Source organism: Gilliamella sp. B3127 (assembly GCF_026536935.1).
In the GTDB taxonomy this organism is placed as follows: Bacteria; Pseudomonadota; Gammaproteobacteria; order Enterobacterales; family Orbaceae; genus Gilliamella; species Gilliamella apicola_E.
The window spans coordinates 1-57,671 of sequence record NZ_JAFNNI010000001.1; the positions used below are offsets into that span (position 1 = coordinate 1).

At 34.2% G+C, this 57,671-nt stretch carries 56 protein-coding genes and 1 tRNA gene (1 of these 57 running past the window's edge); 46 read left to right on the forward strand and 11 right to left on the reverse strand.

Annotated features, from left to right (window positions below; genetic code table 11):
- From J3U00_RS00005 to secG, 5 genes are all read right to left on the reverse strand, one after another.
- On the reverse strand, positions 1-85 hold an 85-nt coding region (locus J3U00_RS00005; RefSeq protein ID WP_072075904.1), incomplete at its 3' end, for a transposase.
- A gap of 103 nt (positions 86-188) precedes the next feature.
- A complete protein-coding gene (locus tag J3U00_RS00010; RefSeq protein WP_267331145.1) occupies positions 189-413 on the reverse strand; it encodes a hypothetical protein in 225 nt (74 codons plus the stop codon).
- 709 nt (positions 414-1,122) lie between these two features.
- Entirely contained in the window at positions 1,123-2,373 is a 1,251-nt protein-coding gene (locus J3U00_RS00015; protein WP_267331146.1) for an integrase domain-containing protein, read from the reverse strand.
- A 187-nt stretch (positions 2,374-2,560) separates the two neighbouring features.
- Positions 2,561-2,646, reverse strand: a tRNA-Leu gene (locus tag J3U00_RS00020).
- A gap of 7 nt (positions 2,647-2,653) precedes the next feature.
- Positions 2,654-3,040: a preprotein translocase subunit SecG gene (gene secG, locus J3U00_RS11595; RefSeq protein WP_324169883.1), complete on the reverse strand. Its 387-nt coding sequence runs from the start codon at positions 3,038-3,040 to the stop codon at positions 2,654-2,656.
- Positions 3,041-3,215: 175 nt separating this feature from the next.
- Here secG and thiI point away from each other — a divergent pair, with 175 nt between their 5' ends.
- The 4 genes from thiI to trmL all read left to right on the forward strand — a co-directional run bounded on the left by thiI (position 3,216) and on the right by trmL (position 7,418).
- Positions 3,216-4,664, forward strand: coding sequence for a tRNA uracil 4-sulfurtransferase ThiI (gene thiI, locus J3U00_RS00030; protein ID WP_267331147.1), 1,449 nt, complete (start codon positions 3,216-3,218; stop codon positions 4,662-4,664).
- 125 nt (positions 4,665-4,789) lie between these two features.
- Complete coding sequence (locus J3U00_RS00035) at positions 4,790-5,509, forward strand: response regulator (RefSeq protein ID WP_065562357.1); 720 nt, start codon at positions 4,790-4,792, stop codon at positions 5,507-5,509.
- 31 nt (positions 5,510-5,540) lie between these two features.
- Positions 5,541-6,914 carry an envelope stress sensor histidine kinase CpxA gene (gene cpxA, locus J3U00_RS00040; protein WP_267331489.1) on the forward strand — a complete coding sequence of 458 codons (1,374 nt, stop codon included), beginning with the start codon at positions 5,541-5,543 and terminating at the stop codon, positions 6,912-6,914.
- A gap of 18 nt (positions 6,915-6,932) precedes the next feature.
- Entirely contained in the window at positions 6,933-7,418 is a 486-nt protein-coding gene (gene trmL, locus J3U00_RS00045) for a tRNA (uridine(34)/cytosine(34)/5-carboxymethylaminomethyluridine(34)-2'-O)-methyltransferase TrmL (RefSeq protein ID WP_267331148.1), read from the forward strand.
- Between the two features lie 161 nt (positions 7,419-7,579).
- On the opposite strand, the gene efp is transcribed toward trmL, so the two are convergent.
- Entirely contained in the window at positions 7,580-8,146 is a 567-nt protein-coding gene (efp, locus tag J3U00_RS00050) for an elongation factor P (protein WP_034882790.1), read from the reverse strand.
- A gap of 32 nt (positions 8,147-8,178) precedes the next feature.
- Here efp and epmB point away from each other — a divergent pair, with 32 nt between their 5' ends.
- The 6 genes from epmB (at position 8,179) to nudC (ending at position 12,638) form a co-directional block, all read left to right on the forward strand.
- On the forward strand, positions 8,179-9,204 hold the full coding sequence (gene epmB / locus J3U00_RS00055) for an EF-P beta-lysylation protein EpmB (RefSeq protein WP_267331149.1): 1,026 nt from the start codon (positions 8,179-8,181) through the stop codon (positions 9,202-9,204).
- Positions 9,205-9,352: 148 nt separating this feature from the next.
- The gene (rpmH, locus tag J3U00_RS00060; protein WP_025314679.1) at positions 9,353-9,493 is read left to right on the forward strand and encodes a 50S ribosomal protein L34; all 141 of its coding nucleotides are present in this window, start codon (positions 9,353-9,355) and stop codon (positions 9,491-9,493) included.
- An 11-nt stretch (positions 9,494-9,504) separates the two neighbouring features.
- Positions 9,505-9,855 (forward strand): ribonuclease P protein component, encoded by a 351-nt coding sequence (rnpA, locus tag J3U00_RS00065; RefSeq protein WP_267338196.1) that lies wholly within the window; start codon positions 9,505-9,507, stop codon positions 9,853-9,855.
- Positions 9,828-10,148, forward strand: a complete 321-nt coding sequence (gene yidD, locus J3U00_RS00070; protein WP_416379867.1) for a membrane protein insertion efficiency factor YidD — start codon at positions 9,828-9,830, stop codon at positions 10,146-10,148. The genes rnpA and yidD overlap by 28 nt, the downstream gene beginning before the upstream one ends.
- The gene (gene yidC, locus J3U00_RS00075) at positions 10,148-11,776 is read left to right on the forward strand and encodes a membrane protein insertase YidC (RefSeq protein WP_065734798.1); all 1,629 of its coding nucleotides are present in this window, start codon (positions 10,148-10,150) and stop codon (positions 11,774-11,776) included. The genes yidD and yidC overlap by 1 nt, the downstream gene beginning before the upstream one ends.
- Positions 11,777-11,837: 61 nt before the next feature.
- The gene (nudC, locus tag J3U00_RS00080; RefSeq protein ID WP_267331150.1) at positions 11,838-12,638 is read left to right on the forward strand and encodes an NAD(+) diphosphatase; all 801 of its coding nucleotides are present in this window, start codon (positions 11,838-11,840) and stop codon (positions 12,636-12,638) included.
- Positions 12,639-12,666: 28 nt separating this feature from the next.
- On the opposite strand, the gene J3U00_RS00085 is transcribed toward nudC, so the two are convergent.
- Positions 12,667-13,539 (reverse strand): hypothetical protein, encoded by an 873-nt coding sequence (locus tag J3U00_RS00085; RefSeq protein ID WP_267331151.1) that lies wholly within the window; start codon positions 13,537-13,539, stop codon positions 12,667-12,669.
- A 306-nt stretch (positions 13,540-13,845) separates the two neighbouring features.
- Complete coding sequence (gene hemB, locus J3U00_RS00090) at positions 13,846-14,862, reverse strand: porphobilinogen synthase (RefSeq protein ID WP_065734799.1); 1,017 nt, start codon at positions 14,860-14,862, stop codon at positions 13,846-13,848.
- 181 nt (positions 14,863-15,043) lie between these two features.
- On the opposite strand from hemB, the gene rpsU reads away from it, so the two are divergent.
- The 15 genes from rpsU (at position 15,044) to J3U00_RS00165 (ending at position 32,425) form a co-directional block, all read left to right on the forward strand.
- Positions 15,044-15,259 (forward strand): 30S ribosomal protein S21, encoded by a 216-nt coding sequence (gene rpsU, locus J3U00_RS00095; protein ID WP_034882800.1) that lies wholly within the window; start codon positions 15,044-15,046, stop codon positions 15,257-15,259.
- 114 nt (positions 15,260-15,373) lie between these two features.
- Positions 15,374-17,152, forward strand: a complete 1,779-nt coding sequence (dnaG, locus tag J3U00_RS00100; RefSeq protein WP_065734800.1) for a DNA primase — start codon at positions 15,374-15,376, stop codon at positions 17,150-17,152.
- 81 nt (positions 17,153-17,233) lie between these two features.
- The gene (gene rpoD / locus J3U00_RS00105) at positions 17,234-19,072 is read left to right on the forward strand and encodes an RNA polymerase sigma factor RpoD (RefSeq protein WP_065562347.1); all 1,839 of its coding nucleotides are present in this window, start codon (positions 17,234-17,236) and stop codon (positions 19,070-19,072) included.
- Positions 19,073-19,134: 62 nt separating this feature from the next.
- Positions 19,135-20,106, forward strand: a complete 972-nt coding sequence (locus J3U00_RS00110; protein WP_267331152.1) for a bile acid:sodium symporter family protein — start codon at positions 19,135-19,137, stop codon at positions 20,104-20,106.
- Positions 20,107-20,174: 68 nt separating this feature from the next.
- Positions 20,175-21,689 (forward strand): inorganic phosphate transporter PitA, encoded by a 1,515-nt coding sequence (gene pitA / locus J3U00_RS00115; protein WP_065562346.1) that lies wholly within the window; start codon positions 20,175-20,177, stop codon positions 21,687-21,689.
- A 64-nt stretch (positions 21,690-21,753) separates the two neighbouring features.
- Positions 21,754-22,206, forward strand: coding sequence for a universal stress protein UspA (gene uspA, locus J3U00_RS00120; protein WP_065562345.1), 453 nt, complete (start codon positions 21,754-21,756; stop codon positions 22,204-22,206).
- A 160-nt stretch (positions 22,207-22,366) separates the two neighbouring features.
- A complete protein-coding gene (locus J3U00_RS00125) occupies positions 22,367-23,119 on the forward strand; it encodes an SDR family oxidoreductase (protein WP_267331153.1) in 753 nt (250 codons plus the stop codon).
- 139 nt (positions 23,120-23,258) lie between these two features.
- On the forward strand, positions 23,259-23,588 hold the full coding sequence (locus J3U00_RS00130; RefSeq protein ID WP_065562343.1) for a hypothetical protein: 330 nt from the start codon (positions 23,259-23,261) through the stop codon (positions 23,586-23,588).
- A 318-nt stretch (positions 23,589-23,906) separates the two neighbouring features.
- Entirely contained in the window at positions 23,907-26,363 is a 2,457-nt protein-coding gene (gene thrA / locus J3U00_RS00135; RefSeq protein WP_065562342.1) for a bifunctional aspartate kinase/homoserine dehydrogenase I, read from the forward strand.
- Complete coding sequence (gene thrB / locus J3U00_RS00140) at positions 26,364-27,302, forward strand: homoserine kinase (protein WP_220225132.1); 939 nt, start codon at positions 26,364-26,366, stop codon at positions 27,300-27,302.
- Between the two features lie 70 nt (positions 27,303-27,372).
- Positions 27,373-28,662, forward strand: a complete 1,290-nt coding sequence (thrC, locus tag J3U00_RS00145) for a threonine synthase (RefSeq protein WP_267331154.1) — start codon at positions 27,373-27,375, stop codon at positions 28,660-28,662.
- Between the two features lie 154 nt (positions 28,663-28,816).
- Positions 28,817-29,269 (forward strand): transcriptional regulator NrdR, encoded by a 453-nt coding sequence (nrdR, locus tag J3U00_RS00150; protein ID WP_034882816.1) that lies wholly within the window; start codon positions 28,817-28,819, stop codon positions 29,267-29,269.
- A 14-nt stretch (positions 29,270-29,283) separates the two neighbouring features.
- Positions 29,284-30,393, forward strand: a complete 1,110-nt coding sequence (ribD, locus tag J3U00_RS00155; RefSeq protein WP_416379874.1) for a bifunctional diaminohydroxyphosphoribosylaminopyrimidine deaminase/5-amino-6-(5-phosphoribosylamino)uracil reductase RibD — start codon at positions 29,284-29,286, stop codon at positions 30,391-30,393.
- Positions 30,394-30,620: 227 nt separating this feature from the next.
- Positions 30,621-31,454, forward strand: coding sequence for a DeoR/GlpR family DNA-binding transcription regulator (locus J3U00_RS00160; RefSeq protein ID WP_267331156.1), 834 nt, complete (start codon positions 30,621-30,623; stop codon positions 31,452-31,454).
- 5 nt (positions 31,455-31,459) lie between these two features.
- Positions 31,460-32,425, forward strand: a complete 966-nt coding sequence (locus J3U00_RS00165; protein ID WP_065562337.1) for a sugar kinase — start codon at positions 31,460-31,462, stop codon at positions 32,423-32,425.
- A gap of 199 nt (positions 32,426-32,624) precedes the next feature.
- On the opposite strand, the gene hemW is transcribed toward J3U00_RS00165, so the two are convergent.
- On the reverse strand, positions 32,625-33,758 hold the full coding sequence (gene hemW / locus J3U00_RS00170) for a radical SAM family heme chaperone HemW (RefSeq protein ID WP_267331157.1): 1,134 nt from the start codon (positions 33,756-33,758) through the stop codon (positions 32,625-32,627).
- A 175-nt stretch (positions 33,759-33,933) separates the two neighbouring features.
- Between hemW and J3U00_RS00175 the strand changes: the two genes are divergently transcribed.
- The 21 genes from J3U00_RS00175 to yfbR all read left to right on the forward strand — a co-directional run bounded on the left by J3U00_RS00175 (position 33,934) and on the right by yfbR (position 56,592).
- The gene (locus J3U00_RS00175) at positions 33,934-34,818 is read left to right on the forward strand and encodes a D-hexose-6-phosphate mutarotase (RefSeq protein WP_267331158.1); all 885 of its coding nucleotides are present in this window, start codon (positions 33,934-33,936) and stop codon (positions 34,816-34,818) included.
- 186 nt (positions 34,819-35,004) lie between these two features.
- Entirely contained in the window at positions 35,005-35,289 is a 285-nt protein-coding gene (gene rplY / locus J3U00_RS00180) for a 50S ribosomal protein L25 (protein WP_065562334.1), read from the forward strand.
- Positions 35,290-35,480: 191 nt separating this feature from the next.
- Positions 35,481-36,941 carry a glucose-6-phosphate dehydrogenase gene (zwf, locus tag J3U00_RS00185; RefSeq protein WP_065562333.1) on the forward strand — a complete coding sequence of 487 codons (1,461 nt, stop codon included), beginning with the start codon at positions 35,481-35,483 and terminating at the stop codon, positions 36,939-36,941.
- Positions 36,942-36,955: 14 nt separating this feature from the next.
- Positions 36,956-37,654: a 6-phosphogluconolactonase gene (pgl, locus tag J3U00_RS00190; RefSeq protein WP_065734809.1), complete on the forward strand. Its 699-nt coding sequence runs from the start codon at positions 36,956-36,958 to the stop codon at positions 37,652-37,654.
- A gap of 376 nt (positions 37,655-38,030) precedes the next feature.
- Complete coding sequence (gene mraZ, locus J3U00_RS00195) at positions 38,031-38,477, forward strand: division/cell wall cluster transcriptional repressor MraZ (RefSeq protein WP_267331159.1); 447 nt, start codon at positions 38,031-38,033, stop codon at positions 38,475-38,477.
- 9 nt (positions 38,478-38,486) lie between these two features.
- Positions 38,487-39,428 carry a 16S rRNA (cytosine(1402)-N(4))-methyltransferase RsmH gene (gene rsmH, locus J3U00_RS00200; protein WP_416379873.1) on the forward strand — a complete coding sequence of 314 codons (942 nt, stop codon included), beginning with the start codon at positions 38,487-38,489 and terminating at the stop codon, positions 39,426-39,428.
- Complete coding sequence (gene ftsL / locus J3U00_RS00205; RefSeq protein ID WP_065562329.1) at positions 39,421-39,795, forward strand: cell division protein FtsL; 375 nt, start codon at positions 39,421-39,423, stop codon at positions 39,793-39,795. Before rsmH ends, ftsL begins: the two co-directional genes overlap by 8 nt.
- Positions 39,795-41,567, forward strand: coding sequence for a peptidoglycan glycosyltransferase FtsI (gene ftsI, locus J3U00_RS00210; RefSeq protein WP_081299465.1), 1,773 nt, complete (start codon positions 39,795-39,797; stop codon positions 41,565-41,567). Before ftsL ends, ftsI begins: the two co-directional genes overlap by 1 nt.
- Before the next feature lie 13 nt (positions 41,568-41,580).
- The gene (murE, locus tag J3U00_RS00215; RefSeq protein ID WP_267331161.1) at positions 41,581-43,128 is read left to right on the forward strand and encodes a UDP-N-acetylmuramoyl-L-alanyl-D-glutamate--2,6-diaminopimelate ligase; all 1,548 of its coding nucleotides are present in this window, start codon (positions 41,581-41,583) and stop codon (positions 43,126-43,128) included.
- Positions 43,125-44,489, forward strand: coding sequence for a UDP-N-acetylmuramoyl-tripeptide--D-alanyl-D-alanine ligase (gene murF, locus J3U00_RS00220; RefSeq protein WP_267331162.1), 1,365 nt, complete (start codon positions 43,125-43,127; stop codon positions 44,487-44,489). The genes murE and murF overlap by 4 nt, the downstream gene beginning before the upstream one ends.
- A 5-nt stretch (positions 44,490-44,494) precedes the next feature.
- Complete coding sequence (gene mraY, locus J3U00_RS00225; protein ID WP_065734813.1) at positions 44,495-45,577, forward strand: phospho-N-acetylmuramoyl-pentapeptide-transferase; 1,083 nt, start codon at positions 44,495-44,497, stop codon at positions 45,575-45,577.
- 23 nt (positions 45,578-45,600) lie between these two features.
- Positions 45,601-46,935 carry a UDP-N-acetylmuramoyl-L-alanine--D-glutamate ligase gene (gene murD, locus J3U00_RS00230; RefSeq protein WP_267331163.1) on the forward strand — a complete coding sequence of 445 codons (1,335 nt, stop codon included), beginning with the start codon at positions 45,601-45,603 and terminating at the stop codon, positions 46,933-46,935.
- Entirely contained in the window at positions 46,932-48,083 is a 1,152-nt protein-coding gene (ftsW, locus tag J3U00_RS00235) for a cell division protein FtsW (RefSeq protein ID WP_065562324.1), read from the forward strand. The genes murD and ftsW overlap by 4 nt, the downstream gene beginning before the upstream one ends.
- Entirely contained in the window at positions 48,083-49,129 is a 1,047-nt protein-coding gene (gene murG, locus J3U00_RS00240) for an undecaprenyldiphospho-muramoylpentapeptide beta-N-acetylglucosaminyltransferase (protein WP_267331164.1), read from the forward strand. The genes ftsW and murG overlap by 1 nt, the downstream gene beginning before the upstream one ends.
- 97 nt (positions 49,130-49,226) lie before the next feature.
- Positions 49,227-50,675 (forward strand): UDP-N-acetylmuramate--L-alanine ligase, encoded by a 1,449-nt coding sequence (gene murC, locus J3U00_RS00245; protein WP_416379866.1) that lies wholly within the window; start codon positions 49,227-49,229, stop codon positions 50,673-50,675.
- Positions 50,676-50,677: 2 nt separating this feature from the next.
- Positions 50,678-51,586 carry a D-alanine--D-alanine ligase gene (locus J3U00_RS00250; protein WP_065734816.1) on the forward strand — a complete coding sequence of 303 codons (909 nt, stop codon included), beginning with the start codon at positions 50,678-50,680 and terminating at the stop codon, positions 51,584-51,586.
- 14 nt (positions 51,587-51,600) lie between these two features.
- Complete coding sequence (locus J3U00_RS00255) at positions 51,601-52,434, forward strand: FtsQ-type POTRA domain-containing protein (RefSeq protein WP_081299464.1); 834 nt, start codon at positions 51,601-51,603, stop codon at positions 52,432-52,434.
- A gap of 21 nt (positions 52,435-52,455) precedes the next feature.
- Positions 52,456-53,709 carry a cell division protein FtsA gene (gene ftsA / locus J3U00_RS00260; RefSeq protein WP_065562320.1) on the forward strand — a complete coding sequence of 418 codons (1,254 nt, stop codon included), beginning with the start codon at positions 52,456-52,458 and terminating at the stop codon, positions 53,707-53,709.
- Positions 53,710-53,801: 92 nt separating this feature from the next.
- Positions 53,802-54,935 (forward strand): cell division protein FtsZ, encoded by a 1,134-nt coding sequence (ftsZ, locus tag J3U00_RS00265; RefSeq protein WP_370632624.1) that lies wholly within the window; start codon positions 53,802-53,804, stop codon positions 54,933-54,935.
- Between the two features lie 37 nt (positions 54,936-54,972).
- Entirely contained in the window at positions 54,973-55,917 is a 945-nt protein-coding gene (gene lpxC, locus J3U00_RS00270; protein WP_065734818.1) for a UDP-3-O-acyl-N-acetylglucosamine deacetylase, read from the forward strand.
- Between the two features lie 81 nt (positions 55,918-55,998).
- Positions 55,999-56,592, forward strand: coding sequence for a 5'-deoxynucleotidase (gene yfbR / locus J3U00_RS00275; RefSeq protein WP_065562317.1), 594 nt, complete (start codon positions 55,999-56,001; stop codon positions 56,590-56,592).
- Between the two features lie 53 nt (positions 56,593-56,645).
- Here yfbR and J3U00_RS00280 read toward each other — a convergent pair whose 3' ends face one another.
- Both J3U00_RS00280 and dcuS read right to left on the reverse strand, forming a co-directional pair.
- Positions 56,646-57,317: a response regulator gene (locus J3U00_RS00280; protein WP_065562316.1), complete on the reverse strand. Its 672-nt coding sequence runs from the start codon at positions 57,315-57,317 to the stop codon at positions 56,646-56,648.
- A gap of 4 nt (positions 57,318-57,321) precedes the next feature.
- Positions 57,322-57,671, reverse strand: partial view of a DcuS/MalK family sensor histidine kinase gene (gene dcuS / locus J3U00_RS00285; protein WP_267331165.1) — the 3' end only. Its footprint extends 1,267 nt past the window's final position; 350 of the gene's 1,617 nt are visible here — the last part of the coding sequence; its start codon lies off the right edge, out of view; the stop codon is at positions 57,322-57,324.

Sequence of the window (57,671 nt, forward strand, 5' to 3'; positions counted from 1 at the left end):
CCAACGTTAAGCTGTTGAGTCGTTTTAAGTGTAATTCGGGGCAGAATTGGTAAAGAGAGTCGTGTAAAATATCGAGTTCGCACATCTTGTTGTCTGATTATTGATTTTTCGCGAAACCATTTGATCATATGACAAGATGTGTATCCACCTTAACTTAATGATTTTTACCAAAATCATTAGGGGATTCATCAGGGCTGAGTATTATCTAAACGTTTTAACCACATCTGATAATCTGGTGGTGTTGGGCACCATGCTTCTTGCTCTGCTTTGCTATAAATATCGGTATCAATAGCATGAATAGTCGAATGAAATAAATCGCATATTTCAGTTGCATAGGTTGGTGAGTATGATTTTACTTCGATTTTAGATACAGAATCCCGTTTAGATTCTGTTGTATAACTTCGACTGTCCATTATCATGGTTCTCCTCATTTTTATGATGTTATTTTACCACCTTATTTGGTGTCTGGAATTATTAAACCATTACAAAGAAACCTTTATACCTAGAGGGGAGGGTACAAAGTTCATAACGAAGCATCCTAAAAAACACCCGTTCCCATTTATACGCACAACCGCGAATTGAAATAATTTTTTTGATTACTATTACTAAATGGGTAACCATAAATATCTATGTTTGAGTAACTCAAGCCAATGCAATAAATCTGCTAGCTTTTTAGCAGATTACAAATTTAATACTGTATGGTGGAAATCACCATTCAGCTACTTAATGATCAAGTGAAATATTAACATATTGATTATTAAAAATTTCAATATTTGAATTGTCCGTAATATTAATATAAATCATATTGTTATATATGTGATCTAAAAGATATAGATGTATGTATAGTAATGAATACTTATGAACACTTAAAAAATAAGTATACATGATATAATATATTAATATATATAAAGTTTTTTGTGTTTATGTATAGTATGTATAGTTATCTGATAAATTCCAAATTAATGGGGGGTAATTAAATAAGTAAAGTATAGGGATGTATTTCCCCATTGGGTAGGATTTATTAATGCATGATAATAAGTTGTGCGTAACTCAAACCTAAGTAACAGGTTTTATCAATGGCGAGAGCGTAACCCAAATATTGGTTACGGTATCTAGATAGAGTTAATGATTAACAAGTTTTAAATTGCGGTTACCTGACAATGAGACATTCCCTTTACTGGCTTGCTCGACAAAGTCGCCCCACCAGTCAAGCATAATACGCTTTTGTTGCTCATACTCTGCCTTGTTGTAGGCTCTTCTCACTGCGTTTTTATCAACGTGCGATAATGCGCTTTCAATGACATCATAATTAAAGCCTTGCTCGTTTAAAGCGGTACTAGCTAAAGCTCTTAATCCATGTGCAACTAACTTATCTTTGTATCCCATGCGCTTTATTGCCATATTAGCGGTTTGGCTACTCATTGGTTTGTTATAGGGAGGTCTAGCAGTAGGAAATACAAACTCACTTTTATGATTAATAGTTTTCATTATCTCAAGGATAGCTAATGCCTGTGATGATAAAGGTATATTGTGTGGTCTATCCATCTTCATGCGTTCGGCAGGAATACTCCATAATTTTCTATCAAAGTTTATTTCGTCCCACTTAGCCCCTACGGCTTCACTTGGTCGCGTTAAAGTTAGCAATTGCCATTCAATAACGCATCGAGTTTGTAGTTCAATATTTGCCATAGCCAGTGCTTGCATAAATTCGGGTAATTCAGTAGGGGGGATAGTTGGCTGATTTTTAACTTTTGGGCTATTAAAAACATCGGTAATTCTAGCGAGAGGGTTATTATCGATAATTCCCATATTGACAGCATAATACATTATTTCATTAATTCGCCGACAAACTCGCTTAACTGTTTCGTATTTATTGTTGTTATTTAATGGCTGTAGTGCATTAATTGCTTTAATAGCTGTTACTTGGTTAATGGGAATGTCTTTTATATATGGGAAAACATGATTCTCTAATGAGCGCCAAGCTTTTTTTAAGGTTTGTTCTTCTAATCCTTGTTCGGTTTTGAATTTAAACCATTTTTGAGCCATAGCATAAAAAGTATTATTGCTAGCTTCTTGTTGTAGTTGCTCTTGTTCTGCCTTATGTTCTTGAGGATCTATACCTTGTTTAATTAATTCGCGTGCTTCGTCCCGTTGTTTTCGCGCTTGTTGTAGCGAAACTTCTGGATAACTTCCGAAGCTTACAGTAGTCCTATTATTAGTTATAGGGCGGTAATATCTGAACTGCCATATTTTTGCCCCCGTTGACTTAATAAGTAAAAGCAAACCATTTCCATCATAAATAGGATAATCTTTACTTTGTGGCTTGGCATTCTTTATTTGTGTATCAGTCATTGGGGTTACTTTTTTAGGCATACTTTTCTCTTATGGGACTATGAAATTATTTTAATATGTTTGCGTAGTCCTTAATATAGTCCTAAAAATTCTGGCTGTAAATGTATCTTACTGGTGCTTAATGAATAACAAAATAGGCTTTAATCCTTGTATTTGTTAGTTTTGATGTGTTTTAAAGGATTTAAAAGAATGTTAATGAATATTGAATTGGTGCCGTGGGCGGGACTTGAACCCGCATGCCCTTAGAGCACTACCCCCTCAAGATAGCGTGTCTACCAATTTCACCACCACGGCGCCGTTTTTATTCTGGAATATCTGAAGTCGGATTAATACTCTGTGGCTGTATAACAGGATCAGTCGTTGGAATTACTTGCCTATTACTGTTCGAGTTTTCTGTACTTTGCTGTGTATTTGTATTATCGCCAATATTTTTGAAATCATCGCTGATATTAGTTGTTTTTGAGCTACCAATATTAGACAAAATAATACTTAATGCAAAAAATAACACACCTAATATTGTCGTTGTACGTGTAAGGAAGTTTCCACTACCTGATGAGCCAAATAGAGTCGCAGATGCACCCGCACCAAAAGATGAGCCCATGTCAGCACCTTTTCCGCGCTGAATTAACACTAAAACGATTATCGCAAGTGCGATAATTAAATAACCTATAATTAATAGTTCGTACATTTCAACCTGTCAATTTTATGTTATAGAACAGAATTTATTGATGCGAAATATTAGCGAAAGAGTGAGCAACAAGCAAGTATATTTTGTTATTTTCTGTATTTATCATAATCAATTGTACGTTTTTAGGGAAAAATAAGTATAATGTCGCCATTTTTAGTCTCGCAAATTCTGTTGTATGAAATTTATAGTTAAACTTTTTCCTGAAATCACGATCAAAAGTGAGTCTGTTCGTTTACGTTTTATTAAAATATTAACGAGCAACATTCGTAATATTTTAAAACATTCAATTGATGATGTTGCAGTTATTCGCCATTGGGATTTTATTGAAGTTCGCTCTAAAGTTATAAATAGTGAAAGTCAAATCTTAGAACTATTAACTCGAATTCCTGGTATTCACCATATATTAGTAGTTGAGGAGCTTAGTTTTGTCGATCTACATGATATATATGAAAAAGCGTTTAATCATTTTGCCCCTTTAATTGAGAATAAAACATTTTGTGTCAGAGTAAAACGTCGTGGTAAGCATGAGTTTACTTCAATTGATGTAGAGCGTTATGTTGGTGGAGGGCTGAATCAGCATGTTTCGACAGCTAAAGTAAAATTAACTCGTCCGGATGTAACAGTTAATCTTGAGATAGATAAAGATAAGCTATTATTAGTTAAAGAACGCCATGCAGGAATTGGTGGTTTTCCTACAGGAACTCAAGAAGATGTTATTTCTCTTATTTCTGGCGGATTTGATTCTGGTGTGTCGAGCTATATGTTTATTCGACGAGGCTGCCGAGTCCACTATTGCTTCTTTAATTTAGGTGGAAAAACTCATGAAATTGGCGTTAAACAAATGGCTCATTATTTGTGGAAGAGATTTGGTTCTTCTCATAAAGTTCGTTTTATTGCCATTGATTTTTCGAATGTAGTAGGTGAGATTCTTGAGAAAATTGACGATGGGCAAATGGGCGTTATTTTAAAACGGATGATGATTCGTGCTGCTTCTATGGTTGCTCGACGTTATAATGTTGAAGCGTTGATTACTGGCGAGGCATTGGGGCAAGTATCAAGCCAAACTTTAACTAATTTACGTTTAATCGATAATGTGAGTGATACTTTAGTTTTACGTCCACTAATAACGTATGATAAAGAAACTATAATTAATCTTGCTCGTCAAATCGGTACTGAAGACATCGCTAAGACAATGCCAGAATTTTGTGGTGTGATATCAAAAAATCCTACAGTAAAAGCGTTGAAAGAGAGAATAGAAGAGGAAGAACAAAATTTTGATTTCTCTATATTAGATAAAGCAGTTGAAGAAGCCGAAAATATTGATATTCGTGAAATTGCTAAACAAACTGACAACACAATTACACAAGTCGATATGGTTACAATATTAGAAGATAATCAAATTATAATTGATATTCGTTCACCTGAGGAACAAGAGGATAACCCATTAGAAATTGAAAATGCCGATGTTAAGCTCATCCCTTTTTATAAATTGGCGACACAATTTGGCGATCTAGATCAATCAAAACAATATTTATTGTATTGTGCGAAAGGTATTATGAGTAAATTACAAGCACTTTATCTTATTGAACAAGGATTTAATAATATAAAAGTGTTTAAACTATAAATCTTAACAATTATTTACGACATTATTGCATTTTATCTATATAATATTTCTAAAAATATAAAATAAATTACAATAATAAAAAACCAATAGAAAAATTATAAATTTCTTAATTAATGAGGGTAGTAATGAATAAATTGCTCGTAGTTGATGATGATCCAGAAATTGCCTCTATGTTATGTGAATTATTAGAATTAGAAGGGTTTGAAGTCGTAATAGCTAATAATGGTGTTCAGGCTTTAGATAAATTTGATGATAGCATTGATCTTATTTTACTTGATATTATGATGCCAGAAATGAATGGGTTAAGTGTATTATCTCAACTAAGAAATAAATATACTGTTCCAGTAATTTTCTTAACAGCTAAAGATAACGAATTTGATAAAATTATTGGGCTTGAGCTTGGTGCTGATGATTATATCTTAAAGCCGTTTAATGATCGGGAGCTTATTGCTCGAATTAACGCATTATTACGTAGGAAACGTTGGGATAATATGGCTGTAACTTCTGGTGAGAAGTCAGTTCAATATACCATTGATAAACTTACCGTTAATCGAAAGCAGCAATCTGTTTCATTTGATGATAAATATATTGAATTAACTGGCACTGAATTTCAAATATTATTACAACTTCTTGAAAATGCTGGAAAAATCATTTCAAGAGATGATTTAAGCGAAAACGTATTAGGTAAAGAATTTTTACCTTTAGCCCGTTCAATTGATGTTCATGTTTCTAATTTGCGTAAAAAACTCCCCCCTCGTAGCGATGGTTTACCATGGATTAAAACATTACGTTCAAAAGGATATCTGTTTGTTGTAGATCAAAATGATGATGTATTACAAAACTAGCTATTTCTTTATATGGTAAGAATATATGTGGATCTTTGATCGCCTAACAATTAGAATTTTCACAATATTCTTACTTACTATTGCCTTCTTTCTTATTCTAGTAATGGTCTTGCCAAAGCTAGACTCTCGAAATTTAACCTATTTAGCTAATAAAGATAAAGAAAGTGGTAATCTGCTGGCTAAAGAAATCGAAAAAGATTTAACCAAGATTCCTAAAGATAGTTTCCGTTGGTGGATGAGATTCATAGTTGTAATGGATAATCATCAAAAAGCTGGGCAACTATTATTTATTGTTACGCCCAATCAACAAATTATCACAGCTGATACTAATAATATCGATTTAGTAAAAAGTTTTAGTGAAAAATCTCACGATGTTGATGATCCAGCTAAAAAAATCTATGATAACCAAGAAATTATTGGTCCTTTCTTGCTTCATTATGCTAATGAAGACTATCAATTATTTTTATTACAACCTGCGTCGGATATTCAGTCTCAATTTGTTAATTTAATTTTTGATCATCCTTTCTTGCTTTTGACATTAACGATGTTGGCAAGTACGCCATTCTTGTTGTGGCTATCTTGGAGTATTGCTAGACCAGCACGTGGATTGCGGTTGGCTGCTGAGCAAGTAGCCAAAGGTAATCTACAACAGTGGCCAGAACTCGAAAAAGTTGGATCATATGAATATAAAGCAGTAGGGGCAAGTTTTAACCGTATGCTTCGAGAGTTGAAAAGGATGCAAGAGTTACAGCAACGATTGTTTTCTGATATTTCTCACGAATTGCGGACACCATTAACTCGATTGCAATTAGCAACTTCACTGCTACGTCGTAAACAAGGTGAAAGTAACGAAGTTTTACGAATAAGTGATGAAGCGATAAAGCTTGATTCAATGATTGGTGATTTATTGTCATTAGCAAGGAATCAGCATGATAATAACGAAGTTCGTGAATATAAACAGTTAGATGAATTATTTAAAAATGTTTTAGATAATGCGACTTTTGAAGCTAATCAAATTTCAAAACAATTTTCAATTCTTACTCCCCCAACTAATAATACAATTTTGTGTTATCCAACGGCGTTATGTAGCGCGCTTGAAAATGTAGTAAGGAATGCATTTCGTTATTCAAATCAGCGAATTGATGTTAATTTTATTATTCAACAACAAACTGTAATTATCACTATCGATGATGATGGTCCAGGTGTTGCTGATAGTGAGTTAGAGCAAATATTCAGGCCGTTTTATCGTACTAATGAAGCTCGTGATCGTGAGTCAGGTGGCACAGGTTTAGGTTTAGCCATTGTTTCTAACGCTATTACTCGAGATAATGGCACTGTTAAAGCAGAGAAAAGCCACTTAGGTGGACTTAGAATTGTGATAGTATTACCTCTTCAAAAACATTAACAGCTAAGAGAAATAATTGTGTCAAATGCATCTTTAAATATTGTTTTATTTGAGCCTGAAATTCCTGCTAATACTGGTAATATCATTCGTTTGTGTGCTAACACTGGTTTTAATTTACATATTATTGAGCCAATGGGATTTTATTGGGATGATAAAAAATTGAGACGAGCAGGATTAGATTATCAAGAATTTGTTGATGTAAAACGTTATAAAAATATTGAGTGCTTTTTAGATGAGAACCAACTTGATTTAGCTTCTCAAGTTTATGCCTTAACGACAAAAGGTCAAAAACCACACAGTGAAGTAAATTATAAATCAGCTGACTTTTTGATGTTTGGCCCAGAAACGAGAGGTTTACCAGCAAAAATTCTTGATGCATTGCCGCAAGATAGAAAAATTCGGATTCCAATGGTTGCTAATAGCCGAAGTATGAATCTGTCTAATTCAGTTGCAGTAGTTGTTTATGAGTCATGGCGACAGCTTAATTATATCGGGGCTAAATAAATTTAAATTTTGATTTTTAATTACCAAATAAATGAAAAATTTTTGCAGATGTTTAACTCAAAAACCCCGTTCCTCAACTCAAAAATTTAATTTAAATTTTTTTACTTAAAAAAAAGAGGTCATATCGACCTCATTATTTAAATAATTATTTTGATGAATTACTATTTAACGCGAGAAACGTATTCACCTGAACGTGTATCAACTTTAAGTACTTCACCAATTTGCACAAATAAAGGAACACGTACAACGGCACCAGTTGATAATGTAGCTGGTTTACCACCAGTTCCCGCTGTATCACCTTTTAATCCTGGATCAGTTTCAATAACTTCTAATTCAACAAAGTTTGGTGGAGTAACAGCAATTGGTTGACCATTCCATAAGGTTAAAATACATTCCGCTTGATCGACTAACCATTTAGCATTGTCACCTACAGCTTTTGCATCAGCAGAAAGTTGTTCAAATGTATCATTATTCATAAAATGCCAAAACTCACCATCTGTATAAAGATAAGTTAAGTTCATATCAACGACATCAGCCGCTTCAACAGATTCTCCTGATTTAAATGTTTTATCAACAGTTTTACCAGAAAGTAATTTTTTAATTTTTACACGGTTAATTGCTTGTCCTTTACCTGGCTTGTAAAATTCATTTTCAACAATTACACACGGCTCGCCATCTTGCATTATTTTAAGACCAGCTTTAAACTCATTAGTACTATAAGATGCCATAAAAGCTCCAACTATCATTCTGAATTACAAAAATGAGTCATATTATACAGCAAAATGTTGAACAACCAAATAAAGATGAGTGGATTTTTGATCTCGCTAATGTAGTGACAGATATCAAAAAGCTTTATCATTGTCTGGATTTAAATTCTGAGGAAATTTCTTTACCCATGTTACAGGCAAGAAAGCAATTTCCACTTCGTGTGCCTATGGCTTTTATAAATCGAATGAAAAAAGGTGATCCTCAAGATCCTTTACTGCTTCAAGTACTTTGTGATGAACAGGAATTAATAAATGTACAGGGTTTTACTAAAGATCCTCTTGATGAGCAACATAACAATATTCCAGGATTACTACATAAATATCATAATCGCGCATTATTAATGACTAAAACTGCTTGTGCGATTAATTGCCGTTATTGTTTTAGGCGACATTTTCCTTATCATGATAATCAAAGTAACAAAAAGAATATTAGTATCGCATTAGAGTATATTGCACAGCATACCGAACTTGATGAAATTATTCTTTCGGGGGGCGATCCTTTAATGGCAAAAGATCATGAAATAGCTTTTTTAATAGCTGAATTAGAGAAATTTCGTCATATTAAGCGTTTACGTATTCATAGTCGTTTAGCGGTGGTGATACCTAATCGCATTACTTCTGAGTTGTGTCGATTATTTGCAAAAACACGTTTACAAGTTGTGTTAGTTACCCATATTAATCATCCGAATGAAATTGATAATAATGTAGCTCATGCCATCAAAGATTTAAAGAAAAGTGAGGTAACAGTACTAAATCAGAGTGTTTTATTAAAAAATATTAATGATGATGCTGATGTGCTAGCGAAGTTAAGTAATAAGTTATTTTCAATTGGTATTTTACCTTATTACATCCATTTATTAGATAAAGTACAAGGTGCGGCTCATTTTTTAGTCGATGATGATGAGGCCAAAAAAATCATGCGGCAATTGACAAAAAAACTATCAGGTTATTTAGTTCCAAAATTAGCGCGTGAAGTTGGTGGTGAAGCAAGTAAGCGAGTTTTAGCTATTAGTGATTAATGAAATTTGAAAAGGTCCTTACAATTTATGTTTCAAAATCCCGTTGACGAAAAATAAAATAGACTCTATAATTCGGACCTCTTTAATTAATGCTGTGGAGTTTATACTCTACAACTTGTTGATAAATTAGATTTGGATATAAATCGTCATGAAACGCACATTTCAACCATCAGTATTAAAACGCAATAGAACTCACGGTTTCCGTGCTCGTATGGCTACTAAAAACGGTCGTCAAGTTCTTGCTCGCCGTCGCGCTAAAGGCCGTGTTCGTTTAACTGTTGCTAGCTAATTTAAAGTTGAGTGACTAAACTCACTTTTCCTCGGGAGTTACGCTTGTTAACTCCCTTTGATTTTAATCATGTATTTCAAGAATCTATTCGTGCAGGTTCGCCTTTCCTGACTCTAGTTACACGTAAAAATAATCTAAGTCATCCCAGATTAGGCTTTGCTATAGCTAAAAAACAGGTTAAAAGAGCCCATGAGCGTAATCGTATTAAACGGTTAGTCAAAGAATATTTTCGTCACCACCAACATCAGTTTCCTAATATCGATTTTATTTTGATGGCTAAACAGCCTGTTATACAATTGAATAATCAACAATTAGTTGAGACATTAGATAAACTATGTCAGCAAATCATCAAAAAAAACTAAGTAAATTAATATTAATTATCAAACAGCATGTTTATGCAGTTAAAGCTTTGATTATTAATGTTTTTATTTTTATTATTAGTTTATATCAACGTATCATTAGTCCGTTATTTGGTCCTAAATGTCGTTTTACTCCCAGCTGTTCACAGTATGCCATAATCGCATTAAGGCGATTCGGATTGATAAAAGGTGGTTGGCTAACGGTCAAACGTGTATTAAAATGTCACCCTTTACATGAAGGAGGTGAAGATTTTGTTCCTCCTAAGAAAACTAAAACCAATAGAGAAAAACACTAATGGGATCTCAACGTAATATATTAGTCATTGCTTTACTTTTCGTTTCTTTCCTGATTTGGAAAGCGTGGGTAGATGATCATGCACCAAAACCCCCAGTTGCTAACCAATTGACACAACAAATAGGTGAAGATAGTTCAACAGCGGATTCAGTGCAAGGTAAAACTATCACAATAAAATCTGATGTATTGTCATTAACGGTTAATACCTATGGTGGCGATGTGCAATCTGCTCAATTGTTGAAATATGAGCAGTCTCTTCATTCGGGTACACCTTTCCAACTACTTACTTCTAAACCTGATTTTATTTACATTGCTGAAAGTGGGTTAACAGGTAAAGATGGTCCAGACAATGCAACTCAAGGCTCAAAAAGACCATTATATCAAACTGATCAATCTGAATATGTTTTAGCTGATGGTCAAGATGAGTTGAAGGTTCCATTTACCTATCAAGTTAATGGTGTAACTTATACTAAATATTACATCTTACATCGTGGTAATTATGCTGTTGATGTACAGTATGACGTGAACAATCAAACCCAAAATCCGTTAGAAGTATCAATGTATGGTCAGTTGAAGCAGACTATTGAACTCCCTAAAGATGCCGTTACTGAAGGCGGTGGCGGATTAGGACTAAGCGCATTTCGCGGTACAGCTTATTCCAGTGCCAACACTAATTATAGTAAATATAGTTTCAGTGATATCAAAGATGATGCGTTAGAAGTCAAAACTGAAACTGGCTGGATTGCTATGTTGCAACACTATTTTGCTTCAGCTTGGATTCCTACGCAGGAACAAAATAATTTATTCTATTCACGTGCAACAGCTAACAATTCACAAGCAACAATTGGTTTTAAAGGTGAAACAACAGTTATTCAACCAGGTGAAACGAAATTAATTAATGCCAAATTATGGTTAGGTCCTGAAATTCAAAGTGAATTAAAAGAAACAGCTAATCATCTTGATTTAATCGTTGACTATGGTTGGTTATGGTTCTTATCTCAACCACTCTTTTACTTATTGAAATTTATCCATAGTTTTATTGGAAACTGGGGCTTTTCGATCATTGTGATCACTTTTATTGTGCGTGGTATTTTATTCCCATTAACACGAGCACAATATCGTTCAATGGCTAAAATGAAGTTATTGCAACCTCGTTTACAAGCATTAAAAGAGCGTTATGGTGATGATAGACAAAAAATGAGTATGGAAACAATGGCACTTTATAAACAAGAGAAAGTTAATCCTCTTGGTGGTTGTTTACCATTATTGATTCAAATGCCTATCTTCCTGTCATTATTTTACATGTTAGGTAATACGGTTGAGCTACGTCATGCTCCATTCGCTCTTTGGATCCATGACTTATCTGCACAAGATCCATATTATGTTTTCCCATTGTTAATGGGTGCAACTATGTTCTTAATTCAGAAGATGTCACCAACACCGGTTACCGATCCTTTACAACAAAAATTAATGACTTATATGCCATTAATCTTTACGGTATTCTTCTTATGGTTCCCATCAGGTTTAGTTTTATACTATATTGTAAGTAATTTATTTACGATTGCTCAGCAACGTATAATTTACTGGGAGCTTGAGAAAAAAGGTCTACACGAAAAGAAAAAGAAATAGTATTGCCAAAAAGGAGGATTAAGATCCTCCTTTTTAATAGTTATTTTTTGGTATTGATGTGATGAATATACAACAACAATTTAATTTAATTGGTAACGAAAAAGGTTATTGGTTTGTTAGTCAAAATGGGCGATTATGGTTGCCAAATGGCGAAGTTCCTCATGGTATTGCTAGTGAATTAGGTTTTACCAACAAACTAGCTCAACCAATTGGTGAGTGGAATGGGCAAACCGCTTGGTTGATTTGCCAAGAAATGAAAAACTCTATGTCAACGATTCGCCCCTTACTTAATAATACTGATCAATCATTATTTAATATGGCTGGCAGAGCGGTACAATTGTCTGAGTTTTATCGTTCTCATAAATATTGTGGTTATTGTGGTCATGAGATGCATATTAGTAAAACAGAGTGGTGTTGTTTATGCAGTAATTGTCACCAACGTTATTACCCACAAATTTCCCCTTCAATTATCGTTGCTATTCGAGATAAAAATAAAATTTTATTGGCAAAGCATGTTAGGCATAATCAAGAAAATTTATATACCGTTTTAGCTGGTTTTACAGAGATTGGTGAAACAATGGAAATGACGGTTGCCCGAGAAGTGTACGAAGAGTCAAAAATAAAAATTAAAAATATTCGTTATATTGGTTCACAACCTTGGCCGTTTCCTAACTCCATGATGATGGCCTATTTAGCTGATTATGAGAGTGGTGAAATTACTATCGATAAAAATGAGTTAGTCGAAGCAAATTGGTATCATTATTCTCAATTACCTAAAATACCCGAATATGGCACGATAGCAAGACGTTTGATTGAAGATACAATTATACTTTGTCGTGAATATGATGAGTTTGGTGAGTAAAATTCATCATATTCACTTAATTAACAATTTATAAATATTCAATGGTTCTGGTTAAATCAATTTTACTTGAACCTTCTCCTACTGTTTCACAAACAGCTTTAGTCCAGTCGTTATTTTCGTTATAAGCGAAATAGGTACAAGTCTCAGTTGATTCTAACTCTTGTTCATTTTTATCATTGATGATTACATTACCTTTTGCTGATAATTTATATGTTCTAGTAATTGTTTTTTCGAGCTGATGATTAGTGTTATAAACTATATCTTTCTCTCTCACTAAAACGGGCAGTTTAGTTCGTTCATCTGATTTTATATAAGCATTATATAAAACTTGTTCAACCAGATCGCCGTTATAAATAATTTTACTATTAAAAACAATATTATTATCGGCAAAGTTGGATAAGGTTGTTTCAACTAAATGACCTTGTTCATCAAATTCATTAATTGCAACAATGTCACCATTATCATCTTTCATACCAATAATATTTTTTGAATCGTCAAAAGAAACATCGTAATTATTCCTAACATCTTTCATGCCATAAATATATTTGGCTGTATCATAGTTTATTTCGCCATATAAACCTTCAAGATCATAATTCTGTACATAACCTTGAGCATTATAATTGATCGTTTTTTCTGTCGGTCCTTGGATTTTTTGGTGTTTGATCAGTTTTTTATGAGGTAGGAGTTCTGGTTCGGTATGAAAAAGATAACTATTACTTACCAATATTGATGATTGGGATTTAAATTCATTATTTATATTTTTGTTTATAGCATTATTCTCAGTTTGGGCCTCTTGATTTTTGCTTGTACTTGAGGCGGTATTTGTTTCTGCCTTTTTTTGATTATCACATCCCGTTAATAAAAAAATAGTCAAAAAGAATAGATAGATATAATTTTTCATAATATTAGTCTCTTAATGTTAGAGTTAGAGTTTTATTTATATCTAATAAAAAAGCTTAATCAACTTCAGTATTTTATTGCAATCTTAGTCTGTTTAGAGCATAAATTTGAATTTCATTTGTATTCGTTTCTTATAGATAAGCTTTACAAATATTAGCAAATTGGAGGTCAAAGATATAGTTTTCGTCAGAATTTTTATTTTTAAATTAACAGATTACTTCGAAAAAAATGATGAGGTAAGAAAATTTAAATATTGATCATATCAATCTGCGATAAGTTGCCGATTGATATGAATCAGATAAAACCATCAATGCTCTGGGTTATTGAGCCATTGAGCTATTTGTTTGGCAAAATAGGTTAAAACCCCATCTGCACCTGCGCGTTTAAAACAGAGTAATGATTCCATGATGACAGATTTTTCATCTAACCAACCGTTTCCAATTGCGGCCATCAACATTGCATATTCTCCAGATACTTGATAGGCAAAGGTTGGTACCGCAAAAGTGTCTTTTACTTTACGAACAATATCTAGGTAAGGCAACCCAGGCTTAACCATTACCATGTCAGCACCTTCACTTAAATCTTGGTAAATTTCTTGTAATGCTTCATTAGCGTTGGCCGGATCAAGTTGATAGGTTTTTTTATTACCACCTTTAATGTTTTTTGCTGAACCTACAGCATCACGAAATGGTCCATAAAAGCTAGAGGCATATTTTGCTGAATAAGCCATTATTTGCGTATTAATAAAATCATGTGATTCTAGCCCATTACGAATTGCGCCAATTCGACCATCCATCATGTCACTAGGTGCAATAATATCAGAACCTGCTTGAGCTTGAACTAATGCTTGTTTAACCAAAGTACTAACAGATGTATCATTTAAAACATAACCACTATCATCAATAATACCGTCTTGGCCATGAGTGGTATAAGGATCGAGTGCAACATCACTTAAAATTCCGAGTTCTGGTAACTCTTTTTTTAGTGCCCTAATTGCTTTAGGAACTAATCCATTTTCGTTATAAGCTTCTTCAGCTAACAGTGATTTTTGAGAAGGCTCAATAGCAGGAAACAAAGACAATATAGGAATGCCTAATTTGGCAACTTGCTCTGCCTCTTTCACTAATACATCAACGCTCATTCTTTTAACATTGGGCATTGATGATACAGATTGAATAATATTTTTCCCTTCAACGATAAATACTGGATAAATCAAATCATCAACTGTTAAACGATTTTCTGCAACTAGGCGACGACTAAAATCATGAGCACGATTACGACGTAATCGTCTTTGGGGATATTGACCGGTAAAGACTGATGACATATAAATACCTATATTTTTGATTAAACGGTCTTATTATCTGACTCAAAAGTAAGATTAGCAAATAATTTGTTATGTCGTAATTATACGATATTTTACTTTACAACTTATATGATTTAGAGGTAAAATTGCGCACTAATTTTTAGTCCCTTGTGATATTAACCAAATTTGAGGTGAGAGGCACATGCCAGTAATTAAAGTACGTGAAAATGAACCTTTCGATGTAGCATTACGTCGTTTTAAACGTTCTTGCGAAAAAGCAGGAGTTTTAGCTGAAGTTCGTAACCGTGAATTTTACGAAAAACCAACAACTATTCGTAAACGCGCAAAAGCAGCTGCTGTTAAACGCCACGCTAAGAAATTAGAAAGAGAAAACGCTCGTCGCACTCGTCTATATTAATATTTATACTGAAAATTTAATTTATTTATTTTTTTAATATAAAAATTTTAACAAGCCGTACTTTTACTACGGCTTGTTGTCTTTGTGTAATGCCATAAATGGTTGAATTTTATCATGAAAGGTCTTATTCCTCGCGATTTTATTTTAGATTTGCTTGCCCGCACAAATATCCTTGATGTGATAGGTAAGCGCGTTAAAATGAAAAAAAAAGGAAATAACTATTTTGGTTGTTGTCCTTTTCATGATGAGAAAACCGCTTCTTTCTCATTAAGCGAAAAAAAGCAGATTTACTATTGTTTTGGATGTGGCGCTACTGGATCTGCAGTAAATTTTTTGATGCAATATGAGCGATTGTCTTTTCCTGAGGCAATTGAAGAGATAGCTAGTATGCAAGGAATCCGTGTTCCATACACGGATAACGAAAATAATCAAGCTGATGCATCAAAGCAAATTGAATCTCGTAATGTTCGTCGAGATCTTTATTCATTGATGTCTAAAATAACTGATTTCTACCAGCAGCAATTAGCATTATCGACTTCGGTAGATGCTCAAAAGTATCTTGAACAACGCGGATTAAACGCAGAGATTATAGCTAGGTATAAAATCGGTTATGCACCTAATTCAAAACAACTAACTTTTCAAAATATAGTTAAGACTGAAAATGAAGTGGTGCTATATGACAAGGCAGGGATGTCTGTCAATAACGATATAGGTAATCGATATGATCGCTTTCGTGGGCGTATCATGTTCCCGATTCGCGATAGACAAGGTAATGTTATCGCTTTTGGTGGAAGGACGATCTTCAATGAGTCGGCGAAATATCTAAATTCACCTGAAACTCCTATTTTTCATAAAGGTTTTCAATTATATGGACTTTATGAAGCACAAGAAACTAATCGTAATTTAAAGCAATTAATAATTGTTGAAGGTTATATGGATGTTGTTTCTCTTGCACAGTACGGTATTGATTACGCTGTAGCTGCTTTAGGAACAGCAACATCAGAAGAGCATATTAAGCTTCTATTTAGAGCAACAGATTCCGTAATATTTTGTTACGATGGTGATAAAGCCGGGCGAAATGCTGCATGGCGAGCGCTTAATGTATTACTACCTTGTTTGATTGATGGTAAAGATATAACTTTTGCTTTTTTACCACAAGATGAAGATCCAGATAGTTACGTGCGTAAAGTCGGAAAAGATGGCTTTGAAGATTACATAAAAAAGGCGCCTAACTTATCTGAATTTTTGTTCGATGAGTTATTAAAACAGGTCGATTTAAAATCAGCTGAAGGTAAAGCTAAATTGAGTTCACTTGCTATTCCTTTACTTGAACAGGTAAAAGCAAAAGTATTTAGACTTAATTTACTTCAAAAATTAGGGCGTTATTTGGGGCTATTGGATCTATCCCAAATTGAACAATTAATCGCAAATAATAATATAAGCGAAAATAGAACTATTGATTCAGCACCTGTGCCAAAAATGAAATTGACCACTATGCGGATTTTAATTGGTTTGTTACTTCAATACCCAAATCTAGCTAAAATGGTATCTGATATTAACGTTATGAGGCAAGTTAACTTAGCGGGAATTGATATATTTATTGAACTACTTGAATTATGCCAACAATATCCAAATATAACTACAGCACAAATATTAACAGAATGTATTAACCGACCATATTATAAACAGCTAAGTCGTTTAGCAACCTGGGAGTACCATTACCAAGATGATGAAATAGAATCAATTTTTTCTAATACTTTAAAAGAGTTATATGATAATATACTCGCCCAAAGGCAAGATGAACTGATCGCAAAAGAGAGAGTCTCCGGATTAAGTACCGCAGAGAAAAAAGAATTAGCGACACTAATACTTGTTTTATCAAAAAAAGACTAAATATATAGGGTATGTGTAGAAAAATACTTTTTATTCTGCACATATAATACACATGACCGAATAACTAAATGGTGATACTTTATGGAGCAAAATTCTCAATCACAGTTAAAACTCCTAATTATACGGGGTAAGGAGCTGGGATACCTGACCTATGCTGACGTCAATGATCACTTGCCTGAAGAAATCATTGATTCAGATCAGATTGAAGATATTATCCAAATGATCAATGATATGGGGATTCAAGTACTTGAAGAAGCTCCAGACTCAGATGAATTATTACTTTCAGATAATGTTCCAGATGAAGAGGCAGTTGAAGCAGCAACAGCATTAGTTTTATCTAATGTAGAATCAGAAATAGGTCGAACTACTGACCCCGTACGTATGTATATGCGTGAAATGGGTGCGGTTGAACTATTAACCCGTGAAGGCGAAATTGATATCGCAAAACGTATTGAAGATGGGATTAACCAAGTTCAAACCTCAGTATCTGAATATCCAGAAGCCATTACTTATCTCTTAGAACAATATAATTTAATCGAAAGCGGCGAAGTTCGCTTGTCCGATCTTATTACTGGTTTTGTCGATCCGAATGCTGAAGAGTCAGAAGAAGAACTTCCTGAAGAATTGGAAGACGGTGAAGAAGAGATTGATATTGACGATAGTGATGATGAAAGTGAAGAAGAAAGCGATTCTTCAGCTGATGATGATGTCTCTATCGATCCAGAAGTAGCAAAAGCGAAATTTGCTGAATTACAAGAGCAACATGATAAAACTTCTGCTGCAATTAAAAAATATGGACGTGCTCATAAAAAAGCACAACAAGAAATTGAAAATCTATCTGAAGTTTTCAAACAATTCCGATTAGTTGGCAAGCAGTTTGATATTCTTGTTAATAATATGAGAAGCATGATGGATCGAGTAAGATCTCATGAGCGTATTATTATGCGAATTTGTGTTGAACAATGTAAAATGCCGAAAAAACAGTTTATGACTCATTTTACTGGCAATGAAAATAGCATGGACTGGTATAAAAAAGCGAGTACTGGTAAAGGTGCATTTGCTGCTAAATTAAAAGAATTTGAATCATCAATTGAAGAGCAAATTAAAGCTTTACAGCAAATTGAAACAGAAACTAATCTTTCTATCGAACAAATCAAAGATATTAATAGAAGAATGTCTATTGGTGAAGCTAAAGCTCGTCGAGCCAAGAAAGAGATGGTTGAAGCAAACTTACGTTTAGTTATCTCTATTGCTAAAAAGTATACTAATCGTGGTTTACAGTTCCTGGACCTTATTCAAGAAGGTAATATTGGATTGATGAAAGCGGTTGATAAGTTTGAATATCGCCGAGGGTATAAATTCTCAACCTATGCAACGTGGTGGATTAGACAAGCGATCACTCGTTCAATTGCTGACCAAGCAAGAACAATCCGTATCCCTGTGCATATGATTGAGACAATTAATAAACTAAATCGTATTTCTCGTCAAATGCTTCAGGAAATTGGGCGTGAACCAACACCAGAAGAGTTATCTGACCGCATGCAAATGCCTGAAGAGAAAATTCGTAAAGTACTAAAAATTGCAAAAGAACCAATTTCAATGGAAACACCAGTCGGTGATGATGAAGATTCACACTTAGGTGATTTTATTGAGGATACTGCACTTGAGCAACCACTAGATGCAGCTACATCGGAAAGTTTACGTAGTGCAACACGTGATATTTTATCTGGTCTAACACCACGTGAAGCAAAAGTCTTACGTATGCGATTTGGTATTGATATGAATACAGACCATACTCTTGAAGAAGTAGGTAAACAATTTGATGTAACGCGTGAACGTATCCGTCAAATTGAGGCTAAAGCATTACGTAAATTACGTCATCCTAGCCGATCTGATGTTCTTAGAAGTTTCTTGGAATAAATTATAACTTTAGCTAAATCGCCACTTATGTGGCGATTTTTTTAACTTATCAAGCCAATATCATGAATATACTTCAACGATTTAAAATTGATCCATTCTTGCTGACTTTGATTTGCGTTGTGACTACAGCAAGTATTTTTCCATGTAAAGGACAAGCAAAAGTGTTATTTGAAAATCTTACAACTTTTGCTATTGGTCTATTGTTTTTTATGCATGGTGCAAAACTGTCGTTTGATGCGATAATTGTTGGTATAAAAAATTGGCGATTGCATCTGTTGATATTTACTACTACCTTTGTAGTATTCCCTATTTTAGGGATGATGATGCAGGTACTGGTTCCAACTTTTTTATCAGAAGATCTTTATTTAGGCTTTGTATATCTTTGTGTCCTACCAGCTACCGTTCAGTCAGCCATTGCCTTTACATCAATTGCAAAAGGCAATGTTGCTGCTGCAATCTGTAGTGCTTCTGCATCGACCCTATTAGGTGTCTTTATCACACCGGTATTAGTTGGATTATTAATTCATACTCAAGCTGCTGCTTCAATGAATATATTAGATGCCATTGAATCTATTATGCTTAAACTGATGGTGCCATTTATTGTCGGTCATTTATCAAGACGTTTTATTGGTAAATGGGTTGATAAATATAAAGGTGTAATTTCTAAGACCGATCGTATATCGATATTATTAGTTGTTTATGTGGCTTTTAGTGATGCAGTGGTTAATGGTATTTGGTCGAAAGTCAGCTTTTTATCTCTTTTAGAAATCATTGTGTATTCAATCATCTTATTAACTATTGTGTTATTAATTACGACTTATAGCTCGAGATTCTTGGGTTTTAACAAAGAGGATGAAATTACTATTGTATTTTGTGGCTCTAAAAAAAGTTTAGCGAGTGGTATTCCAATGGCTAGTGTAATTTTTCCTATGTCTATAACAGGCATAATAATTTTACCGCTAATGATTTTCCATCAAGTACAATTAATGATCTGCGCTGTTTTAGCTTCTCATTACGCGAAAAGAAAAATATAAAAATTGTTTTGCTCATTGGGTTATTCTCAAGGATAATAGAAGCGCTATTAACAACAGAAAGATATATTATGTTTCATCTATTTGCTGATTTAGAATTTTCTACGATTATATTACTAGTTTTAGCGCTATTTTTTGTTCTTTTTTATGAGGCAATTAATGGATTTCATGATACCGCAAATGCAGTTGCGACAGTAATATATACTAGAGCATTAAAAGAACAGCTTGCTGTTTTTATGGCTGGTATGTTTAACTTTTTTGGGGTATTACTTGGCGGGCTTAGTGTTGCTTATGCAATCGTTCACCTTTTACCTACTGATTTATTACTTAATGTAAGTTCTTCTCATGGACTTGCGATGGTCTTTTCAATTTTATTTGCTGCTATCATTTGGAATTTGGGTACTTGGTATGTAGGTATTCCTGCTTCTAGTTCTCATACTTTAATTGGTGCAATTATTGGTGTTGCATTGGCCAATGCGTTTATTATGGATACATCAATCATTGATGCACTTAATATTCCAAAAATGATACAAATCTTTCTATCATTAATCATTTCACCAATTGTTGGTCTTGTTATCGCTGGATTAATGATTTTTTTATTACGAAAATATTGGACCCGTAAAGGTCAAGGTAAAAAACGTAGTAAAAAAAGAGAACGAATTTTTATGACACCAGAACAGCGTGAAAAGCTATATGGTAAAAAGAAACCGCCATTTTGGATTCGTATTATGCTTATTATTTCAGCCGCTGGTGTAAGTTTCTCGCATGGCGCAAATGATGGGCAAAAAGGTATTGGTTTATTGATGTTAGTATTGATGGGCATTGCACCCGCTGGTTTTATTGTTAACATGGGGGCATCAACTTATGAAATTACCAATACCAGAAATGCGATTCATAATATTGAAGAGTACTTTATCACTCATAATGATGATCTCAATACAGTAATTGGTAAACAATCAGCAGTTGATACTGCAACTCCTGAAAATGATTTAAATAAATATCATTGTGATTATTCTCGATCCTTCACTACGTTAAGTATTGCTAACAATTTGTTCAATAAAATTAACGATTATGGTTCGCTTAATGTAGATCAACGTTCTCAAACTAGACGTATTTTATTATGCTTATCTGATACGGTATCTCATGTTGCTAAACAACCAAATGTATCAGCAGAAGATAAACAGTACCTAAAATCATTAAATAATGATTTATTAAAAACAATTGAATATGCACCAATTTGGATAATTATCGGAGTAGCTTCAGCACTTGCAGTTGGCACAATGATTGGTTGGCGGCGAGTAGCTATTACTATTGGTGAAAAGATTGGTAAAAAGGGAATGACCTATGCACAAGGGGTTTCAGCTCAAATTACTACAGCGTTATCAATTGGTATAGCAAGCTATACAGGAATGCCTGTATCGACAACACAAGTCCTTTCTTCATCTGTTGCCGGTACGATGATTGTCGATGGTGGAGGAGTGCAAAGTAAAACGATAAAAAATATTGCATTAACCTGGGTTCTTACTTTACCTATTTCAATTTTGTTATCTGGGTCACTTTTTTGGCTTGCTCAAAAATTAATTTAGTAGTAAAAAGGAAGAATAAAATCTTAATTTAATTAGAGCGTCAAAATAGGAAGGAGTGAATATTATGGCTTATAAACACATTTTAGTCGCAGTGGATTTATCACCTGAAAGTGAAGTTCTTGTTGAAAAAGCAGTCTCAATGGCTAGACCATATAATGCTCAAATATCACTCATTCATGTGGGCATCAATTACTCTGACCTTTATACAGGCCTAGTTGATATTAATATGAATGATATGAAAGATCGTATCACTGAAGATGCCCATATTGCATTAAATAAATTAGCTGATGATGCAGGTTATCCAATTGCACATACTCTTTCTGGTAATGGTGAATTTGGACAAGTATTAATTGAAGCTATCCACGAATATGGTGCAGATCTAGTTGTTTGTGGTCATCACCAAGATTTTTGGAGTAAATTAATGTCTTCAGCACGCCAGCTAATTAATAATACCCATATCGATACATTGATTGTTCCTTTGAAAGATGATGAGCCATCCGAAGAACCATCTAAATGAAACATACGATATGAACCCGCCTTGTAGCGGGTTTTTTTATATATTTTTATCTAAAATTTAGATAGTTATATTTTCAAACAAGTTGTATATATTTTGGCACCTATTTTTCTTTTCATTCAATATCGTTATACACTTGTAATTATTATGAAGGAGATTGGATATGAATATTGCTTTAGTTACTGGTGCTTCTTCTGGCTTTGGTAAAGCAATTTGCCGAAAACTTATTACTGATGGTTATAAAGTAATTGGTGCAGCCAGACGACTTGATAAATTACAAAAACTTGCACAAGAATTAGGTGATAATTTTTTACCGCTAACTCTTGATGTGACAAAAAAAGACTCTGTTGAAACAATTTTGTTACAGCAGCCTAAAGAGTTTCAGCCTATCGATATATTAATTAACAATGCAGGATTAGCTTTAGGTTTAGCACCAGCATATGAAGCTGATTACAATGATTGGGAAACAATGATTGAAACCAATGTTATTGGATTAGTGCATTTAACATATCAAATATTACCTGGCATGGTAGAGCGTAACTATGGTTATATTATTAATCTTGGATCAGTAGCCGGTACATATCCGTATAAAGGTGGAAATGTTTACGGTGCAACAAAAGCATTTGTTAAGCAGTTTAGTGCTAATTTAAGAACAGATTTATTGGGTAAAAAAATCAGAGTAACAAATATCGAACCCGGATTATGTGGAGGAACAGAGTTTTCCAATGTCCGATTCCATGGTAATGACGAAAAAGCTGCTGCGGTTTATAAAGATGTGGATTTTATTACACCAGAAGATATTGCCAATACCGTCTCATGGTTAGTTAATACACCAAATCATTTTAATGTGAATTCAATTGAAATTATGCCGGTCGCACAAGCTTCAGCAGGGTTATCAGTTTGCAAAGGAGTTTAAGGTGAAATTAAATTACCATTATATGATACCGAGGTTTTAAAAAAATAATAAAAAAGTGAATTGAAAAACAAAATAGACTTGCACTTATGTTAATGGATTGCTATTCTTCTTATTTGTGATTTTGATTGAGGTTTTAGCAATGACATTTTCAGAAGTAACAAAAACATTTGCGACAAGCTTACCTGGTACCGATTCGTATGTAAAACTACGTAAGGCTATGAGGTCATTAATCCAAGAAGATCCGAATAACGCATCGGTTTACTTTTTAATTTTTGGATTTGCTCGCACTTATGTGATGTTATATGAAGATCAGGAAGTTTCACCACAATTTGCTGAAGACAATCAAAAATTAATGTTATCGTATCTCAACATACTTGATGAGGCATTACAAAAACAAAATGCCGAAAGTATCTATCAAGCCTTAAATAAGGTAGTGAATGAATACGAAAACAGCAAAAAGGTATTTTAATTATTTACAGCCTGACATGAAAATGTCGGGCTGTTTTGTTTAGGGTTTAGTTAAGGAAAAATAATGAAAATGGTAATGATGATTTCAGGCATTATTGGTACCACCGGCACTATTATGAAATATAGGGCGGGTTGATTTTTCCTTAAAAATATCGAAAAACCCGCCCCCAAAGGCGGGTTTTTTACTTTTTGAAATAAAAAAGTTCTTAAATAGAAATTAAAGTAAAAAGAATTCAAAATATTAGTTTTATCAGTATTTTTTAAAAATTGCATTTTGAATTATCATTGGCATAAGTTAGAAAAATAAGTAAGGTGTGATATGAAAGTTTTAAAATTTGGAGGAACATCTGTTGCCAACGCAGAACGTTTTTTGCGTGTAGCAGAGATTATTGAAAATAATGCTAAACAAGAACAAACGGCAACGGTTTTATCTGCACCAGCTAAAATTACTAATCATCTAGTGGCAATGGTTGAAAAAACCATTGCAAAACAAGATATCCAAACTAATATCTACGATGCTGAAAAAATCTTTGCAGACTTACTAGAAGGTATTTCGAAAGCGGTACCTAATTTTGCCTATGAAGAAATGAAAAAGTTTGCTCTAGATGAGTTAAATAACGTTAAACAACTATTAGAAGGTATTCGGCTATTAGGTCAATGTCCGGATAGTATTAATGCAAGTATCATTTGTAGAGGAGAAAAACTTTCGATTGCAATTATGCAAGAATTGCTTAAAGCGAAAGGTCATGCTGTAACAGTTATTAACCCTGTGGCAATGCTGATTGCTGAGGGGGACTATCTAGAGTCTACAGTTGATATTGTCGAGTCATCGCATCGAATCAGTGAAATGCATATACCTCCAGAAAATATAATTTTGATGCCAGGGTTTACCGCTGGTAATGAAAAAGGAGAATTAGTTGTTCTTGGCCGTAATGGCTCTGATTATTCAGCTTCAGTATTAGCAGCGTGTTTACGTGCCAACAGCTGCGAAATTTGGACTGATGTTGACGGAGTTTATACTTGTGATCCTCGAATTGTGCCTGATGCTAAATTACTAAAAACGATGTCTTATCAAGAAGCTATGGAACTATCGTATTTTGGTGCAAAAGTGCTTCATCCAAGAACAATATTACCTATCGCTCAATTTCAAATTCCATGTTTAATTAAAAATACTAATAATCCAGATGCAGCAGGCACGTTAATCGGCGCTAATGTTGTTGATAGCTCAACACCAGTAAAAGGTATCACTAATTTAAATAACATGGCTATGATTAATGTATCAGGTCCAGGATTAAAAGGCATGGTAGGTATGTCAGCGCGGGTTTTTTCCGCTATGTCTTATGCTGGTATTTCTGTGGTACTTATTACGCAATCATCATCTGAATATAGTATTAGTTTTTGTGTGCCTCAAACTGAACTCTACCGAGCTGAAGAGGCATTAAGTGAAGAATTTTACTTAGAGTTAAAAGATGGCTTACTTGAACCAATTGAAGTTATCGAAAAATTAGCAATTATCTCAGTTGTTGGTGATGGTATGCGTACTTTACGTGGTTTATCGGCTAATTTCTTTACTGCATTAGCCCGTGCCAATATTAATATCGTAGCAATTGCTCAAGGCTCCTCGGAACGCTCAATCTCGGTCGTCGTTGATAATGATGTTGCCGTAATGGGTGTACGTGTGACGCATCAAATGCTATTTGGTACTGACAAAATGTTAGATGTGTTTGTTATTGGTGTTGGTGGTGTTGGTGGTGCATTGGTTGATCAAATTGGTCGGCAACAAAAATGGCTTAAAAACAAACAAATCGATTTACGTGTTTGTGGTTTATTTAATTCCAAACACGCTGTACTTAATCGGGATGGTATTGATTTAACAAATTGGCGCGATCAAATAAAACAAAGCGAGACCAATTATACTCTAAATAGCATTATTGATTTTGCTAAAAATAACCGTCTCCTCAATCCAATTTTAGTCGATTGTACTTCAAGTAGTGATGTATCAGATAAATATGTTGATTTTTTAGCTAATGGTTTTCATGTTGTAACGCCAAATAAGAAAGCCAATACAAGTTCGATGGCTTATTACCATCGTTTACGGCAAGAAGCAGCTAATAGTAAGCGAAAATTTCAATATGATACTAACGTTGGTGCAGGTTTACCTGTGATAGAAAATTTACAAAATCTACTGAACGCGGGTGATGAATTAATCAAGTTTTCAGGGATTTTATCTGGATCATTGTCTTTCATTTTTGGTAAGTTAGACGAAGGTATGTCATTGTCAGAAGCAACTAAATTAGCGAAAGAAAAAGGTTTTACCGAGCCTGATCCTAGAGATGACTTATCAGGAACAGATGTCGCAAGAAAGCTATTAATTTTAGCTCGGGAGGCTGGATTACAACTAGAACTTGATCAAATTAAAGTTGAGTCAGTATTACCAGCTGAATATTCTAAAGGTAGTATCGATGAATTCATGGCAAAATTACCACAATTAGACGCTCAGTTTAAAGAAAAATCAGAAAAGGCAGCTAAAGAAGGAAAAGTGTTACGTTATGTTGGTAGTATTGATGGAAACCAATGTAGCGTTAAGATAGAATCTGTTGATAATGATGATCCACTTTATAAAGTTAAAAATGGTGAAAATGCTTTAGCATTTTATACTAGGTACTATCAACCAATTCCATTAGTATTACGTGGTTATGGTGCTGGTAATGACGTTACAGCTGCGGGTGTGTTTGCCGATATTTTACGAACCACATCTGGAAAAATTGGAGGCTAAATGAGTCAAAAATCATTAACTGTGTATGCACCTGCATCAATGGCAAATATTAGTGTTGGCTTTGATATTTTAGGTGCAGCAATCAATCCAATTAGTGGTGCGATGTTGGGTGACTGTATTACTATCGAGTCTGCAACTGAGTTTAGCTTTACCAGCCAAGGTCAATTTGTTAAAAATTTACCAAAGGATCCCAAATTAAATATTGTTTATCAATGTTGGCAGCGTTTTTGTAAAGCCATGGGGAAAACATTACCGATAAAAATGACGCTTGAAAAAAACATGCCAATTGGTTCTGGATTAGGTTCAAGCGCTTGCTCTGTTGTTGGTGCTTTTGTTGCGTTAAATAAGTTTTTTAATGAACCATTTAATAAATTTGAATTGCTCTCCATGATGGGCGAACTTGAAGGCTGCATTTCTGGTAGTGTTCATTATGATAATGTTGCTCCTTGCTATTTAGGTGGAATGCAACTTATTCTCGACGAAATGGGCATTATAAGTGAGTCAATACCTCATTTTGAAAATTGGTATTGGGTGATGGCTTATCCTGGTATTAAAGTTTCTACAGCTGAAGCTCGAGCAATATTACCAGCTCAATATCAAAAAGCCGATTGTGTCGCGCACGGTCGTTACGTAGGTGGTTTTTTACATGCTTGTTATACTAAACAACCAAAACTTGCAGCAGCAATGTTGATTGATAATATTGCAGAACCTTATCGTAAACAATTGCTACCTAATTTCGATGAAACACAAAAAAAGGTCAAACAACTTGGTGCACTAGCCTCGGGTATATCAGGCTCAGGGCCGACGATGTTTGTGGTGGCCGACAACCTTGAAACTGCACAGCAGATTGAGTCGTTGTTAAAAAGTTCTTATCTACAAAATGAAGAAGGTTTTACTCATATTTGTAAAATAGATCCACAAGGTGCAAGAGAGATTTAAGTTATTAAACAAAACAATAATATTAAATCAATAAGAAAACAATTAAAGCATAAAAGAATTGGAACACATTATGAAACTGTATAACTTAAAAGATCATTCAGAGCAAGTTAGTTTCGCGCAGGCGGTACAACAAGGTTTAGGGAAAGAACAAGGTCTATTTTTTCCAGAACAATTGCCAAAATTTTCATCAGCAGAAATAGAAGCACTTTTAAAAATGGATTTTATCACACGTAGTGCCAAAATCTTATCGGCGTTTATTGGCAATGAAATTAGCGATAATGATATGCATCGACTAGTGCAAAACGCATTCCAATTTCCAGCTCCAGTTAAATCAGTAGAAGATGATATTGGAACATTAGAACTTTATCATGGCCCAACATTAGCATTCAAAGACTTTGGTGGACGCTTTATGGCTCAGGCTTTAGTCCAAGTGGCAGCAGATAAAAAGATTACTATCTTAACAGCAACCTCTGGTGATACTGGTGCTGCTGTTGCCCATGCGTTTTATCACTTACCCAATATTCGTGTAGTGATTTTATATCCGGAAGGTAAAATTAGTCCGTTACAAGAAAAACTATTTTGTACTTTAGGCGATAACATTCACACAATTGCTATTCAAAGTGATTTTGATGCCTGCCAAGCTTTAGTTAAAAAAGCGTTTGATGATGAAGAGCTAAAAACTACAATTGGTTTAAACTCAGCTAACTCGATTAATATCAGTCGGCTTTTAGCTCAAATTTGCTATTATTTTGAGGCTTATGCACAGCTTACGCCAAAACAACGCGAACAATTAGTTATTTCAGTACCAAGTGGTAATTTTGGTGATTTAACTGCTGGTTTACTAGCTAAAACGATGGGGTTACCAATTAAACGCTTTATTGCTGCTACTAATGCTAATGATACGGTTCCACGTTATTTAGAAACAGGAAAATGGGAACCCCATAAAACTGTGGCAACATTATCAAATGCTATGGATGTTAGTCAGCCAAACAACTGGCCAAGAATCGAAGAAATTTATAAACGAGAAGGTTGGGTACTTAAATCATTAGGGCATGCTGCTGTTTCTGATTCCGTTTCCGTAGAAACGGTTAAGGAATTAGATAAAAAAGGATATTTATCCGAGCCTCATGGTGCTATTGCTTATCGTGCATTACGAGACCAGTTGCAAGAAGGGGAGTATGGTTTATTTTTGGGTACAGCTCATCCAGCTAAGTTTAAAGAAGTAGTTGAGGATATCCTTGGCCGATCAATCTCACTACCACAACCTCTGGCTGAACGAGCTGATATGCCTTTACTTTCTCACCATATGCCTGATGATTTTAATAAATTACGTGATTTCTTAATCTCATTGACATGGTAAATTCAATTCCCGTCACCAGATTGGTGACGGTTTTTAGCTTTTTTGAATTACAAGTTAATTAATAGAGCTAGTTTATATTACTTTGTTGATAACTTGTTTAAATGGCTAATTTCGGCTATTGTAATGTAAGTTAAAACGTTATCAGGATATATTTATGCACTGTCCGTTTTGTAATGCAGATGATACAAAAGTTATTGATTCTCGTTTAGTTGGTGAAGGGTTTCAGGTTCGTCGTCGTCGACAATGTGTCGAATGTAATGAACGTTTTACGACATTTGAAGTGGCTGAATTAATTATGCCTAATGTTATTAAAAGCAATAAAGTTCGCGAACCTTTCAATGAAGATAAACTCCGAAATGGTATAAAACGAGCACTAGAAAAACGCCCTGTTAGTTTTGATGCAATTGAAGATGCAATTACTCGAATTAAATCGAAACTGAGAGCAACAGGAGAAAGGGAAGTACCGGCCAAATTAATTGGTAATTTTGTTATTGAAGAGCTTAAAAATCTTGATAAAGTTGCCTATATCCGTTTCGCATCTGTCTATTTTAGCTTTGATGATATTGAACAATTCAGTAATGAAATTGCTAAGTTACAACAAAAGTAATCCTCATTATGACTATGAATAAAGATCAATTTTATATGCAGCAAGCTATTGAGCTTGCTAAACTTGGTCGCTTCACTACTACCCCTAATCCTAATGTCGGTTGTATCATTGTTAAAAATGATCACATCATTGGTAAAGGTTTTCATATGAAAGCTGGTTTACCTCATGCAGAAGTCTATGCACTAAAAATGGCTGGTGATGAAGCTAAAGATGCTACGGCTTATGTAACGCTAGAGCCTTGCAGCCATTATGGAAGAACGCCTCCTTGCGCAGATGCACTGGTTAAATCGGGAATTAAACGAGTTGTTATTGCTATGCAGGATCCTAATCCCAATGTCGCAGGACAAGGTATAAAGAGATTAACTGATGCAGGCATTGAAGTTTGTGTTGGCGTGTTAGCTGATCAAGCCGAAGCCATTAATAAAGGCTTTTTAAAACGGATGCGAACAGGTTTGCCATTTGTACAACTAAAAATGGCAGTTTCTTTAGATGGTAAAATAGCTATGGCATCAGGCGAAAGTAAATGGATAACCTCCGTTGCGGCAAGACAAGATGTTCAGCAATATAGAGCTCAGGCAAGTTGTATCTTAAGTACCAGAAAAACAGTTCAGGAAGATAATGCGAGTTTAACGGTTAGATATAATGAATTACCTGATTCAATTAAAGAAATTTACCCTTCTACCAAAATTCGTCAACCTATACGAGTGATAATCGATAGCAAAAATCAAATGACGGGTGATGAAAATATCTTTAATCAGCCTGGTGAAACTTGGTTGGTTAGAAAGCAAAATGTTCTAATATCATCACCAAATACAAAACTTATCATTGAATCATCAAACAGTCATCAAGTCGACTTATTAGAATTATTATCCATATTAGCCAAGCAGCAAATAAATTCTGTATGGGTCGAAGCTGGATCTCATTTAGCCGGTGCGCTAATTGAGCAAAATCTCGTGGATGAGTTAATCATCTATTATGCACCTAAATTGCTTGGTCATAATGCACAAGATATGTTTGTATTACCTCACTTACAAAAACTTTCGTTAGCACCTCAGTTCCGATTTGAATCTGTTGAAATGGTGGGTGATGATCTGAAAATAATGTTGAGGAACGGGGTTTTTTGATAACTTTTATTTAAATATATTGTGCTATTTAACAATTTTTGAGTTGTTAATATTCTATTTTAACGATTAACTATATCTCTGTAATTTAGAAATTAAAGTACAAACTGAGTATATTTTTACACTACTTAATCGGTTCAGTTCCTTTCTAGGGTTTATCGTTTACAACTTGTATGATAAATTTTATCTGTTTTTGAGTTAGGTATTTATCTTTTAACATAGGATGTGAAATGGCTAAAGTATCTTCGGCACAATTAAAGCGGCGATTGGAAATTGCTGCGATTGTGCGCAAAAATGGAGAAATAAAAGTTGATGAGTTATCTGACATGCTACAGGTTTCTCATGTAACTATTCGTCAAGATTTAACATATTTAGAACATCAAGGGTATTTAAAACGTTTTTTTGGGCGAGCTATCTATATTTCGCCTGAAGATTTTATTAGCAATTCAAACAGTGTGTATCCAAGTCGTTTGGCATCATATCTTAATGCTGATAATAGTGATGTTAATTTAGTAAAAACTTGTCTAAATTATATTGAAGATGGTGATACAATTTTTTTAAGTCATGGTCATTTGATTCGAAAATTGATCCCTTTTCTGCATAGCAAAAAATCATTAACAGTTATTTTAAATGATATTAATAACGCGAAACTGGTTAGAGAATTCTCAGATGCAGAAGTGATTCTTGTTGGTGGTTTTTTAATAAATGGTAATGTACTACAGCATCCTAACTTTTCATCATCTATATTAACGCAATTCCCAATATCACATTTTATATTCGAATTCGCAGCTATTAATACTAACAATTATTTAGCTATTCAAGATATTGAACATCAAGAACTTTATCAACAGATATTAAAAAATTCAGATCATTCTATCGGTATTTTACCGCCAAGAATCAGCAGTAATGATAATCATACTATTGGTAAATTAAAAAATATGGATGTTATTATTTTATCCCGCTCCGCTGTTAATGAATATCATCAACTATTGCTTAATTCTAATTTTAAACAACATACAACAACTAAATATTCTGTAACTTACCATAATGCATTGGAGGCCTAATTAACATGGATGTTAAAATTTGTACAATGGGCGAATTGTTTGTTGAATTTGTTGCTAAGGAATTCAATCAACGTTTTGATTATACAAATGAATATATTGGACCATACCCTAGTGGAGCCCCAGCTATCTTTGCAAATCAAGTTGCCAAATTAGGTTTTCCAGTTATCTTTTTAAGTTGTGTTGGAAAAGATCCTTTTGGAAAAATGTGCATTAACCGACTTAAACAAGATGGGGTAAATGTTAATGGGATTACTTCTCATAATAAAGTAAAAACAGCTAGCGCATTTTCAACGCAAATTGGTCCAAAAGAGCGAAGTTTAATTTATAACGTTTTAAATAGTGCCTGTGGCTTAATTTCATTTGATCATGTGAATGAAGCTTTATTAAAAGACTGCAATCATTTACATATTATGGGATCATCACTTTATTCATTTCGAGCCATTGATGCGATGTGCAAAGTAATAAATTTTATTAAAAGCCATGGTGGAACTGTTTCTTTTGATCCTAATTTGCATAAAGAAATGTCGGAGATTCGTGAGATAGAACAGTCTTTTAGTTATATATTAGAATTTACCGATATCATTTTGATTAATGAAACACAAGTTAGGTATTTTTCTGAAAATTATGAAAGTGATGAAGAAACGATTAAAGCTTTATTGGAGAAAGGTATCAAACATCTCGTGGTGAAAAAAGGCAGTGATGGTGCAAATTATTATTGTTGCGATGATAAAAATAATATTAATACAATTTATTCTAAGGGTTTTAGTATTGATGCGATTGACCATTCGGGTGCTGATTACTGCTTTGATGCAACTTTTGTGAGTTTACTACTGTCAGGATTTAGTGTTGAACAGACTTTAATGTATGCAAATGCTTGTTATGCGTTGTCTTCATCTTATAAAGGACCAATGGAAGGAACATCATCCCTTATCGCGATTGAAAAATTCTTATCGGAAAATATAAATAATTAATCTTATTTCAAACCCTAAAAAAAATCCCAATAACAATGTTATTGGGAAAACATAAGGAATAGGAAAACAATGAAATAAATGCATTGTTGTACATATTATGCACTCTTTTCAGATAAATTTTAGTTAAGATATGCGTAGGTTTAGTTAAATTGTTAGTATTTGTTTTGTTAATAAGTAGTAAATCTTTTAACTGATTTCGTTATAAGAATATTTCAAGTAATGAATTTAAAAATAATTTCCCATGCTCTGTGATTTGCCAGCATTGGTTGTTATCAATCAAATATTTTTTTTCAATAGCAGTCGATATCTGCTTATCAATAGAGTGTAAAGGTAAAAAAGTTCGTTGTTCAAATTCGGATTTAGGTGTGGCTTCAAATAATCTAAATCTATTCATAAAAAATTCAAATGCTAACTCATCTTTAGGGACAGTATAAGATTGTTCCAAATAGCGTCCTTCTAAATATCCTTTAGGATGTTTTGTTTTTACGGTGCGAATAATTGTGCCATCATTTTGGGTTAATTTTCCATGAGCACCACAACCAACACCGATATAATCACCAAACCGCCAATAATTTAAATTATGTTGGCATTGATAATTGGCCTTTGCATAAGCAGATGTTTCATATTGTAGGTAACCATGCTTAGTTAATAATTGATGGCCTTGTTGATAAATATCCCATAACATATCATCATCCGGTAAAACAGGCGGTTTAGAACCAAATAAAGTGTTAGGTTCTATTGTAAGTTGATACCAAGATAAATGTGGCGGTGCAATTTCTATTGCCTGTTTTAGATCACTCAATGCATCACATACTGTTTGATTAGGCAAGCCATGCATTAAATCTATATTAAAGCTTTTTAACTTTAAATTTTGTGCTAATTTTCCAGCATCTATTGCTTCTTGCGGATTATGAACTCGTCCTAATTTTGCAAGCTTATCTGCTTGAAAGCTTTGTACACCAATTGATATTCGATTAATTCCAGCTTGTTGATATCCCTTAAATCTTTCTACATCAACTGAATTAGGATTGGCTTCAATTGTTATTTCTGCGTCGTGATTAATTGGTATAATTTTATTTATACTCATTAATAATTTATTAATTAAATCCGCGGAGAAAAGACTGGGTGTACCTCCACCAATAAAAATAGAGTCAATAGAACGATCATTTGAAAGCATGACGTCTTGTTTTAAATCATTAATTAAATGATTTATATATGCTGAATAATCGGGCGTTTTCTTCATGTTATGTGAATTAAAATCACAATATGGACACTTTTGTACACACCATGGCATATGTATATATAAACTCAACGGGATTTTATATTGAACCATATACCTTTCCTCAAATTTTTAAAAAAAGTGTCAGCAACTGATAAGAAATAGCTGGCTATATTACTCCAATTTAGTAAAAAAAGCTTTTATTCCGTTTTTATAATTCGAATAATGCGCGTACAATTAATGACTAAAGACGATGTTCGCCAAGCAAATTAGATAGTTAGGAGTAAATATGAGTATTATTAAGCAGATTTTAGATAGTGATTTATCAAGTACATCAGTGAGTACATCAGTGAGTGCATCAGTTAATCAATGTACATTTGGTGAATTGCCTGTCATAGTGATTAAACATAAAACGTGTTCAGCAGCAGTATCGTTACAAGGTGCTCATCTTTTATTTTGGCAACCATCAACAGAACCGACACCGGTTATTTGGTTAAGTCAAAAAGCTAACTTTAAAAAGGAAGTTGCAATTAGAGGGGGAGTACCAATTTGTTGGCCATGGTTTGGTAAATTGGGTGATCCTATGCATGGTTTTGCGCGTCTGGTTGAATGGAAATTAGATTCTTGCAAAGAAGATAATAATGGAGTGAATTTAACTTTATCATTAACTAATAATCAGCAAACAGAACAGTTTTTCACAAAACCTTTCCAAGCTTGGTTAACCATTCATGTTGGACAAACGTGTGAAGTGAATTTATCTTGCACTGGGGATTTCGAAGCAACAAGTGCATTACATACTTATTTTGAAGTTAATAATATTAATGATGTCACTGTTAAAGGTTTAGGCGATTCTTATCAAGAACGCTTAGCAGTTGAAAATAAACCATCAATTTCAGGGCAACTTACCTTTAATCAAGAGGTTGATCGCATTTATACCCATGCGGATGACTCAATCCTTATTACCGATGGTAAACGAACAATTAAATTAACTAATGTTAATGCAAGTGATGTTGTTACTTGGAATCCTTGGATAGATAAAGCTAAAGCAATGGCGGATTTTGCTGATGAAGAATATCAATCTATGGTATGTGTTGAAACGTGTCGTATTAATAAGGCGTTAAAATTATCGCCAATACAGAAATCAACATATGGATTTAAGATTGAAGTTATTTAATCATTAGGTTTTGATATTGCAAACGCAATCAATATAAGACTATATCTTTATTAAACTGATTATTTGATTGCGTTTACAATCATAACACTTTATAATCCTTAGCGCTTTTTAGAGCATCAATTTTATAGCCAACTACTGGGTCGCCTGTAATTGGTTTTTTATTTAGAATAAACAAGAGAAATCAATATGTTTAAATTTAAAGCAGAAGTTAGAAAAGAGCATGGTAAGGGTGCGAGCCGCCGCCTGCGTCACGCTGGGCAGTTCCCAGCAATTGTTTATGGTGGAACAGAACCTGCAATTTCTATTGTGTTAGATCACAATCAAATTTTCAATATGCAAGAAAAACCAGAGTTTTATTCTGAAGTACTAACTATTGAAATTGACGGTAAAGCAGTTAAAGCTAAAGTGCAAGCAGTACAACGTCATCCATTTAAACCAAAATTAGTTCACATGGATTTTGTACGCGCATAATCATATGTTTGTTGAAAAATCATTCAACAATATCTTTAAATAAAAGGTCACCTAAATGGTGACCTTTTATTTTTTACTATAGTCTTAAAACGACAAATACCTATTGTTATAATTTATTCTATTAACTTGATGTATATTGGTATCAAACATAATAAAATAAATTGTAGATTACACCATTTTAGGAGAAACTCATGTCTGATATCCCAGCTTGCGATTTGGTAATTTTTGGCGCTAAAGGGGATTTAACAAGGCGCAAACTATTACCGTCTCTATATCAATTAGAAAAATATGGAAAGTTGCCAAAGCAGACAAAAATTTTAGGTGTAGGTCGAGCTGATTGGGATCAAGCCGCTTACACTGAGGTTGCAAAAGATGCGTTAACCACATTTATGACTGAACCACTAGATGAAAGTATTTGGCAACGTTTTAGCCAACGCCTTAACTTTCATAAGTTAGATGTTAATGACATTGCCGGTTTTAATTTATTAAAAGATAAGCTTGAAAAGTCACATCCTGCTATTTTCTATTTTGCGATGCATCCCAATGCCTTTGGTACGATTTGCCAAGGGTTAGCTGAAGCAGGTTTAAATCAGGCTCAAAATAGAATTGTAATGGAAAAACCACTAGGTTTTGATCTGCAATCATCAAAGGAAATTAATGATTCAGTTGCAAAATTTTTCAGTGAATCACAAGTTTATCGTATCGACCATTACTTAGGAAAAGAGTCAGTTTTAAATTTACTCGCACTTCGTTTCGCTAATCCTGTATTTGCTTCGCTTTGGGATAGAAATTCTATTGATCATGTTGAAATCACTGTTGCAGAACAAGTAGGAATTGAAGGTCGCTGGGGTTATTTTGATAAAGCGGGTCAAATGCGTGATATGGTGCAAAACCATTTATTACAAATTCTGACGATGATTGCCATGTCTCCACCTGCAAATCTTGAAGATAATAGCTTGCGTAGAGAAAAGATTGCTGTACTTAATGCATTACGTCCAATTAATAAAGCAAATATCCGTGAAAAAGTTGTTAGAGGACAATATACTGCAGGGTTTGTTAATGGTATCAATGTTCCTGGTTATTTAGAAGAAGATGGTGCAAACAAACAAAGTAATACGGAAACATTTGTTGCTATTCGAGTTGATATTGATAATTGGCGTTGGGCGGGTGTGCCTTTTTATTTACGAACCGGAAAACGTTTACCAAGCAAGTGTTCTGAAGTAGTAGTTTATTTTAAATCTTTACCCCTTAATTTATTTAGTGAGTCTTATTCTGAACTACCGCAGAATAAACTAACAATTCGTCTACAGCCAGATGAAGGTATGGATATTGAAATTTTAAATAAGGTGCCAGGATTAGACAGTACACATAATTTACAAACGACTAAGTTAGATTTAAGTTTTAGTGAAACTTTTCATCAACAAAGTGCTGATGCTTATGAGCGGTTGTTACTTGAAGTGATGCGAGGAAGACAAGCATTATTTGTTCATCGAGATGAAGTAGAGGCAGCTTGGAAATGGGTTGATTCAATTATTAGTGCCTGGAAATTAGATAATGAACCACCTAAAACTTATCCTGCTGGTACTTGGGGGCCTGTCGCTTCGGTTGCTTTGATAACTAAAGATGGTCATTCATGGCATGAGTTTGAATAGAGGAATTTAACAATATGTTTACATTAAAAAAATATCCAAATAGTCAATTATTAATTGAAGATTTAGCTGCTTATATTGTCAAAGATTTGAAACAAGCTATTGATAAAAAGGGACATGCTTCTATTGCTGTATCAGGTGGTAAAACACCTATTCCATTATTTAAACTATTAAGCCAACAAGATTTAGATTGGCACAATGTTTTTATTACATTAGTAGATGATAGATGGGTAGATGATACCGATGATGCTAGTAATGAAAAATTAGTGTTAACTTACTTATTACAAAATAAAGCTAAATTGGCCAATTTTGTAGGTTTAAAAAATAGTTGTGATAATCCATTTGATGGTGCAGAAATTACAGACAAAATTTTAAATAAAATTCCTATGCCTTTAGATGTTTTAATCTTAGGAATGGGAGAAGATGGTCATACTGCCTCACTTTTCCCTGGTGCGGCAAATTTGCGGGCTGGTTTGGATATGAAATCAGGTCGCAAAGTTGTTGGAATGACTCCATTGACGGCTCCATTAGACCGCATTACTTTAACATTACCAACTATTTTAGATAGTCAAAATATCTATCTGCATTTAGTTGGAGAAAGCAAAATGCAGGTATTACAACAAGCAGAAAAGGGAGATGATATTAATCAAATGCCAATTCGTGCAATACTGCAACAAAACAAAGTCAATGTAATTGGTTTTTGGACAGCATCTTAACTGAACAATCAACTTTGCCAGTTTTACTGGCAAAGCTCTCATTTCTGGTCTTATATTAAAACACCTATTGAGCTATTTTTAATTATTAATAAATTGATTATTTGTGACTTTTTTTATTATTAGTTTGTTTCGGATATTAATAAACACTGTTAATAATTTCGTCTTACCATTTCTAAGCGCTTCACTTAATTTGTTAGTGCTCACTTATTATCTTATTAATTTCTTAAATTGTTAGAAATTAATTGATTAAATATCTATTATTTTTGTAACTTTTGTGGTAAAAAGTGGGGTTAAGTGGTAAAAAATAGGTTTTTAATTAACATATTGATTTTTTAATAATTTAAAAACAATAAAAATTAACAATTACGGTGCTTTCATGTTTAGTGGTGCAATTTCAGTCAATTTAGATAGCAAAGGGCGAATAGCAATCCCTACTCGTTATCGTGAATTTTTGCCTGATGGTTTAGTTTGTACCATTGGTTTATATCACCCCTGTTTGACACTTTATTCAATGATTGAATGGCAAAAAATTGAATTACAGCTATCAACATTATCAACAGTTGTTGAAGCAGAACGAAGAATTAAAAGACTATTATTAGGTTATGCAACGGAATGTAATTTAGATAATGCAGGACGTATTTTACTTCCACCAACTTTACGTACTTATGCAAAACTAGAAAAACATACCATGTTTGTTGGCCAATCTAATAAATTTGAGATATGGGATGAAGCAATTTGGTATCAACAAATTAGTGATGACATTGCCACATTATCAACAGATGTTGAAAACTTATCAGAAAATTTAAAAAGTCTAACAATTTAATAAGAGTAAATAAAGATGGATTATCAACATAAAACTGTTTTGTTAAATGAAGCTGTGGCTGCATTAAATATAAAAAAAAACGGTATTTATATTGATGGTACTTTTGGGCGTGGTGGTCATTCTAGGTTAATTCTTGAACAGTTGGGTGAACAAGGGAAACTAATTGCAATTGACCGAGATGAACGTGCTGAACAAGCCGCACTTAATATAACCGATCCTAGGTTTACTTTTATTCGAGGAGAGTTTTCGAATGTACATCAATATATCAATGATTTAGGGTTGTTAGGTAATATTGATGGCTTTTTATTAGATCTGGGGGTTTCATCTCCACAATTAGATGATCCTGAAAGAGGATTTTCTTTTATGCGAGATGGACCACTTGATATGCGGATGAATAACCGCAAAGGTGTAACTGCAAGTGAGTGGTTACTAAATAGTGATGAAAATGATATCGCATGGGTTTTAAAAACTTTTGGGGAAGAAAAGTTTGCCAAAAGGATTGCACGTGCAATTGTGGAACAGAATAAAGTTTTACCAATTACTCGTACATTAGAATTAGCAAATCTAATTGAAAAAGCAACACCGAAAAAAGACAAAAATAAACACCCAGCAACACGCTCGTTCCAAGCTATTCGCATTTATATAAATAGTGAATTGGAAGAAGTTGAGCAAGCCTTAAATAGCAGTTTGTCAGTGCTTGCTGCTCAAGGAAGACTTGCAGTTATTAGTTTTCATTCATTAGAAGATAGAATTGTTAAACAATTTATAAATAAACAGAGTAAAGGTCCTAATTTACCAGCTGGCTTACCATTAACAGAACAACAAATTAAACAATATGGTGATGCTAAATTAAAATCACTTGGCAAAATTAAGCCAAGCAATAATGAAATATATGGTAACCCGCGTTCTCGAAGCGCGATATTAAGGATAGCAGAAAGGAAAAATGAATAGTAACAATGAAATTTATCAAAGAACAAGTGTAGATATACACAATCAAAAAAGACCCAGCAAAAGTTTATTTGGATTAATCCTTAGTGATTTGCTCGGCCATCAAAAAATTTCATTATTGTTATTGGTTTTTATTATTATTTCTGCTGGAGCTGTATTAGTTATAACCCAGCAAGTCCGTAAACAATTATTTGAACGTGAACAATTATTACTCGAACAAGATGTTTTAGAAAGTGAATGGCGTAATTTAGTTATTGAGGAAAATGTACTTGCTGATCCAAAACGTGTTGAAGATAAAGCTAAAAATCAATTGGGCATGTCATATGTGACACCGCAAAATGAAACCGTTATTGTGATAAAGAGTAAATAATGAAGTTTGCTAATAAAAGAGATAATGTAAAACATACTACAAAGTCGAATAAAGGGAATAAATTAAATAGTAAAAAACAAATTTTTACCCTCACTCGATTTTATATTGTTTATGGTTTTATTATTTTAGCAATTATTGGTTTACTTGTCCGATTGGCAATTTTACAAATAATAGAACCTGATAAGTTAATTGCTGAAGCCAATAAACGCTCAATTCGTCATCAAGAAATGAGCGCACCTCGAGCAATGATTACGGATCGTAATGGCAGAGCATTGGCTGTTAGTGTACCTATGTATGATGTTTGGGCTGATCCGAAAATTGTTGTACAAAAAGGTGGAGTTGATCCTAATGATATCCGTTGGCAAGGATTAGCAAAGACATTGAATATTCCAATGTCGACACTAGAGCAAAAATTGAGTAATCCATCGATGCGTTTTGTTTATTTGTCTAAACAAATTACACCAACAATATCGGATTATTTAAAACAATTAAAATTACCTGGTATTTCGTTTGCCAAAACATCTAAACGTTATTATCCAGCAGCTGAAAATATAGCACAATTAATCGGTTTAACTGACATTGATGAAAATGGAACGGAAAAAGGTTCAGAAGGAATTGAAAAAAGCTTTAATAAATGGCTGATTGGTGAATCAGGACAACGTGTTGTTAGGCGAGATCGTGTTGGTAGAGTTATAGAAGAATTAGAAAGGACTGAAAGTGAAGTTGCTTCTGATTTGACATTAAGTATTGATGAACGTTTACAATCGCTCGTTTACAGTGAACTTAGTCAAGCTGTGGAATTTAACAAAGCTGATAGTGGCACAGCTGTTTTAATTGATGTTCACACGGGTGAAATATTGGCCATGGCAACCAGTCCATCCTATAACCCGAATAATCGCTCTTCAATTGATTATAGTTTATTACGAAATCGAGCGATAACAGATGCATTTGAGCCAGGTTCAACAGTTAAACCTTTAGTTGTTATGGCTGCATTAGAGAAAAAAATAGCTGATTTAAACACGGTTATTGATACTAGACCTTTTTTGGTAAATCGTTATGAAATCAAAGATGTGTCTTATCAAAAAGCCCTAAATTTGGCTGGTATCCTTGAAAAATCAAGTAACGTCGGTGTGAGTAAGTTAGCTTTACAAATGCAATCAGGTGACCTTGTTGAGTTTTATAGCCGTTTTGGGTTAGGACAACCAACTGAACTCGGTTTAGGTGGAGAAGTGAGTGGTTCAATTGCTGCTGATAGAACAAGAAAATGGGCTGATATAGAAAGAGCGACGTTTTCTTTTGGTTATGGATTAAGTGTTACCCCACTACAGCTAGCTAGGGCTTATGCAACTATCGGTAGCTATGGTGTTTATCGACCTGTTTCAATATTAAAAATTAACGAGCCAGTAGAAGGTAAACGTGTTGTAGCTGAAAAAACAGCTAAAACAGTAGTGCAATTAATGGAAGCGGTTGCTGTGACTGGAGGTGGTACCAAAGCTTCTGTCCCTGGATATAGTGTAGGTGTTAAAACGGGTACAGCTAAAAAACTATCTGGTGGACGATATGTTAATCAATATTTAGCTTATACCGCTGGTATTGCACCAGCAACAGGACCTAAATATTCACTGGTTGTTGTTATCGATAATCCAAAAGCTGGGCAATATTATGGTGGTTCTGTTTCAGCCCCTGTTTTTAGCCGTATTATGGGGGGAGTTCTTAGAACAATGAATGTAAAACCAGATCGTCAAGTTGATGGTCAAATGATTGTATATTAATAGGTAATAAATAATGGCAACAAGCACATTTAAAACTTTATATAACTTATTAGGTGGGAATCAACTACCAGTAGATGATTTCCCGCTTAATCAATTAGTAATTGATAGTCGGAAAGTGCAAAAAGGAGATGTGTTTGTAGCTATTAAAGGGTATACCGTTAATGGTAAAGATTTTATTCCTCAAGCAATTTCATCAGGTGCTGTACTTGTTCTAACTGAAACAAACAGAAAATCAAATGATTTGAAAATTGATTACCTAAATCAAAAAGACGAGAAAGTTATTCCACAAATAAGTGTGTTTCAACTTTCTCAAAAATTATCAAAAATTGCAGCTGATTTTTATCATTCGCCTTCTAAACATTTATCTGTAATTGGAGTAACAGGGACAAACGGTAAAACGACAATTACGCAGTTGATTGCACAATGTGCAACTTTATTAAATAAAAAATCCGCATTGTTAGGCACGATTGGTAATGGTGTTTACAATCATCTCGAACCCTCGCCAAACACAACTTTATCTGCTGTAGAAGTTCAGTCTTATCTAGCTGATTTTGTAGCAAAACGTGTTCAAGTTGTGGCAATGGAAATTTCTTCCCATGGGTTATCGATGAATCGGGTAAAAGAATTACATTGTGCAGCGACAGTATTTATTAATCTAAGCCGAGATCATCTTGACTATCATAAAACGATGAATAGATATGCTAAGGCAAAATGGTCGCTATTTAGTTATGATGAAAAAGAAAAGCAGGTAGCTAGTTCAGGAAAAACCATTATTAATTATGATGATGCTTATGGACGACGTTGGATTGATAAATTATCAAAAGCTACTGCAGTATCATGCCAACCTAAGTCATTGCGACGCTTGAAGATGATGGACAACCCTTTTGTTGGTGTGTCAATGATTGAATATCATGATAAAGGTGCCGAAATTCATATGGAATCAAGTTGGGGTAATGCCATTATTCATAGCCGATTACTAGGTGAATTTAATGTATCAAATTTACTATTAGCAATCGCAACATTACTAACACTTGATTATCCATTTTTTGCAGTAGTCAATATGGCATCGTACCTTAAGCCAATATGTGGTCGCATGGAAGTGATACACGTGAAAAATAGCCCAACGGTAATCATTGATTATGCCCATACACCTGACGCTCTACAAAAAGCATTACAAGCAAGCCGCATTCATTGCAAAGGTAAATTATGGGTGATTTTTGGCTGTGGAGGCGATAGAGATACAGGTAAAAGACCATTAATGGGGGAAGTTGCTGAACAGTTTGCTGATAAAATTGTATTAACTAATGATAATCCTCGTACTGAAGATGAAATAAAAATTATTCATGATATACAAGAGGGGCTAACTGACGTTAAAAATACACAAGTTATTTCTGATAGAGTTGAAGCTATCACAAAGACCCTAGCTCAAGCCAAACCTGATGATGTTATTCTAATAGCTGGGAAAGGACATGAAGATTATCAGATTATAGGTATAACAAAGCATCATTATTCAGATCAAGAAACCGTAAAACAGATTTTAGGAGTAGAGAATCAATCATGATTCCTTTAGATATTAAGCAAGTTGAAAAAATAGTTAATGGGACTTCTTATCATATTCAAGATGAGAGATTAACTATTGGAGAAATTTGTACTGATTCACGAAAAATTACTCATAAATCACTATTTATTGCATTAGTGGGTGATAAATTTGATGGTCATTTATTTGCTAAACAAGCTATTAAAGATGGAGCTTGTTTGGTAATTGCTAATCACAAACTCGACGATGATATTCCTCAAATAGTAGTAAATGATACCCATTTAGCATTAGGTCAAATCGCTTCATTTGTGCGAGATCAAAGCTCAGCTAAAATTGTCGCGTTGACTGGTTCATCAGGTAAAACATCTGTGAAAGAAATGACTGCTACTATTTTACAGCAGTGTGGTGAAACACTTTATACTCAAGGTAATTTTAATAATGATATTGGAGTTCCATTAACGTTATTAAGATTATCAAAGCAAGATCAATTTGCAGTTATTGAACTGGGTGCAAATCATATTGGTGAAATTGCTTATACCACTCGTTTAGTTAAACCAAATAGTGCACTCATTAATAATATTGCTTTAGCTCATATTGAAGGTTTTGGTTCACTTGAAGGGGTAGCAACAGCTAAAGGTGAAATCTTTGAAGGGCTTTCAGAAAACGGCATCGCGATTATTAATTTAGATAGTTGTTCTGATAATTGGTTAAAAGAGCTAAATAATAAAACTGTTTGGACCTTTTCTTTACATAATTCTTCTGCTGATTTTTATGCTAGTAATATAAAAGTAATGGATCAGACTATTTTCACATTGTGCACACCAATTGGTGAGAGTGAAATCACCTTACCATTAGTTGGTGAGCATAATGTATCTAATGCAATTGCTGCTGCAGCTTTAGCAATATCAGTAGGTGCAACTTTAATAGAAGTTAAGAAGGGATTAGCAACGTCGAAATCTGTGAAAGGGCGTCTTTACCCAATTAAATTAAATCAAACTCAATTAATTTGGGATGATTCCTATAATGCTAATGTTGGGTCAATGTCGGCTGCTATTAATGTTTTAGCAACTCAACCAGGTTATCGAGTTTTAGTCGTAGGTGATATGGCGGAATTGGGACATAACGCAAAAAATTATCATCAACAAATTGGTGAATTAGCTAAACAACAAAAAATTGATTGTGTTGTCAGTGTTGGTGATTTAAGCGAATTGATTAGCCAATTTAGTGGTGTTGGACACCATTTCGTTGATAAACATAAAGCAGTTGAGTTTTTGTTAGCGTTATTACAAAAATATCTAAACTTAACTATGTTAGTTAAAGGTTCACGTAGTGCAAGAATGGAAGAACTAATCACAGAAATTCAATTAAAAACAGGTCAGGATTAAAAATTATGTTGGTGTGGATATCAGAATATTTAGTTAAATATTTTACTTTTTTTAATGTTATTTCTTATCTAACGGTAAGGGCTATTCTTGCGTTATTAACATCATTGGCAATTTCGTTAATTATGGGGCAAAAAGTAATTGATTGGCTTCAAAAATTACAAATTGGTCAAGTTATTCGCCACGATGGTCCTGAATCTCATTTAAGTAAGAAGGGAACACCAACAATGGGTGGAACGCTTATTTTAGCTTCTATTTCGTTTTCTGTTTTTCTATGGGCAGATCTACGAAATCCTTATGTTTGGGTAACCTTATTTGTTTTACTTGGTTATGGTCTTGTTGGTTTCGCTGATGATTATTTAAAAGTTATCCGTAAAAATACTGCGGGTTTAATTGCTAGGTGGAAATATTTTTGGCAGTCAGTTATTGCATTAATTGTGGCTTTTGGTCTTTATGCATATGGGAAAGATAGTTCCGTAACAGTATTAGTTGTTCCTTTTTTCAAAGATGTTATGCCGCAATTAGGGTTATGGTTCATTTTACTGACTTATGTGGTTATTGTTGGTGCAGGTAATGCAGTAAATCTTACTGACGGTTTAGATGGCCTAGCAATTATGCCAACTGTGTTTGTAGCTGCTGGTTTTGCTCTTGTTGCTTGGGCGACAGGTAATGTTAACTTTGCTGCATATTTACATATTCCATATATCAAATTTAGTGGCGAACTAATGATTGTTTGTACTGCAATCATTGGTGCAGGTCTTGGCTTTCTATGGTTTAACACCTATCCAGCGATGGTTTTTATGGGTGATGTAGGCTCGTTAGCTTTAGGTGGTGTGTTTGGGATTATCTCAGTACTACTGAGACAAGAATTTTTATTATTAGTAATGGGTGGAATTTTTGTTATAGAGACTTTATCCGTAATTTTACAAGTAGGTTCGTTCAAATTAAGAGGTAAACGAATTTTCAAAATGGCACCAATTCACCATCATTATGAATTAAAAGGTTGGCCAGAACCAAGAGTAATTGTTCGGTTTTGGATTATTTCATTGATGTTAGTCGTAATTGGTTTATTAACCTTGAAATTACGTTAAATAAAATAGAGTAGGATTGCATCATGGTTGACTATCAAGGTAAAAAAGTTGTTATTATCGGATTAGGGATAACAGGACTTTCGTGTGTTGACTATTTTCTTGCTCAGAATGTTATACCGAAAGTGATTGATACACGTTTATCTCCTTCAGGATTAGAGCAATTAGATGATCGTGTTATTTATCATTTAGGAAATCTAAATATAGACTGGCTATTTGATGCAGATCTGATTATTGCCAGTCCTGGTATTGCATTATCTACACCTGAATTACAAAAAGCCGCTGAAAAAGGTATTGAGATTGTTGGTGATGTCGAGCTTTTTTGCCGTGAAGTTAATCAAGATAGAAATAAAAAAATTATTGCTATTACAGGGGCAAATGGTAAAACAACCGTTACTACATTGGTTGGGGATATTGTCAAAGAGGCTGGATTAAAAGTTGGCGTAGGTGGCAATATCGGTGAACCTGCTCTTTCACTATTAAAACAAGATTGTGATATTTATGTGTTAGAACTTTCGAGTTTTCAGTTAGAAACGACATCAAGCTTACAAGCTTCTGTGGCAACAATATTGAATATTTCCGAAGACCATATGGATCGTTATCCTCTTGGTTTAATGCAGTATGCTGAAGCTAAACAACGTATTTATCACAATGCAAAATGTTGTGTAATTAATCATGATGATAAATTAACTAAACCAAAGAATAATCATCACCACTGTGTTTCATTTGGAATAAAGGCTGGAGATTATCATTTAGATGATAATTATGAATACTTGATTGCACAACAAAAGCCAGTCCTAGCGACTAACGCAATGAAATTAATTGGATGTCATAATTATTTGAATGCATTAGCAGCATTAGCTATTGCCGATAGTTTAAACATTGATCGTGATTCAAGTTTGAAAACTATTGCTAATTTTCAGGGGTTACCTCATCGCTTTGAGTTAGTATTTGATAGTAATGGGGTAAAATGGATTAATGACTCTAAAGCAACAAATGTAGGTAGCACAGAAGCTGCTTTAAATAGTGTTATATGTAATGGAAAATTGTTTTTGTTGCTAGGTGGAGATGGCAAATCAGCAGACTTTTCACCTTTGATTCCTTATTTAAAAGGTAGAAATATTGAAATTTTCTGTTTTGGACGAGATCGAAATTTACTTGCTAATTTAGCTCCTAATATATCAACGATTACAGAAACGATGGCTGAAACTATTGAATGTATAGCTAAAAAAGTAGCACCAAAAGACGTGGTGTTGCTTTCGCCTGCTTGTGCAAGTTTAGATCAGTTTAAAAATTACATTGAACGCGGAAATCTTTTTGCACAACTTGCTAAGCAGTATACTCAAAGGGGTGAAAAATGACATTCTTTTGGATAAGAAAACAAGTAAATCCAAATATTCCTTTCGATAACCAGTTGCTTTGGACAGTGATTGGTTTAATGATATTTGGTTTAATTATGGTGACATCCTCATCAATGGCATTTAGTGAAAGTGCTCCTTTCTTTTATACCCAACGCGAGTTAATCCAAATTGGAATGTCGCTATTTTTAATGTGTATAGCTTTATATATTCCTATGCAACGTTGGCAACAATTTGGATCAGTTTTATTAATTATTTCAATTATTATGCTGATAGTTGTTTTGGGGATTGGTTCTTCAATTAATGGTGCGTCGCGTTGGATTCCGTTAGGTGTTTTTAATTTTCAACCAGCTGAGCTTTCTAAATTATCATTATTTCTATTTTTAGCAGGTTATCTAGCTCGTAAATCAGATGAAGTTCAAAACGGATTTTGGGGCTTTTTTAAACCTATGGTGGTGATGGCTGTTTTATCAATTTTATTACTAAAACAGCCTGACTTAGGTACGGTGATTGTATTATTCATGGTCACAATTGGCATTTTATTTATTGCTGGTGCACAATTATGGCAATTTATTGCCATTTTACTAACTGGGGTTGGTGCAGTTGCTTGCCTTATTTTATATGAATCTTACCGTTTGACACGTTTAATGACATTCCTTGATCCATGGCAAGATGCAACTGGAGCCGGTTATCAGCTTGTTGCTTCATTAATGGCTATTGGTAATGGTGGTATAACTGGACAAGGAATTGGTAATTCTATTTTTAAATTACGCTATCTACCTGAATGTCATACTGATTTTATTTTTTCAATTATTTCAGAAGAGTATGGATATATCGGTGTCGTAGCTTTGTTGTTATTACTTTTCTTTCTAACATTTAAAGCATTAGCTATAGGATATCGGGCGTTAAACGAAGGATCTCAATTTTCAGGCTATTTGGCTTGTGAAATCGGCATTTGGTTTGGTTTTCAAACTTTTGTTAATGTTGGTGTAACATCCGGTATGTTACCTACAAAAGGTTTAACTTTGCCATTTATTAGTTATGGCGGCTCAAGCCTTATTGTAATGAGTATTGCAGTTGCAATATTACTAAGAATAGATTTTGAGTTTAGACAACAACAAGCTCAAGCAAGAATAAGGTCAATTAAATAATGAAAAAGTTATTAGTCATGGCTGGTGGTACTGGTGGGCATGTATTCCCTGGTATTGCTGTTGCTCGTCATTTAATGAAACAAGGTTGGCAAGTAAGATGGTTAGGTACAGCTGATCGTATGGAGGCACAGTTAGTGCCTGAAAATGGAATTGAAATAGACTTTATTCAAATATCAGGACTACGTGGCAAAGGTAAACTAGCATTATTAAAAGCGCCTTATAAAATATTGAAAGCTGTTTTACAAGCTAGGAAAATTTTAAAAGCGTATCGTCCTGATGTTGTTTTAGGTATGGGTGGGTATGTTTCAGGGCCTGGTGGAATAGCTGCCAAAAGTTTAGGTATTCCAGTAGTACTACATGAACAAAATGGCATTGCGGGATTAACAAACAAATATTTGGCTAAAATTGCAACTAAAGTTTTACAAGCTTTTCCAACAGCATTTAAAAATGCTGAAGTGGTTGGTAATCCAGTTCGTAGTGACTTATTAACAATTGAAGAACCCAGTGAAAGACTAAAAAATAGACAAGGCCCTATTAGAGTCTTGGTTATGGGTGGTAGTCAAGGCGCCAAAGTAATCAATACTGTTGTTCCTCAAGCAATTTCAAAATTGTCTGATAAATTTATTGTTTGGCATCAAACGGGCAAAGGAATGTTAGATGATGTAATTAAATCTTATCAGAACTGTAACATTAACCAATTAACAGAATTTATTAGTGATGTTAAAGAAGCCTATAGCTGGGCTGATATAGTTATTTGTCGAAGCGGTGCATTAACTGTGAGTGAAATAGAAGTTGTTGGTATTGGTGCTATTTTTGTTCCTTTTATGCATAAAGATCGCCAGCAATTTTGGAATGCAAAATCTTTAGCTGATATTGATGCTGCTAAGATTATTGAACAGCCTGATTTTAATGTTGATTCATTATTTCAATTACTTTCAAACCTAAGTCGACAAGAATTAGTTGAAATGGCTGTAAAAGCGAAAAGTTTATCCATTATAAATTCGACAGAAAGAGTGGCAGAAACACTGATTTCAGTGGTAAAATAACGAATTTTATTTATAATTTTAAGTAACAGTTTTGTTAAGTTCTGTTTGAGATCAAAAAATGACTTTACTTAATAAATAATTAACCAGGGGTTTAATAGTGAATACTAAGGAATTAGCTGAATTAAGAGCAATCATTCCAGAAATGAAACGTGTCAAACATATCCATTTTGTGGGTATTGGCGGTGCCGGAATGGGAGGGATTGCTGAAGTTCTTGCTAATGAAGGCTATCAAATTAGCGGTTCTGATATTGCTGAAAATGCAGTAACACAACATTTAGAAACATTAGGCGCAAAGATTGTTATCGGACATGCTGCTGAAAATGTTCTTAGTGCAAGTGTTGTTGTTATCTCATCAGCGATTTCTCAAGATAATATAGAAGTCGTTGCAGCTAGAGAAGCTCGTATTCCTGTAATTCAACGAGCTGAAATGTTAGCCGAATTAATGCGTTTTCGATATGGTATAGCTATTGCAGGAACCCATGGTAAAACGACTACCACAGCAATGGTAACTGCTATTTATGCAGAAGCTAAACTCGATCCAACTTTTGTAAATGGTGGTTTGGTTAAAGCAGCAGGAACCCATGCTAGATTAGGTAGTAGTCGATATTTTATTGCAGAAGCCGATGAAAGTGATGCTTCATTTTTACACTTACAGCCTATGGTATCTATAGTAACTAATATTGAACCTGATCATATGGATACTTATCAAGGAAGTGTTGAGAATCTTAAACAAACCTTTATTTCCTTTTTACGTAATCTTCCTTTTTATGGATTAGCTGTTATGTGTTATGACGATCCTATTAATCGTGAATTGTTACCGATTGTTGGTCGTAAAATTATCACTTATGGTTTTAGTGAAGAAGCCGATGTTGTTATTAAAAATTATCGTCAGGAAAGAGGCGTTAGTTACTACACAGTATGTCGCCCAGATCATAACGATTTAGAAATTGAATTAAATGCACCTGGTAAACATAATGCCTTAAACTCAGCAGCAGCAATTATCGCTGCGACTGAAGATGGTATTGATGATAATTCAATTATACAAGCCTTAGCAAAATTTGCTGGAACTAGCCGTCGATTCGATCTATTAGGTATTTTTCCTGATGGAAATGGAAAAGATATTATGATGGTTGATGATTACGGACATCATCCAAGCGAAGTTAATGCCACAATTCAGGCAGCTCGAAATGGTTGGCCTGACCGTAGATTGGTGATGTTATTTCAACCACATAGATTTACGCGTACTCGTGATTTATTTGATGATTTTGCGCAGGTTCTTTCTCAAGTTGATGCGTTAGTTATGTTAGATGTATATTCTGCTGGTGAACAGCCTATTGCAGGCGCAGATAGTCGATCACTTTGCCGTTCAATTCGTAATCGTGGAAAAGTTGATCCAATTTATGTTTCTGATTTAGATCTTCTAGCTGAAATAATGAAAGAATTATTACAAGGTGGGGATTTGTTATTAACTCAAGGTGCTGGAAGCGTTGGCCGAGTTGCCCGTCAGTTAGCCAGTAGCCAACTATTTTCAAAAGAGGTTTTATAATAATGGTTGATAAAGTTGCTGTGTTGTATGGTGGGACCTCTGCTGAACGAGAAGTATCCCTAAAATCAGGTAAAGCAGTATTTTCAGGGTTACAAGAAAATGGTATTGATGCTCATCTTATCGATACTAAAGATCATTGTATAACAAATTTGAAGCAAGAAGGGTTTACTAAAGCTTTTATTATTTTACATGGTCGAGGTGGCGAAGATGGTATTACCCAAGCTATTTTAACTTATCAAAACATTCCTTATACCGGAAGTGATGTTTTATCATCAGCTTTAACCATGGATAAGTTAAAAACAAAACTAGTTTGGAAATCACTTGGTTTACCTGTTGCTGATTACGTTATGGTTGAAAAATCGCAATTAATTGACATTGAAAATATTGTTAAAAATCTTGGATTACCATTATTTGTTAAACCAAGCCATGAAGGCTCAAGTGTTGGTATGACAAGAGTTGATAAGGCAGAAGAATTAAAAGCTGCTATTGATGTTGCATTCAAATATGATAATACCGTAATGGTTGAATCGTTTTTATCTGGCCCTGAGTTTACCGTTGCGATAGTTGGTGATGAGGTTTTACCAGCAATTTACATTAAGCCTGCTACCAATTTTTATGATTATGATGCAAAGTATTTGTCAGATAAAACCCAATATTTCTGTCCAAGCGGATTATCTGATGAAAAAGAACAAGAGATTCGTAAATTAGCTTTAGATGCTTATAAGGCGGTTGGTTGCCGAGGTTGGGGTAGAGTGGACATTATGTTTGATAATAATGAAAAACCATATTTACTTGAAGTAAACACTGCTCCAGGCATGACAGACCATAGTTTGGTACCAATGGCAGCAAAAGAATACGGATGGTCATTTAGTGAATTGGTTAAACGTATTTTACAATTAGCAACCATATAATTGGCTTTATTTTTATGAAAAAAGTCCGACAAGCAGCGCACAAACGAGAACATCAAAATAGAAGAAGGTTGCTTGTTTTTCGTAATTCAGAACAAATGATAGGTTTTTTGTTCTTTATTATAATTATTTGTATTAGTGCCTGGGCTATCAATTGTGTTAAGAACTGGATGGAAGATCCAGATCAGATGGTTTTATCACAATTGACTTTAAGTGGAGAGTATACTTACACAACTGAAGATGATCTTCGACAAGCAATATTAGGTTTAGGATTGCCAAATACCTATATAGGACAGGATGTTGACGATATTCAACAAGAAATAATGCGATACCCTTGGGTTAAACAAGCTAGTATCCGTAAGCAATGGCCGGATAGGTTGATTGTTTATATTGAAGAATACAAACCTGCATTTTACTGGAATGATTTATATCTACTTGATAATGCTGGCAATGTATTTAGTGTGCCATTAGATCGTTTGGGTGAATTGCAATTACCTAGGATATATGGCCCTGAAGGTAAAGCAAAAACAATATTAGAAACGTATTTTAAGCTAGAAGAAATTTCTAGAAAGTTAGCTAATAACAAGTTTGCATCAGAAATTAAAGCAGCTATAGCTGATGAACGTAATGCTTGGCAATTGCTGATTAAACAATGTACAGCTGATTTATGTTCTGAAAGTCAGGATATAAAATTGATAGTTGGTAGTGAAAAAATAGAACAACGCTATCAACAATTTATTAAATTATTTCCTGAAATTCAGTCTAGAATGCCAGCTGATGAAAAAATAACGGCTGCTGATTTGCGTTATGAAAACGGCATCGCAGTACAACGAGAAAAAATATCGCAATAAGGAATAAATAAAGGCTTAAGTATGAAAGCAACAGAGAAAAAATTGGTTGTTGGACTTGAAGTTGGCACATCCAAAGTACTTGCCCTTGTCGGTGAAGTGCTTCCTGATGGTGTGGTCAATATTATAGGTGTTGGACATTGTCCATCGAAAGGCGTTGATAAAGGTGGTGTAAATGACCTTGAATCAGTTGTTAAATCAATCCAACGAGCAGTTGACCAAGCTGAATTAATGGCTGATTGCCAAATATCTTCTGTTTATTTAAGCCTATCTGGTAAACACATTCGTTGTCAAAATGAAATAGGTATGGTGCCAATTGCTGATGAAGAGGTTACTGCAGAAGATGTCGAAAACGTAGTTCATACAGCTAAGTCCGTTCGAATATTAGATGAACATCGTATTTTGCACGTTATTGCTCAAGAGTATTCAATTGATTTACAAGAAGGCATTAAAAATCCTATCGGATTATCTGGTGTAAGAATGAAAGCCAAAGTTCATTTGGTCACCTGTCATAATGATATGGCAAGAAATATCGTTAAGGCTGTTGAACGTTGTGGTTTAAAAGTTGATCAACTTATTTTCTCTGGGTTGGCTTCTAGCTATGCAGTCTTGACTGATGATGAAAAAGAATTAGGTGTATGTGTTATTGATATCGGTGGCGGAACAATGGATGTTACTGTTTATACAGGTGGTGCATTACGTCATTCGGTAGTTATTCCTTATGCTGGCAATGTTGTTACTAGTGATATCGCTTATGCATTTGGTGCACCACCAATGGATGCTGAAAATATCAAAATTCGTTATGGTTGTGCTGTCGGTTCATTAGTTGGTAAAGATGAAGTTATTGATGTGCCGAGTGTTGGAGGACGACCATCACGCTCATTACAAAGACAAACATTAGCAGATGTAATAGAACCACGCTATTCAGAACTTTTATCTTTAGTCCAAAAAGAATTACTAGTGTTACAAGATGAACTTAAGAAACAAAATGTGAAATATCAGTTGGCAGCAGGGATTGTTTTAACTGGTGGAGCAGCTCAAATTAAAGGCATGGTTGAATGTGCTGAAAAAGTTTTTCAAAATCAAGTTCGTATTGGACAACCTTTGAATATTTCAGGATTAACTGATTATGTGCAAAAGCCTTATTGTTCTACAACCGTAGGCTTATTGCACTATGGAAAACAAAGTTTATTAAATGATGATACTAAAGATAGCAATAAATCATCATTGAAAGGGATAGCTAAAAGATTGACCGGTTGGTTTAAAAAAGAATTTTAGCTAATATATTTAATAACTTCGTAGACATTGTAGCTGGTTATCTGTACAATGTTGTTAGATCGTAAATTTGGAGATAAGTTATGTTTGAGCCTATGGTTGCGGATGATGAGCCAGCAGCAGTCATTAAAGTTATTGGTGTAGGTGGCGGCGGCGGTAATGCTGTTGAGCATATGATTGCTGAACATATTGAAGGCGTTGAGTTTTTTGCAGCAAATACTGATGCACAAGCATTGAAAAGAATTAAAGTTGGTCAAACTATCCAAATCGGTAATAATGTGACCAAAGGACTTGGTGCTGGAGCTAATCCAGAAGTGGGAAGGAATTCAGCAGAAGAAGATCGTGATGTTATTCGTAGTGCGATTGAGGGTGCCGACATGGTATTCATCGCAGCCGGAATGGGTGGCGGAACAGGAACAGGTGCAGCTCCAGTCGTTGCAGAAATTGCTAAAGAACTCGGTATTTTAACTGTAGCTGTTGTTACAAAACCTTTTGGATTTGAAGGTAAAAAACGTATGGCTTTTGCTGAGCAAGGTATTGCTGAGTTAGCTAAACACGTTGACTCTCTTATCACAATTCCAAATGATAAATTATTAAAAGTATTAGGTCGAGGCGTTAAGCTATTAGATGCTTTTGCTGCTGCTAATGGTGTTTTAAAAGGTGCAGTACAAGGTATTGCTGAATTAATTACCAAACCAGGTCATATCAACGTTGACTTTGCCGACGTTAGAACAGTAATGTCCGAAATGGGTTACGCTATGATGGGTTCTGGTCGTGCGAGTGGTGATAACCGTGCCGAAGAAGCTGCTGAAATGGCTATTTCAAGCCCGTTACTTGAAGATATTGATTTATCGGGTGCACGTGGCGTGTTAGTTAATGTTACAGCTGGTCTTGATCTTGGTTTAGAAGAATTTGAAACTGTTGGTAGTACTGTTAGAGCTTTTGCTTCTGACAATGCAACTGTGGTTGTTGGTACTACATTTGATCCAGACATGTCTGATGAAATTCGTGTGACAGTGGTTGCAACTGGTATTGGTATGGATAAACGTCCAGAAGTTAAAATTAATAAGCCAGTTACATCACATGGTTCATTATTTGGCCAAACAAATCATTTGCCACAGCAACAAGAGGAACCAATGCCTAAAGTTGTTAATGAACCAGCGGTTTCTCCAATGGAAGAACATAAAATTTTAGATATTCCTGCTTTTATCCGTAAGCAGGCTAATTAGTATTGAACTTATTTGATTTCTTATTGTCTAATGGATAATGGAAGCGAATAAAAAGAGTAGGTGCGAAGTGAAACAAAGAACCTTAAAAAAGACAATTCAAGCAACTGGTGTCGGTTTACATACTGGCAAAAAAGTTACTTTGACTTTACGTCCTGCGCCAGAGAACACAGGTGTTATTTATCGCCGTACAGATTTAAATCCGTATGTTGATTTTCCTGTGGATGCAAAATCTGTGCGTGATACAATGCTTTGTACCTGTTTGGTTAATGAAGATAATGTTCGTATTTCAACTGTTGAACATATCAATTCTGCATTAGCTGGGCTCGGTATAGATAATATTATTATTGAAGTAAATGCGCCCGAAATTCCAATTATGGACGGAAGTGCAAGCCCATTCGTTTACTTATTATTAGATGCTGGAATTACTGAGCAAAATGCACTGAAAAAATTCATACGAGTTAAAGAAACTGTTCGTGTCGAAAATGGTGATAAATGGGCAGAAGTAAGACCATATAGTGGTTTTCGATTAGATTTCACTATTGATTTTCGTCATCCAGCTATTGATAACAGTTCACAACGTTACCAATTGGATTTTTCTTCAGAGTCTTTTATTCGTCAAATCAGTCGTGCAAGAACGTTTGGATTTATGCGAGATATTGAAGCATTACAATCTAAAGGATTATGTTTAGGCGGTAGCTTAGATTGTGCAATTGTTGTTGACGATTATAAAGTTCTTAATGAAGATGGTCTTCGTTTTGAAGATGAATTTGTACGTCATAAAATGCTAGATACCATTGGTGACTTATACATGAGTGGCCATAATATGATTGGTGAAGTAGTGTGTTATAAATCAGGTCACGCTTTAAATAACCAACTATTGCAAGCGTTATTAGCTAAACAAGATGCTTGGGAATATGTCACCTTTGATGAAGAACAAAATGTTCCTGTTGCTTTAGGTACAAGACAGCTTGTTTTAGCATAAGTCATTAAAATCGTATTATAAATTTACTAACGCTTCCGATTTGGAGGCGTTTTTTATTTTAGAATCAATGAGATAATCATAATGAATAACAGCCATTTTTTTGCTCATTTATCGCGTTTAAAACTAATTAATCGTTGGCCTTTAATGCGTAACGTGAGAACTGAAAATGTATCAGAACATAGCCTTCAAGTTGCTTTTGTTGCACATGCTTTAGCGATAATTAAAAACAAACGATTTAATGGTAATGTTAACCCTGAACGCATAGCATTACTGGCTATGTATCATGATGCATCAGAAGTATTAACGGGTGATTTACCGACACCAACTAAATATTACAACCCACAGATCACATCTGAATACAAAAAGATTGAAAAAATAGCTCAAAATAAACTCATTAATATGTTGCCAAAAGAGTTACAAGATGACTTTAAAACACTAATTGATGACGATTATTATGATGAAGATGAAAAAAGCATTGTAAAACAAGCAGATGCTTTGTGTGCATATCTTAAAACAATTGAAGAGCTTAGTGCGGGTAATAATGAGTTTAGGTTAGCAGAACAACGATTGAAAAAAACATTATCAGATCGTAATACTCCAGAAATGGATTATTTTTTAGATGTATTTGTCCCAAGTTTCAGCTTATCATTAGATGAAATTACAATGGATGAATAGTTTTAGTCAACTGAGTAATCATTTACAGCACAATTAATAACGAAGTAAATAAACTATTTTTGATAAATATAACGTTTTACTGGACGGCCAATTGGTAAATAGGTCAAATGGCTTTCTATTTCTCCTAACTCTTCTAAATAATCAAGATATTTCTTAACCGATATCCTAGATAAAGGAATCAATTCGATAATATCGCTCATAGAGAAATCTTGTTGATAGTTAACAATAACATCTCGAACAGATTGTAAAGTTTGTGAGTCGATTCCCTTTGGTAATCTATTTGTAGTATTAAAGTTTTTAGTGAAAATTCGATCATCTAATTGATTCTGGTTTAGTATTTCGGAAGATGATAATAGGCGAATCCGTTCTTGATATGAAATCAAAGCCGTACGAAATCTCTCAAAAGTGAAGGGTTTAACAATATAATCAATGACTCCTAAACGTAATGCGGTTTGGATATCATTGGTATTACATGCGGCGGTTACCATAATAATATCTATTTTAGGGTAACTAATTCGAATATATTTTAACAGATCAAGACCATTTAGTTTTGGCATAAAAACGTCAAGTAACAATAGATCAATATGATTATCATGGATAAAATGTAGCGCTTGTTCTCCATTAGTAACAGTTGCCACTAAATTAAAACCAGGAAGCATTTGCAAATATTTTTTATTGAGCTCTGCTACCATTGGATCATCTTCAACAATTAAAACTTCTACCATATGATTATTTTTTCCTATAAATCTCTTCTAATGGTAATAATACCTTAAAGCAAGTCCCTTTTTTATTATCAGAATCACATAATTGTATTTGCCCATCTAACTCATCAATACTAGCTAACACTAAATAAAGCCCAAAACCACGATTATCGCCCTTTGTCGAATAGCCTTTTTGAAAAATATATTGAATATCATTTTCAGAAATACCTTCACCATTATCATTGATTTCAATCTGAAAATTAGAATTATCAATAACTAAACTCACCTTTATCTGCTTATCATCCAAAAATTGTACTGCATCAAGTCCATTATCAATTAAATTACCAAGTATTGTAACTAAACCATGTGTCACAGATG

Bases quoted from the DNA above. Each gene is read 5' to 3' on its own strand.
- secG (WP_324169883.1), bottom strand. From the start codon at position 3,040: ATGTACGAACTATTAATTATAGGTTATTTAATTATCGCACTTGCGATA.
- lpxC (WP_065734818.1), top strand. From the start codon at position 54,973: ATGGAAGCGAATAAAAAGAGTAGGTGCGAAGTGAAACAAAGAACCTTA.
- J3U00_RS00130 (WP_065562343.1), top strand. From the start codon at position 23,259: ATGACATTTTCAGAAGTAACAAAAACATTTGCGACAAGCTTACCTGGT.
- J3U00_RS00035 (WP_065562357.1), top strand. From the start codon at position 4,790: ATGAATAAATTGCTCGTAGTTGATGATGATCCAGAAATTGCCTCTATG.
- J3U00_RS00110 (WP_267331152.1), top strand. From the start codon at position 19,135: ATGAATATACTTCAACGATTTAAAATTGATCCATTCTTGCTGACTTTG.
- J3U00_RS00015 (WP_267331146.1), bottom strand. From the start codon at position 2,373: ATGCCTAAAAAAGTAACCCCAATGACTGATACACAAATAAAGAATGCC.
- yidD (WP_416379867.1), top strand. From the start codon at position 9,828: ATGTCAGCAAATCATCAAAAAAAACTAAGTAAATTAATATTAATTATC.
- pitA (WP_065562346.1), top strand. From the start codon at position 20,175: ATGTTTCATCTATTTGCTGATTTAGAATTTTCTACGATTATATTACTA.
- J3U00_RS00125 (WP_267331153.1), top strand. From the start codon at position 22,367: ATGAATATTGCTTTAGTTACTGGTGCTTCTTCTGGCTTTGGTAAAGCA.
- efp (WP_034882790.1), bottom strand. From the start codon at position 8,146: ATGGCATCTTATAGTACTAATGAGTTTAAAGCTGGTCTTAAAATAATG.
- J3U00_RS00280 (WP_065562316.1), bottom strand. From the start codon at position 57,317: ATGGTAGAAGTTTTAATTGTTGAAGATGATCCAATGGTAGCAGAGCTC.
- nudC (WP_267331150.1), top strand. From the start codon at position 11,838: ATGAATATACAACAACAATTTAATTTAATTGGTAACGAAAAAGGTTAT.
- ribD (WP_416379874.1), top strand. From the start codon at position 29,284: ATGAATAAAGATCAATTTTATATGCAGCAAGCTATTGAGCTTGCTAAA.
- J3U00_RS00175 (WP_267331158.1), top strand. From the start codon at position 33,934: ATGAGTATTATTAAGCAGATTTTAGATAGTGATTTATCAAGTACATCA.
- ftsW (WP_065562324.1), top strand. From the start codon at position 46,932: ATGACATTCTTTTGGATAAGAAAACAAGTAAATCCAAATATTCCTTTC.
- murE (WP_267331161.1), top strand. From the start codon at position 41,581: ATGGCAACAAGCACATTTAAAACTTTATATAACTTATTAGGTGGGAAT.
- J3U00_RS00250 (WP_065734816.1), top strand. From the start codon at position 50,678: ATGGTTGATAAAGTTGCTGTGTTGTATGGTGGGACCTCTGCTGAACGA.
- hemW (WP_267331157.1), bottom strand. From the start codon at position 33,758: ATGGTTCAATATAAAATCCCGTTGAGTTTATATATACATATGCCATGG.
- thrC (WP_267331154.1), top strand. From the start codon at position 27,373: ATGAAACTGTATAACTTAAAAGATCATTCAGAGCAAGTTAGTTTCGCG.
- hemB (WP_065734799.1), bottom strand. From the start codon at position 14,862: ATGTCATCAGTCTTTACCGGTCAATATCCCCAAAGACGATTACGTCGT.
- pgl (WP_065734809.1), top strand. From the start codon at position 36,956: ATGTTTACATTAAAAAAATATCCAAATAGTCAATTATTAATTGAAGAT.
- rpsU (WP_034882800.1), top strand. From the start codon at position 15,044: ATGCCAGTAATTAAAGTACGTGAAAATGAACCTTTCGATGTAGCATTA.
- dnaG (WP_065734800.1), top strand. From the start codon at position 15,374: ATGAAAGGTCTTATTCCTCGCGATTTTATTTTAGATTTGCTTGCCCGC.
- rpoD (WP_065562347.1), top strand. From the start codon at position 17,234: ATGGAGCAAAATTCTCAATCACAGTTAAAACTCCTAATTATACGGGGT.
- rplY (WP_065562334.1), top strand. From the start codon at position 35,005: ATGTTTAAATTTAAAGCAGAAGTTAGAAAAGAGCATGGTAAGGGTGCG.
- murG (WP_267331164.1), top strand. From the start codon at position 48,083: ATGAAAAAGTTATTAGTCATGGCTGGTGGTACTGGTGGGCATGTATTC.
- rpmH (WP_025314679.1), top strand. From the start codon at position 9,353: ATGAAACGCACATTTCAACCATCAGTATTAAAACGCAATAGAACTCAC.
- zwf (WP_065562333.1), top strand. From the start codon at position 35,481: ATGTCTGATATCCCAGCTTGCGATTTGGTAATTTTTGGCGCTAAAGGG.
- ftsZ (WP_370632624.1), top strand. From the start codon at position 53,802: ATGGTTGCGGATGATGAGCCAGCAGCAGTCATTAAAGTTATTGGTGTA.
- mraY (WP_065734813.1), top strand. From the start codon at position 44,495: ATGTTGGTGTGGATATCAGAATATTTAGTTAAATATTTTACTTTTTTT.
- uspA (WP_065562345.1), top strand. From the start codon at position 21,754: ATGGCTTATAAACACATTTTAGTCGCAGTGGATTTATCACCTGAAAGT.
- mraZ (WP_267331159.1), top strand. From the start codon at position 38,031: ATGTTTAGTGGTGCAATTTCAGTCAATTTAGATAGCAAAGGGCGAATA.
- J3U00_RS00010 (WP_267331145.1), bottom strand. From the start codon at position 413: ATGGACAGTCGAAGTTATACAACAGAATCTAAACGGGATTCTGTATCT.
- murF (WP_267331162.1), top strand. From the start codon at position 43,125: ATGATTCCTTTAGATATTAAGCAAGTTGAAAAAATAGTTAATGGGACT.
- murD (WP_267331163.1), top strand. From the start codon at position 45,601: ATGGTTGACTATCAAGGTAAAAAAGTTGTTATTATCGGATTAGGGATA.
- J3U00_RS00165 (WP_065562337.1), top strand. From the start codon at position 31,460: ATGGATGTTAAAATTTGTACAATGGGCGAATTGTTTGTTGAATTTGTT.
- thrB (WP_220225132.1), top strand. From the start codon at position 26,364: ATGAGTCAAAAATCATTAACTGTGTATGCACCTGCATCAATGGCAAAT.
- thiI (WP_267331147.1), top strand. From the start codon at position 3,216: ATGAAATTTATAGTTAAACTTTTTCCTGAAATCACGATCAAAAGTGAG.
- nrdR (WP_034882816.1), top strand. From the start codon at position 28,817: ATGCACTGTCCGTTTTGTAATGCAGATGATACAAAAGTTATTGATTCT.
- thrA (WP_065562342.1), top strand. From the start codon at position 23,907: ATGAAAGTTTTAAAATTTGGAGGAACATCTGTTGCCAACGCAGAACGT.
- epmB (WP_267331149.1), top strand. From the start codon at position 8,179: ATGAGTCATATTATACAGCAAAATGTTGAACAACCAAATAAAGATGAG.
- J3U00_RS00160 (WP_267331156.1), top strand. From the start codon at position 30,621: ATGGCTAAAGTATCTTCGGCACAATTAAAGCGGCGATTGGAAATTGCT.
- J3U00_RS00255 (WP_081299464.1), top strand. From the start codon at position 51,601: ATGAAAAAAGTCCGACAAGCAGCGCACAAACGAGAACATCAAAATAGA.
- yidC (WP_065734798.1), top strand. From the start codon at position 10,148: ATGGGATCTCAACGTAATATATTAGTCATTGCTTTACTTTTCGTTTCT.
- yfbR (WP_065562317.1), top strand. From the start codon at position 55,999: ATGAATAACAGCCATTTTTTTGCTCATTTATCGCGTTTAAAACTAATT.
- ftsL (WP_065562329.1), top strand. From the start codon at position 39,421: ATGAATAGTAACAATGAAATTTATCAAAGAACAAGTGTAGATATACAC.
- J3U00_RS00085 (WP_267331151.1), bottom strand. From the start codon at position 13,539: ATGAAAAATTATATCTATCTATTCTTTTTGACTATTTTTTTATTAACG.
- ftsA (WP_065562320.1), top strand. From the start codon at position 52,456: ATGAAAGCAACAGAGAAAAAATTGGTTGTTGGACTTGAAGTTGGCACA.
- ftsI (WP_081299465.1), top strand. From the start codon at position 39,795: ATGAAGTTTGCTAATAAAAGAGATAATGTAAAACATACTACAAAGTCG.